This is a genomic window from Clostridium frigoris (assembly GCF_018861865.1).
GTDB lineage: Bacteria > Bacillota > Clostridia > Clostridiales > Clostridiaceae > Clostridium_AD > Clostridium_AD frigoris.
Map to the genome: position 1 here is coordinate 1 of NZ_JAHLDV010000006.1, position 57,671 is coordinate 57,671.

The following is a 57,671-nucleotide window of genomic DNA, read 5'->3' on the forward strand; positions in this document are numbered from 1 at the left end:
TTTGTTTAGCAAACTTACCCACAAGCATATGCCTTATATGTAGTTTCTGTTCGTCAGACCAGAGTTTTGCTGCCGACTTCCTTCAGATTCCACCTCACGGTGGACACCCTTGTCTTAAGCTAACGGTTAGCACTATCGGCCCCCGTATCGGACTTTCACCGACGAGTAAACGCCCATGCCGGGCACACTAAAAAAGCCTTCACCAAAAGGTAAAGGCATACTATACTTGCATAATAGTATTACTATCTTTATCCTTATGATCTCTCTGGAACATTTAAAGGGATAGATATTATATTAAAAAAACAATACACATAATATGCGATATTGTACTCACAATATAATATCACATGTTATCTACTATTTCAAATATTTCTTAACTTAGTTATTAAATTTTCAAAATAAGTTGGAATTGGTGAATCAAATTCTATGTATTTATTAGTAGTTGGGTGTATAAATCCAAGTCTTTTTGCATGTAAAACCTGTCCTTTTAAATTAAAATGCTGCTTTTTAAATCCATATATCAAGTCACCAACTAAAGGATGTCCTATTTTTGCCATATGTACTCTTATTTGATGAGTTCGACCGGTTTCTAAATTACATTCTACTAATGTATACCCAGCAAATCTTTCAATTACTTTGTAATGAGTTACTGCTCTTTTACCACTCTCAACTATTGCCATTTTTATTCTATCTTTTGGATGCCTGCCGATAGGCGCATCAATTGTACCTTCATCATCTTTGATAACACCTTCTACAAGTGCTAAATAACTTCTAGTCATTGAATGATCTTTAAGCTGCGCTGCTAGAGAATTATGTGCGTTATCATTTTTAGCTACTACCAAGGCTCCAGATGTGTCCTTATCGATTCTATGCACTATGCCTGGCCTAAGTATACCATTTATACCTGATAGGTCTGTGCAATGATTTAAGAGTGCATTAACCAAGGTACCAGTATAGTTTCCTGGTGCAGGGTGAACCACCATGTCTTGGGGTTTATTAATAACAATTACATCACTATCTTCATATATAACGTCCAAGGGTATATCTTCCGCTTTTACGTTTAACTCAACAGGGTCTGGAATAGTTAAATCAATCATGTCGCTTAATTTCAATTTAAAATTACTTTTTCGACATTTCCCATTCACAGTAGCATTTTCCTTCTCAATTATTCCTTGAATGTATGACCTTGATTTATCTTCAAGTTCACTTGAAATAAATACGTCAAGCCTCATACCAACCGAGTTTTCTTCAACCTTAAAATTATAATTTTCCATCTATACCTCTTCCTTTACTATTGAAATTGCCAAAACCAGTGTTCCCACAACAACTAACATATCTGCTACATTAAATGTTGGAAAATAGTATGCATCTTTATAATGAATTAAAATAAAATCTACTACATACTTATAAAACATTCTATCATATAAATTTCCAAGTGCTCCACTTATAATGAGTGCAAAACTTATTCTTAGAAATTTTGATTTTGGCTTATACTTAATAATATAATATATCATGCCGGATATAACAAGTAGTGTAACTAAAGCAAGTAATATTAATTTGTTCTGAAGTATTCCAAAGGCAGCTCCTCTATTCTCTAAATATTCCAATTCGAAATAATCTTTAATTAATATAACTCCATTACTATCTTTCAAAGAAGTGAGTGCCCAAACCTTAGTTATTCTGTCCAATACGAGCCCTAAGAAAATAATTAAAACTTCCATACCATTTCCCCCAATTATACAAAAGAAAGTATATATTGCTCCAAATTTATTATTATAAAATTATAGGCAATATATACTCTTTTATTCTTTCTATTTAGATATATTGTTAATCCGGTAACTGATTTTTATATTGCTGATTACTTATTTTCTCTATAGGCTCAACATAACCATCGTCATCATCAAATTCAATTATATCATCTAATTTATTATTAAAACGTTCTACTCCCTGATAAGTATCTTCTGCATCAATTCCTGCATCATCTTTATTACTGTACTTGAAAAACGATCCCAGTATATCTTCCTCAACACATCTATTGTTTTGCTCTGCTGGTTTTTTATTATCTATGGATTTTTCACATGATACACAATTAGTGGCATATGGTGTAAATTCTAATCTTTCTGGATCAATATCTGATCCGCAACTTTTGCATTTTCCATAAGTATGGTCCTCAATGCTCTTTAACGCATCTTCAATTTTATTTAATACTGATATCTCATTTCCTTTTAAAGCAATGCCTTTTTCCTTATCAAATAATTCAGTGGCAACATCTGACGGATGATTATCATAAAAAGATAATTCAGTTGCCATTTCACTATTAGAATCTATAACCCCATTTTGTCTCATTAACTTAATAAGATCAAGTACCCGTGACTGTTCATTTATCAATTTCTTTTTAAAATATTGTATTTTATTCTTTTCCATGAAAACAACTCCTCTAGTTTTAATATAGTAGTAATATTAAAAGAATAAAACTTCTATATGATTATGTTTTCTCATGGGAAGAATTTTATTACACTTATTTAATAATATTTATATTTTTAACGACATTTCAGAAGGAAAATCTCCAACTTTTATAAGTTGGATTATAAATCTCCTTCTGAAGTCGTTAATACTTCAGCGACCCAGGAGATGATTTTATATCTATAAGGATTTATTTCTAAATTAGTTTTAACATATTATTTAAAATATTTGTAGAATTTTCTACTGCAATATCCTTGAATTTTTCATATTCCATTTGAGCACCATTACTTGCATTATCTGATATAGATCTAATAACAATAAATGGAGTTTGATTTAAATAACATACTTGAGCAATACTTGCCCCTTCCATTTCACATGCCAAACATTCAAATTCAGAATTTAACCACTTTATCTTATCAACGCTTGCAATAAATTGATCTCCTGAAACAATTCTTCCGGTAAAATGATTATGTCCTTTTATATCTTTACATGATTCTTCTGCAAATTTGATTAATGAATTATCACATTTAAAATCAAAGGTGTCTAGCCTTGGAATTTGTCCTATCTTATCTCCAAATATAGTTGTATCTATATCATGTTGTACTAAATTACTTGCTATTACGACGTCTCCTGGATATATCTTATCCATCGTACCACCTGCAATACCAACATTTATAATGTAATCGACATTAAAATCATCAATTAATATTTGAGCACAAATTGCTGCATTAACTTTACCTATACCACTAGTTACTACAACAACATTCTTATTATGTAAACTGCCAAGACTAAATTCCATCTTAGCCTTCACTTCTTTCCTTAAAAACTCCATATCCCTAATTAAAAATTGAACCTCTTCCTTCATTGCTCCAATAATACCTATATTCATTCTTATATTCCTCCTCGTATTTTATAAATAGCTTACAATTATCAGCTGCTTTTGTCTAATATATACATTCAATATTTGTTACATAAAAAATCTCACCCAATGAGTGAGATTTTTATGTTTTTACTTTTTAGCAAAAAAACTTTTTATTTCTTCTAGCTCACCATTTTCATGAAAATCTTTTTCGTCAATGTTTTTGAGTGTTAAATTAGAACATTCAGAATCAATAGCAGCTTCATCATCTATTCGCTTATCATAAGTAACATTTCCCACGTTATAATTCTTAAGATAATCATTTTCAAGTCCTTCAAACATCTCAAGCTGACAGTTCATAAAGCTTCTAAATTTAGTCCTAAATTTTGCAAATTCCTGTTTAACTTTTTCATACTCATCATTTATTTTTAGGACATCATCATGAGCCTTATCTATCATCCTTTGGGAAGAATCGTTTGCATCTCTAATAATCAATTCCGCTTCCTTTTGAGCAGAAATCTTAGCTTGTTCTGCTGCATTTTGAGCTAATACTAAAGTATTTTGAATTGTTGCTTCTATCTTAACATGGTGATCTAACTTCTCTTCTAGAAAACTTATTTTCTCTTTAAGATTGGAATTTTCTTTATATGCCATTTCATATTCATCAGATACCGTCTCTAAAAAATCATCAACTTCTTCTGAGTTATAACCCCTTATGACCTTTTTAAATTCTTTGTTATTAATGTCCATAGCTGTTAATCTCATTCTGTTCCCCCCCTATGCCTATATGTATTGCTTTATTACAACTTTCAAACGGCCCTTTTGGGTGTTTCCTATAATCTCTGCTATCTTAAATTTTCCATATCCCCTAATTGTTAATGTATCATTGCTTTCGATAACTTTATCCTTCTTTAAACAATGAAAATAATTAACTAGTATTTTGCCTGAAGATATTAGTTCAACTGAACTGTTTCTAGATATATTACATACAGCTGAAACTAAACCATCTAACCTAAATGACGTAGTTATAACAACTTTTTCCTCAAATTTTCTTTCTGGAAGCGCCTGTGATATGTAATCATACTCAGTAACAACGCAAGGACAGTTCTTTATTTTATTTAAATTATTAATTATGAAATCACTAATGTCACTGCAAACTGGTGCATAACATATAGAATCTTGAATTATTAAATCACCCAATTTTTCTCTTTTAATACCCAGTGACATTATTGCACCTAAATAATCTTTATGATCGACCTTCGCAAATTTAGATTTATTTTTTATTTCAAGTAAATCTATAGGATACTCTGTAGGAGCATCATAAGTAGAAAATGATAACATCCTCCTATCTGAATCTTTGAATATTCCATTTGCAAATGATTTTACATCATAATTTTCGCTTATAGCCAAAATTTGATGCCATATAGCTGGAGGTAAAAAATCATTAGTAAATATAATCCCATTTGTCTTTTCAGCTATTTGTATTTTATTAAATATGTTAGAAATTAAGTTCTTATCTTCACAATTTATACTGTTTAAAAAATGTTTTTTATCCATCTGTGTTTATCCTTATAAAAACATTGTAAATAGCACATCCACAATTTTCCTTAAAATCATTATAATAACAAGAGCTATTATCGGAGAAAAATCTACCATCATATTACCAAAATATCTCTCTTGAATCTTTCTGCCAGGTTCCAACAAAGGATTAGTGATTTTATGTAGCATTTCAGTAAATTGATTCGATCTCCCAGCATAAACCCAAGACAAAACCACTTCAATAAGAATAGCATATTCTAGCACCTTAAAAAACATAATAATTACATTATATAAATACAAATTTTATTCCCTCCTGAATTTCTAAATATAGACAACAATATTTTATTGTGCCCTAGATATTTCTTTAATATATATTTTTACTTATTCCAATTAAAAATTCCTTTTGAACTTAATTCGCTTTTCAATTCATTATTAACTTCTATATTCGATGGAGAAATTATGTATACTCCTTTTTCTACTTGCTGAAGATCTCCGCCTAAAGCGTAACATACTCCACCAACAAAATCTAATAATCTTTGACCAGTTCTAGGTTCTAGTGCAGTGGTATTTATCACAATTATCTTTCTAGCCTTTAAGTTATCACTAATCACTGTTGCTTCATCAAAATCCTCAGGTTTTATGATTACTACTTTTGTAGATGTTGATGTATGAATATTCACTACTTTACTTTGTTTCTTGTTTGCACTCATCAATGATTCAATGTCCACATTTTCATCTTCATTATCCATTTCTTTAACCTCATCATCTTCTTCTTCTTCCGCCATACCTAAAAAGCCCATAACCTTATTCATCACTTTACTTGCCATTTTATATTACCTCCTGTTTTTTATAATCTCTTTTTCCAAATATTTTCTCACCAAGTCTTATCATATTAGCTCCATTTTCTAGAGCAATTGAAAAGTCTTTGCTCATCCCTAATGATAGAAATTCCATGGAAATATTTTTGTATTTATAATTTTTTAGATTATCAAAAATAGCCTTCATCTTTGCGAAATATTTACTTGAGCTTTCATCATCACCAATTGGAATTGTAGCCATAAGCCCCCTAACCTTTACATTATTGCATTCCTCACAAGCATTTATTAGATCATCCATTTCATCCACAGCAATGCCAGTTTTGGTGGCTTCTTTGCCTATATTTATTTGGATTAAAACATTTGCTATTTCATTCTTTGATGCATAACGCTTCTCAATTTCTTTGAGTAAATGTATGCTATCTAAGGAATGTATAAGATGAACTTTCCCAACTATATATTTCACCTTATTAGTCTGTAAATGTCCTATAAAGTGCCATCTACTGTCTTTCTCTATGTTATCGTATTTTTCAAGAAATTCTTGAACTTTATTCTCTCCAAAGTCTCTAGCCCCAGATTCATAAGCCTCTTTTATTTCACTAATTTGCCTAGTCTTAGAAACGCATATTAGAGTTACGTTTTCTGGAATTTCATTCTTTATTTTATTATAAACTTCACCAATTGACAACTCTCCGTCCCTCCTTAGTTTTTTAGGGCGCATTACAATTATTAATTACCCTATCCTGTTTATGTATTAATTCTTCATTAAACGTAGAAATCCTTCAAAAATCGTATATTTTTAATGATTTATAATATTATTTGTTCTCTAAACTCATATACTTATAAACAAACTCGCCATTATACGCGTATATCTTTATATTATCTGACTTAGCAATATTAATTTTAACATCACTACTTTGGAGTAATGATGTATGTGTTTGCTCCAAAGTTAAATAATTGTACATTACATCTTTATTTCCAATGGCACTTATATAAAATGGAGTTACTATCTTTACACCATTTAAATCAATACTAGACCCATAACACAATCCCCAATTATTATAAACAACTCTTATTCCGTTTACTGATATTGCTTCTGCTCCTGCATTTTTAAGATCATTTATTACTTGAACAATATCAGAATCGTGAATTAACTGATTCATAGTAACATTCTCATCAAAGCTGTCTGCACCATCTTCTAGTGTAATTTTAACTCCTTGACCATGGACGTCACTCTTTCCTATTATTAAATTATTATTAACAACTTCTTTTTTAATTTCTTTTGAAACCTGAAGTGTTTTTTCATCACCAGTATCATACTTTTTAAGCTTTACACTCGTACTATAATATTGCTGTTTTAAACTGTTTAATTCTGAATATAATTTAGTTCTCTCATTATAGGCTTGGTCATACTGTTTTACATCCAAAAAATTACTTTTACCGTTAAATCCAATATTCATGGATATAAGAATTCCTATGATTATTGAAGCAATAAAAACAAATATGGTAGCTTCGTTATTTTTCATTTAGTCACCTCATGAGTGGGATTTAGCTTTGTCAATTAAAAGTCGTCTAATAATTGCAAAGTTATCAAATATCCGTCCCCCGAATACAATAATAGCAGCCAAATAAATTGGGATTCCTAATTTATCGCCTAAATAAACCATGGCTACTGCTAAAGCAGCATTCCCGAAAAAACCTGACACAAAAATATCTGCACGAAAATTATGAGATATTGAACCTCTTAATGCACCAAAAACTGAATCTAAACACGCAAAAATTGCTACTGAAATATACGGAGAAAATTTAACTGGAATATTAACATTCCATACAATTCCTAATATTACACCTATAAGTAATCCTACAAAAGCAACCATTTATTCACCTCTACTTCTTTTCTATTGGTTTCGCATAATCAAATTTATATGTTTTATTTGATTTAGTAATTTCAACTTTGTTTGATTTTTCCATTGTTATATCACAAGTCTGGCTAAGGGTTTGTGGAACTGCTCCTGGAAAACTAATAGCACTTTCCAATATATCACTTTTACCGATTACTTTAATGGTTACTCTTTTACTATAAGAAATTCTTTCATCATTTATAATAATCGCATTTCCGGCATTTCTTATACCACTACGAGAAGTTAGCCTAATATCATTGATAGAAATTGCTTCTGCATCTGCAGCATTTAATTCATTTACTATATGAACCAAATCTGTATCATTTATTTTTTGTTCATCAGAGTCACTTCCAAAAATACTACTTTTAGGAGTTATATAAATTGTCATGCCTTCACCTTGAACGTCAGTATCCCCAGTGAGCATTCTCGTCTCATCCAATTCTTTACTTAATAATTCACTTGCTGCGTTTTTACCCCCTGCAGCAGTTTCATATTCTTTTGTTTTAGTATCTAAATCATCAATTTTTTTCTGCATATCTACTTTGCTCTTTTTTAATTGCTCATTTTCAGTTATAATTTCAGGTGTATTCTTATCTGTCTCTGCTGCTGAACTTTGTTTGCTTATCATTTTAAATTGGTAACTCATCATAAATCCCAATAATACACATATAATACCAATGGATATTTGTGATCTAAACTTTTTCATAAACTTCCTCCTTGCTACTCTCTGGGGGAGATAATTTTTCACTTTTTGGGTTCTACATAAATTACTGGATTTCCAGTAAAACTAACATCTACATAACCCTTTGCATTTTCATATTGAGGTTGAGTAATAATATTTATAGCTTTATTAAATTTGTTTTTTAGATCTTGCGTTGTTCCAAATTTAATATACATATTTCCATATAGTGCTTTAACATCTAAAACATTGCTTACATCTACCGTCATTATTTTACTCGATTTATTAGTTTTACTGTAATTTTCAATAATGCTCGCCATTGAGATTACAATATTTATTTTTCTATCGCTCTTTGCTCCAATTAGACTTCCTACTTGGATTTTTTCATAATTAAATCCAATTAGATTTACTAAATTCATCCCTTCAATATCAGATCTCTTTTCAAGAAAAACACCTTTATTATCTATAATATAATAAGTATTATTTACTTTCCCATAAAACATAGCTTTTTTTTCATTTATTTCTATTGTAATCTTGCTAGGAAAAACTTTTTTAATAGTTACACTTAGAATATATGGGTTTTTCATGATTTGTTTTTTACTTTCACTAAAACTATCATATAAAATATTACTACCTAAATGTATTTTAGCTATATCATTAATTTCAGTTTTAGATGCATTCACATTTCCTATTATATCAATCTTTTGAATATCAAAATAAGGCAATTTTATGCATAATGTAATCAATGTTGTCACCATAATTATGACTAATAAAATTAGCTTTTTTAATTTTTTTCGTTTTTTCCTTTTATGTAATAGCTTTTCTTTATTTTCTATAATGTAATTCCCTTTTTCAAGATTATTACTTTTTTTTCTCATTCACTTCCCCGCATTCCTTAACAAATTACAAATTTATACACCAAAATTTGTATATTGTAAAATAGACTCTGATTTAATTTATACAATATTATTTAAAACTATTCTCCTATATATAATAACACTTAACTTAACTATTTTCATCTGAAATTTAACCTATTTTCAGTATTTATAATATTAATTTTCTGTAACTATACCAGAACAAATAATAAACTAAATATACGATCCTCTAGACTTATTATTTATTTAAAAGGACTTCTATTGCATATACTTTTAAATATAGAAAAGGCAATGCAATTACGCATGCCTTTTCTAACTTTTATTTGCAGTTTGCCTGGACAAATTCAGAAGCACTCCCATTGCAACCATATTAAAAAGCAGAGCTGATCCTCCATAACTTATAAATGGTAATGGCACACCAGTTACCGGCATTGACCCTGTAACTACAGCAATATTAATTACTGCCTGTATTGCTATAACTGATGTAATTCCAATACCTAAAATGGTTCCATACATATCTTTAGAAGTAACTGCTGTTTTTATACCTCGCCATACAAAAATCACAAATAATAGCATTATAAATGCACACCCAATTAGTCCTAGCTCTTCCCCGATTATTGCAAAGATGAAATCTGTATGCGGCTCTGGTATATAAAGACATTTCTGCCTTGACTGACCAATGCCCGCACCAGTAACTCCACCTGAGCCTAGTGCAAGAAGTGACTGAACTAGTTGATACCCCTTTCCTTGACTATCAGCAAAAGGATCTCTAAAATTCATAAGTCTAGCTAATCTATACGGTTCAAGAATAGTTAAAGCACCAACTGCTGCAACAAGTGAAGAACCTATTGCAAAAAGGTGTGAAATTTTTGCACCTACTGCAAATAATATAATAACAGTAACAATCATTATAACAGCCGCAATACTAAGGTTTGATCCAAGCAAAACTAGCCCTGCATAAAACCCAGAAACTAATAAATATGGGCATATACCCTTGAAAAATTCTTTTACTTTTTCTCCCTTTCTTTCTAAGCTCTTAGCCATAAACAAAACTACAGTATATTTTGCTATTTCTGATGGCTGAATATTTGCAAATCCCAAAGGAATCCATCTTTTAGCTCCATTAACAGCTGGAAAAGCTAAAACTATAAGTAAAAGTGCCATAGTAATTAACATAATTATTCCCGTATATTTTTTTATAATGTGATAATCAATTTTAATAGCTACAACCATGAAAATGCTTCCAACAACTGCCCACATAAGTTGCTTTTTCAAAAAATACTCTGGATCATTAAATTTAAAAGCCGCATAATATGAACTTGCACTATAAACCATTACTACTCCAATAGCCACAAGAATCATTATTGTTGCAAATAATATAAAATCTATTTGTCCCATTTTAGAATCATTTTTTTTCATATTATATCCTCCTTATATTACTAATAAGAAAATGATAGAAATCCAATTAAACAGAAAACTACTGTTACAACGGAGAATACTGCAACAACTTTAGTTTCATGCCATCCACTTAATTCAAAATGATGATGAATAGGCGACATTTTAAATACTCTCTTACCCGTAGCCTTAAATACCGAAACTTGAATAATAACTGAGAGTGTCTCTATAACATATATTCCACCTACAATTACAACAAGAAACGGTGATTTTAGTATCATACCAACAGCTGCTACTGCTCCACCAAGTGCTAAAGACCCCATATCTCCCATAAAAATTTGTGCTTTATAAGAATTGTATTTTAAAAATCCTAATAGTGCACCTGCAAGTGCTGCACAAAATATCGCAAGAGACGGATGAAACAGCATATTGCTAACTAATGCAAAAAATGTCATAACTACTATTGTAACTGAAGTTGCGAGTCCATCTAGCCCATCAGTTAAATTTACTGCATTTGTAGTTGCTGAAAAATAAACAATAATAAAAGGCACATACCACAAGCCTAATTTAACACTTATACTAGTAAATGGTATCGTTATGTCTGTTCCTAACCTAATTGAAGAATAATATCCAATTACTCCTGCAACTATTACTATAAGTAACATCTTTTGTTTAGATTTAAGTCCTTCATTTTCTTTATGTGTTATCTTTAGAAAATCATCAATAAGTCCTATCATTCCAAAAGCTATAAAACAATATAATGCAATCATGGCTTCATCATTTGTATGTCTAACAATTAATAACATTGTAATTATAGTTGAAATCATAAATATTATGCCACCCATAGTAGGTGTCCCTGCTTTTTTAAGATGACTTTTAGGTCCTTCTGACCTTATATTCTGACCAAATTTAAGCTTATGTAGGAGTGGAATAATCAAGGGTCCTTGTATGATTGACAATAAAAATGCAATTATTACAGAATAAATAATTAAACTCATTTCTTTATCACCTCTTTGTCATTAATATTTTCGAGTTCCTTCACTACGCCCTCAAACTTCATATATCTTGAAGCTTTAACCAAAACAACATCATCTTTCTTTAAACTTTTTTCTAAAAATGAAACTGCTTCGTTATAGGTTTCAAAACTTCTACATTTATCTATATCATTAAATCCTTCTTTATATGCATCATTAAATTCACCAATGGTAATTAGTAAATCAATTCTTTTACTTTTTGCATATTCTCCAACTTGTTTATGTCCATCATATGCACTATCTCCTAATTCTTTCATAGTGCCAAAGACTGCAATTTTTGCTTTACCATGAGTATCACAAAGCACATCAATTGCAGCTATCATTGAATCTGGACTAGCATTATAACAATCATTAATTATAGTAAACTTTTTTCCTTTTGTTATATTTAAACGCATTGATGTGACTTCAAGTTTTTTAAACCCTAACGCAATTTCTTTGTAACTCATATCCATTACTCTCCCGCAAGCTACTGCTAGCATTGAATTGAGTATATTATGACGTCCTGGTATGTTTACCTCCATACCAGTTTCTATTAAATTGCCGTTATCCATTATGTTAAATGTTATTTTATTTTCAAGGACCTTTAAATTGCATGCTGTATAATCAGCCAATGAATCAATCCCCGTTTTTACAAGTTCATATTTTGATGTAATATCTTGTAATAAATCATTATCTGAATTTACAATTAGAACACCATCACCGCTGAAAAAGTCTGTTATTTCCATTTTAGCTTTTAAAATATTTTCTCTAGTTTTAAGATTTTCAATATGAGACATCCCAATATTAGTAATAATGGCAATGTCAGGGTTTGCAACTTCACATAAGTTATGAATTTCATTAAAGTGGCTCATGCCCATTTCAAGTACAGCAACATCATAACTTTTATCCAACTTAAATATCATCATAGGCAATCCTATTTCGTTATTAAAATTACCTAGTGTTTTAAACACTTTGAACTTAGCACTAAGCACTGCCGCGATCAAATCTTTTGTAGATGTCTTTCCTGTAGAACCTGTAATTCCTATTACCTTTATATTTAGCTTATTTATGTAAAATTTAGCGAGCATGAGAAGTGCTTTTTTAGTATCTGCTACCTTAATAACAGTTGTTTTCTTATTAAACTCAGTTTTTTCAAACTTCATCTCATCAATTATACAAATTGAAGCGCCTTTTTTACTAGCCTCAGCTGCATAATCATTAGCATTAAAATTTTCACCTTTTATTGCTATAAAAATATCTCTTTCTTTAATAATTCTTGTATCTATACATACATTATTATGCTTAGTCTCTTCACCTTGCAAGACTAATTCCCCATGAATCGCCTCTAATATCTCATTTGTAGTAATATACTCCATTTATAATTTCTCCTTAAGTATCTCTGAAATGACTTCTCTCTCGTCAAAATGTATTGTTTTATCTTTAAGTATTTGATAATCTTCATGACCTTTTCCTGCAATAACAATTATATCCCCAGTTTTTGCACTCTCTATTGCTCGTTTTATAGCTTCGCGTCTATTCTCTATTATTTCAAAGTTATTCTTTTCAATGCCGAGAACTACATCCTTTATTATTTCCAAGGGGTCTTCGGTTCTTGGATTGTCAGAAGTTATAAATGAGAAATCACTTAAGTTTGTTCCTATTCTACCCATTATAGGTCTTTTGGTTTTATCACGATCTCCACCACAACCGTAAACAGATATAAGTTTACCTTTTGTGAATTCCCTTACAGTTTCCAAAATATTTTCTAAACCATCAGGTGTATGTGCATAATCTAAAATTATTTCAAAACCCAAATTATGATTATTCTCAACTAGTTCACAGCGTCCAGGTACTTGCACCTTTTTTAGTGCCTCTCGAATTACAGAAATCTCTACTCCTTGATTTAAGCAAACTGCTATACACCCAAGAGCATTATATACATTATAATTTCCTGGTATATTTAATTCTATATCAAAAGAACTTTCTTTATACTTCAAAGTGAATTTGCTCCCCCTGGAGTGCATTTTTATGTCACTAGCCATAATATCTGCCTTATGGTTTAATGCAAAACTTAACTTACTATTTTTTATTGAATTATAGGCTTTTTCACCATACTCGTCGTCAATATTAATTACTGATATTTTACTTAACTTAAATAATTTTAATTTAGCATTGAAATAATTTTCAAAGGTTTTATGAAAATCCAAATGATCTTGAGTTAAATTTGTGAAAATACTTTCACAAAACTCTATACCATATACCCTATCTAAACTTAAAGAATGCGACGACACCTCCATTACACAATAATCCACATTAGAATCTACCATTTCTTTAAAAAGCTCATGTAGTTCTAGTGACTCTGGAGTAGTTCTCTCCGTATGGATCTTCTTTTTTCCTACAAAATTTGCTATAGTACCTATTAGTCCAACCTTATATCCTTTTTGCTCCAAAATTGCTTTAATCATAAATGCACTGGTTGTTTTTCCGTTAGTTCCTGTAACCCCTATCATTTTCATGCTACGGCTTGGATTCCCATAATAATTTGATGAACTTATGGCCAATGCCTTTCTCGAATCCTGAGCTTTAATCACAACTACGTCTACATTTTCTATTTCTTTATGACATACAACAGCTACAGCACCATTATTAATAGCACTTTGTATATATTTATGTCCATCCATCTGGTATCCTTCTATAGCGAAAAATACATCTCCCTTTTTAACCTTTCTTGAGTCATATTGAATTTCTTTTATATCTATATCAATATCACCCTTTATTAAATCGAAATTAATATTCTCCATGATTTTTCTTAACTTCATACAATCGCTCCCTTAAGTCATAACATAATGCTACTAAGCAAAATATATTATTCTTTTTATTACTAATCCCTTTTACAAATAGTATACAAATAAAGTGATTTCGTAAAAAATCACACTACCTTCTAACATGGCAAATCCGACAGTTCAGAAATGCTGAGTCCTGCCGGGTTTTATTTTTCACATGCTTAATTTATGATTATACACTATATTTAATAACATTTCACAGGGATAGTCATCTATTACTAAAAACAAAAGCTAATCAGCAATAATATCTAGATCCGCAGTAATTGTAGTTCCTCTTTTCACAACTTTGCCCTCGTAGCTTTGTTCTGTTACTATTCCACTTCCAGTAAATCTAATATTTATACCAAGACTACTTAGTAGTTTCCTAGCACTTTCTGAACTACTCCCTATAATACTTGGTACCATAACCATATTACTATCATCTTTAACAATACCCGTATGCAGAATAATTTCAGTTCCTTCTTTAACTGTATAACCAGGTTTTGGAGTCATATCAGTAACAGTGCCTGCATCTGAGCTCAATTTTATCTTTAAATTGTTATCTTTTAATACTTTTTCTGCATCTGCTGTTTTAAGACCCCTCACCTCAGGTACAATAATATCTTTTAATAAGCTTTTACCAATTTCTTCACTTGTAGCATCAGATTTTAATGATAAATAATTAAAAATATCATTAAACACTTGTTTTCCAACAACAGTCGCAATCTGACCACCATAGTAATTAGATGGATCTGGTTCATCTATATTAATTAATATAGTTATTTGAGGATCATTCGCTGGAGCCATTCCTGCAAATGAAGAAACATATTTTTGTGATGCATATCCTGGACCTGTCTCACTAATTTTTTGTGCAGTTCCTGTTTTACCAGCAATATGGTATCCTGCGATAAATGCCTTCTTACCACCACCACTTTCTACAACTTGTTCAAGGTAACCCCTAAGCTGCTTTGCAACTGCAGGATCAATTATCTTTCTCTCATTGTAATTTGAATATGCCTCTAGAACCTTTTTAGTATTTGTATCACCATAATCAACTATCTCTTTCATAATATGAGGAGTTATAAGATTCCCGCCATTTGCAATAGCATTAAAACCTGTTAAATATTGTATACAAGATATAGCATTACTTTGACCAAATGATGTTGTTGCTACATCTTGAGCAGTCATCGCTTTAGTCTTTCTAATTATCCCTGAAGCTTCGCCATTTACATCAATACCAGTTTTTTTACCAAACCCAAACAAATAAATATATTTATTCAATTTTTCCGGCCCTAGTCTACGACCTAGCTCCATAAATCCAACATTACATGAGTTCTTTAATATATCTACAAAGTTTTCAGCTCCATGTCCTGTAGTTTTCCAACACTTAATTCTTCTCCCAGCAACTACAGTGCTTCCTGAACAGAAAAATTTATCGTCTTCCTTAACTAATTTTTCCTCCATTGCAGCCGTGGCTGTAAATACTTTAAAAATAGACCCAGGTTCAAAAATATCACTTACCGCCCTATTTCTCCATACTTTTTGGTTTTCGTCGTAAGTTTTGCTAAGATCCCAAGGATCATTAGGGTTATAATCTGGTTTATTAACCATTCCTAATATTTCTCCGTTTTTGGGATTCATTGCAATTATACTAACTGCTTTTGCTTTATTATCAATCATAGCTTGTGATGCAGCTTTTTCACAAAAATACTGAATCATCTCATCAATAGTAAGCACTACATCTTTACCATTTATTGGTTTTGTATAATCAGATATTGTATAAGGCAATTCTTCACTTTTTCTATCAGTTTCCGAAATTTTTATTCCGGGTACACCTGATAAAAATTTATTGTAATAAAGCTCAACACCTGTTAATCCATTACCATCAGAATTGGTATGTCCTAAAACACTTGCTAAAAAATTATTATTGGGATAAAATCTTTTTGTGTCACCTGTAATAACAATTCCACGAAGATTATGTTTTTTCGAATAATCACTTATTTTATCAGCTGTAACCTTTTCTATTCTTCTCTTTAAAATAGCTGACCCAATAGCTTTGCCTTTTGAATTTGTCTTAGTCAAAGTTGATAAAACGTCACTAGATTCCATTCCAAGTATTTTAGCTAAATCTGGCGCAATAATTTTCATGCTTAAGCTATTTTTCTTCGTAGTTGCTCTTAATGCATTAAGATCTAAGTCTACTCTAAAAACATTTGCACTTATAGCTAATTCTTTTCCATTTCTATCTAGAATCCGTCCCCTCTTTGGTGAAATTCGAACATCACTTGTCCACTGTAGAATTGCTTTTTCTTTGTAATCAGATCCTTTAACTATCATTACGTAGCTTAACCTACTAACTAATAGAAAAAACAAAATAAAAAGTATAAAAAACACAATCAACATTCTGCGTTTAACTACTACTTTGTCTCTATACTGTCCCCTTGCCAACTCATTTCCCCCCTGATACATTGCTGGGTATTAATTATTATCTAAAACATAACATTTTTTATTTTATTTACTACGGTATTACTTATTCTAATTTTCGTATTATCATTTGTCTCTAAATTGTTTTTGCTCAAATTAAAATATTGTATGTCACTAACTTTAGGTTTAACCATATGAAGTTTTGTAGTAGCCGTTTTCTCAATATAGCTTATATTTCTAAACTTTATTAGGTCTACCGCGTATGCATCATTTTCTTTACTTATTGTGTCTATCTCAGTTTTAGCTTTAGAACTCGCTTGTTGATAAGAATAGATCATACAATACCTTGCAATAATAATCATTCCAATAACAAAACCTATAAAAATATTTTTAAGAACTCTTTTTTTATTTTTAATATCATTTTGTCTTTTACTTTGATTAACCTGCTTTCGTGACTTCTCTAAATCTTCATATCTTCTCTTTTTAATTGGTTCTTGTGGTGCTAAAACTGTATTTCCATACACTTCGAACTCTTTTTTTGCTACTATCACTTTATTCACCCCATCCACAATTTAGAACTAAATTTTTTCTGCTACTCTTAGTTTTGCACTTTTACTTCTACTGTTTACCTCCAGCTCTTCCTCTGTTGCCCTTATAGGTTTTCTACTGATAAGTTTTACAATTGGTGTTTTACCACACACACACATAGGTAACTCTTTTGGACATTTACATGGATCCTCTAAATTTTTAAATTTAACTTTAACAATTCTATCCTCAAGTGACTGGAATGTAATAATTGCCATTCTCCCACCACTATTTAGTTTCTCTATACCATCTTCTATTGCTCTATCAAGTATTTTTAGTTCTCCGTTTACTTCAATTCTTATGCCTTGAAAAGTTCTTTTAGCAGGGTGACCTCCATCTCTCTTATACTTTGCAGGGATAGCTGCATCTATAACATTAACTAGCTCAAGTGTTGTTTCAATTGGTTTGTCTTTTCTTCTATCCACTATGAAATTAGCAATTCTTTTAGAAAACTTTTCTTCACCATAATTTCTTAAAACATCTGCTATTTGCTCTTCTTCGTAATTGTTTACAACATCAAACGCTGTTATTCCGCGACTTCTATCCATTCTCATATCAAGTTTTGCATCCCTCATATAACTAAATCCACGTTCTGTATTATCTAATTGATATGACGAAACCCCTAAATCCATAAAAATACCATCTACTTTTTCAATTTCTAAACTGGCTAGTATTGCTTTTATATTGTAAAAATTATCATGTACATAAGTAACATTGTTAAATTCCTTGATCTTTTCCTTTGCAGCCTTTAGTGCATCCTCGTCTTGATCAATTCCAATAAGCCTTCCTTTAGAAGATAATCTTTTTAAAATTTCAAGTGAGTGACCTGCACCTCCGAGTGTACAATCCACATAAATTCCATCTTCCTTTATATCAAGTGCCTCAATACACTCATTTAATAAAACTGATATATGTTTAAACTCCATTTTAATCTCCTTTATAATCCTAATTCATTCATTTTTTCTGCAATCTCATCAAAATCCATGTCTGACTCATTATATTTATCCCATTTGTCTTTAGCCCATATTTCTATTCTAGTTGATACACCTATACTTACTATTTCCTTCTTAATTGAAGCATATTCACATAAATTTTGTGGTATTAAGGCCCTTCCTTGCTTATCGCTTGTTATCTCATTTGCACCCGAGAAAAAAAACCGCACAAATGCTCTGGCATCCTTACTCGTTAATGGAAGTTTTTTTAGTTTTTCCTCCATTATTTTCCATTCATCCATTGTATATATGTACAAGCACCCATCAAGGCCCTTAGTCAATATAAATTCGTTTCCTAGTCCCTCGCGAAATTTTGTGGGAATAATCATTCTGTTTTTACTATCAATGGCATGTTGATATTCACCAATAAACATAATATTACCCCACTTTATATTATTACTCCACTTTGAACCACTTTAAACCATTTTAAACCACTATTAAGTAATATTCTATAGAAAAACGAAAATTCCTTTTTATTTTACGTCATATTTAAAATTTTAAATGAAATTTTAAATATAATTAAATCATTTCATTTTTTTATTGAATATATTAACTAAATTTACATCAATGCCCTAAACTTTATTTAGCTAAGCAATTGGCTAAATTTACTTCCTTAAAATTCATTAGCTTGAAATAGAATAATATCTAGAGTATAATTTATTAGAACTTAATAATATTAAACGTAAGAAAGGAATGTACATATATATGAAGCTAGGAATTGTAGGTTTACCAAATGTAGGAAAAAGCACATTATTTAATGCAATAACAAAGGCAGGCGCGGAATCTGCTAACTATCCATTTTGTACTATAGAACCAAACGTTGGTGTAGTAAGCGTTCCAGACAAAAGATTGGATGTATTACAAGCTCTTTATAATAGTAAGAAGATAATTCGTACTTCTATAGAATTTTATGATATAGCGGGCCTCGTAAAAGGAGCAAGCAAAGGAGAAGGTTTAGGTAATAAGTTTCTATCTCATATTAGAGAAGTAGCATCTATTGTTCATGTAGTAAGATGTTTTGTAGATGAAAATGTTGTACATGTAGATGGCTCTGTTGATCCACTTCGAGATATAGATACTATCAACTTAGAACTTATTTTCTCAGATCTTGATGTACTAGAAAAAAGGTTAGAAAAGTCACAAAAACTCGTTCGCTCCGGTGATAAAATAGCAAAAACAGAATATGAGCTTATGGAAAGAATAAAAGAACACCTTGAAGCAAACCTTGCAGTAAGGTCTCTAAACTTTACAGAGGAAGAAACTATTTTTGTAAACAGTCTTTTCCTAATCACTTCAAAACCAGTATTATACGTTGCAAACATTAGTGAAGATGATCTTATGTCTGGTAATACAGAAAATGATATGGTTAAAAAAGTTCAAGAATTTGCGAAAAGTGAAAATTCAGAAGTAATTGTAGTTTGTGCAAGCCTTGAAGAAGAATTGTCTGCTCTAGACGATGATGAAAAAATGGAACTTCTACAAGAATACGGTCTTAAAGAAACAGGACTTGATAAACTTATACATTCTAGTTATAGACTGCTTGGACTTATGAGTTTCCTAACTGCGGGTGTTCCTGAAGTAAGAGCCTGGACTATACACATTGGAACTAAAGCCCCTGCGGCGGCCGGTAAAATTCATTCTGATATAGAAAGAGGTTTTATAAGGGCAGAAATAGTTTCCTATGATAAGTTAGTTGAATGTGGTAGCGAAGCTGCTGCTAAGGAAAAAGGACAATACAGACTTGAAGGAAAAGAGTACATCATGCAAGATGGTGATGTAGTTAACTTTAGATTTAACGTATAAAAAATATGCACAGATACTAAGAAATTAGTATCTGTGCTTTTTTCATTAATAATTTATTTTTTACTACTATATTTTTTTAGCTCTTTAGTAATGGTTAACATTACGGTTTCAAAGTTTTCATCTGATTCTCCCATTAGTACTTGAATTGCATCATCAATAGAATTCATTGTATATATATGGAAGTTTCCATTTTTAATTTCCTGTTCAACTTCTTCATTTAGGACTAAGTCGTCTGCATTAGATAATGGAATCAATACACCTTTACCTTTTATAGTGTCTAAGACTTTGCAGGCTGCAAAGAAGCCTTCTATTTTATGATTTACTCCTCCTATAGGTTGGACTTCACCAAATTGGTTTACCGAACCTGTAAGGGCAATGTTTTGTTTTACTGGTATTTTGCTTAATGCAGAAAGCATACTTATTATTTCTGCAACTGATGCACTATCACCATCTATTTTCCCGTATATTTGCTCAAAACTTACGTGAAAATCAACTGGAAGTCTACTAAACCCGCCATTAATATTACTCATATACCCCTTTAAAATATTAATAGATTTACTATGGATGCTACCACTAAGATTGCTTTCTTGCTGAACGTCTATTATATTACCTGCTCCCTTATAACAACAACAGGTAATCTTTATTGGCTTACCAAAACTAAAATATCCTGTATCAATTACTGATAGTCCATTCACTTGTCCGATTTTACTATTCATAACGTCAATAAGCATTTTCTTATCAGTATAATGATTTAAAATATCTTTTTCCATAATGTCTTTTGTATACCCTACATCAATTATATCATTTTCATTAATCTGATCTCTATCTTCTGCCTCAACCTTATTATTAGCTAAGATTAATAATTTTTTAATCTCATGTTTATCATAATATATTTTTTTCTTACTTTCTACCCTCTTAGACATTATCTTTGCTACTTCTCTAATAGCAGCATTTGTAAGTGATTTAAAATTGTTTTCATAACAAATTTTATTAATCTCAAATACTAAAGATTTTTTTAGATTGTTATCTATATTCTGCACTGGATTACATTCTGCTTTTATAGTAAACATCTTTTTAAAGTCCTCATCATAATTATAAAGCAAATCGTACGTCTCATAATCTCCAATAAGAATTATCTTTGTCTTAATGGAAATTGGTTCTGGTTTTAAAGTGTTTAAAGAAATAATCTCGTAATGGTTACTGTTAGCTCCGACATCTACTTTTTCTGCTAATAAAGATTTCTTTAATTGAGAATATGCCAAAGGGTTACTTAGTAAACTACTTATTCTAATTATCAAACACCCTTCATTTGCCCTCAGCAAACTACCACTTTTTATAAATCCAACATTCGTGGAATAAACTCCTTTATTATTTTCATATTCTATATTACCAATTAAGTTCGTTAAATTGGGGTCTTGTTCAAAGATTACTGGTGATACTTTATTATTGCTGTTATCTACAATTACATTAACAATATATTTGTATATAATTTCATTTATTTGTTCCTCATCATCATCATAATTGAGTGAATAATTATCTGTAAGTTTTGTTTCTATGGCACTACATACTATATCAATATACTTCACTACAACTTCATCTTCCATAAACATATCTTTAAAGTCATCTTTTAATTGACTCATTTCATTTTTGTAGTATATTCCCATTATTTGTTTTATTTTATCTAAATCTCTTGCTTCAATATCTTTTAATTCTTCTAAAGTATCCTTAGCTTTTTCTTTCAACATTTTTGCCGTAGCTAAAATTTCTTCTTTTCTCTCTTTATCCAATGTGTCATACTCATTCTCAGACATTTCCTTTCCTTTACTTAAAGGAATGAATGTAAATCCACTATTAGTAGACTTTATATCAAAACCTTCATCTTTTGCTTTATCTATTAGTTCACCAATAAGTTCATTCCTTTTTTTTTGAATTCCTTCTTGAATTTCCTCTTTTTCTTTATTTGATGAATTATTGTAAAACTGGAATGTGCACTCTAAATACTCATCCTGCAATCCCTCAATTATATCTTTTAACCTATTTCCACCCCCATTGCTTACTATAATAGGTTTAGGATATTTTTCATCTTCATATAGTACATAACAAATGTCTTTTGGTTTGCTCTTATTCTCAAAGATCTTTTCTACGCATTCGGTAATATCTTTAAGGCTTTCCTTTGAAAAATCGTCTATTAAATAAACATTAAAACCCTCTTTATCTATACTCATAGCAGTTTTAATATTTTTTATTACATCTAAATATTGTGGCATGGGATCTAATGTTTTCCTCTCGCCCATATTTTCAATATCAAATTCATATATTATATCCTTTGGAGTTAATTCCTTATTCATATTCCTCCTCCTTTCAATTCTTTATTCTATTAATATTCTTAAATTACACATTTGGAGACAAATATTCTCATTATGGATTAATAATTTTTCTAATTTTATGCTTAAACCACTTTTCATACATATTTTGTAAAGATAAATTTGTAAATAGACATTTTTAAATGCTTGAGTTAAATAACAACTTAAGATATAATAAGCTTATTGACTTTTTATATTTTTTATAATTTTTATTGTAAAGGAGTAATTATATGGGATTAAAAGAAAAATTAACTAATAGCTATACACAGTCATATTTAAAAAGATATGGTGATAGACTTACTCAAGCACAAGGTAGAGTTCTATCTGTAAAAGTAGAATCAAAAAATTATCTTAGAATGTTTTATAAATTAACAGTAATAATCCTTGTAAAGGCTGATGGAAGTAAATCAATTTCTAAGTGCATATTTAAAAAACATCGTTGGTTTAAAAAGATAAACTTTATATCAGTTCTTCAAGGACATTCTGTTATAATCCAAGGAATGAAAGGTAAAAAAGGTAAAGAACACAGAGAACATATTCAAATTGTTAACATAAGAAATATGACTACTAAAAAAGACTTAGTTCCTACTAAAGAAGGAACCCCTACTCCAAAAGTACAACGAGTACGAGCAGATAAGAGATTTAAGTAGTAAAAGCTATATGGCATTTTAAAATGTCATATAGCTTTTTAAATTCACAAACATAACCGCCATGTTATGCATCACCTATATGTGCTGAATTACCTAGAGATAATGCTTAGTGCTTGTTTGTTAAATACAAGTACAAACTATTTATAAAGGAAATAATACTTGAGAAAAATAAAATAATTAACCATTGTCCTAAATTAAGTGGTACAGTGTGAAAAACACTTTGCAAAAATGGAATATAAACTATACTAAGCAACATAATTACGGATATACTTACAGCGAAAAGTAAGTACATATTTGTAAATGGATTAATTTCAAATAAAGAATGTTTTTCAGATCTACATTCAAACACATGTATGAGTTGAGACAAAACTAAAGTTCCCAGAGCAAGGGTTCTACAAGCTTCAATACTCATACCATAATATTTACCACCAATGAATGACAATATTGTACAAACACCTATTAAGCAGCCACGTATGACAATCTTTTCTGTGAGACCTCTTGAAAATACGCTTTCATTTTTTCCTCTAGGTTTTTCTAGCATTATATCAGGATCTGCAGGATCTACTCCTAGTGCAATAGCTGGAAGTCCATCTGTAACTAAATTTACAAATAATATTTGAATAGGAAGAAGTGGATTCTCTAAATAAAATAAAGAAGCTAAAAACATGGTAAGTACTTCGCCTAAATTACAAGATAACAAATACCTTATAAATTTTCTAATATTATTGTATATTACACGACCTTCTTCAACTGCGGAAACAATAGTTGCAAAATTGTCATCGAGTAAGATCATAGATGCAGCCTCTTTAGTTACATCTGTACCAGATATACCCATAGCTATACCAATGTCTGCCTCTTTTATAGCTGGTGCATCATTAACTCCATCCCCAGTCATTGCTACAATATGATTTTTGTGTTTAAATGCCTTAACTATCCTTAGCTTGTGTTTAGGACTTACTCTTGCAAATATTTTGAAATTATCAATATTTTTATCTAATTCTTTATCACTTAATTTATCTAGTTCATCTCCAGTTATAACTTCCTGTGGATATTTACAGATATCTAAATCTTTTCCTATAGCATAAGCTGTATTTTTATGATCTCCTGTTATCATTATAGGTCTTATACCTGCAATCTTGCACTTTATAACTGCATCCTTTACTTCTTTCCTTGGAGGATCAATTATACCTGCTACCCCTATGAATATTAAGTTACTTTCCAAATTATCATTATGCACAATACCAGTCACCTTGTAGGCACATGCAATGCATCTTAAAGCCTTGTTTGACATAGACTCCACGGACCTCATTAGTTTATTTTTGTAAACAGGAAGCATTGGCTGTATAACTCCATCGATTAATATATAATTACATTTTTCTATAACCCTTTCTGGGGCACCTTTAACATAACAAACTTCTCTATCATCTTCTTTAACAATGACGGACATAATTTTTCTTGTTGAGTTAAATGATATTTCATATACACGTCTTGCTTTATTTAAAAATTCTTGTAACTCTTTAGGATTATTAAAAAAGCCTTTAATCAATGCTGTTTCCGTTGGATCGCCAAATAAACACTTTTCAATATTTCTAACATTGAAATCATAATTACAGTCATTACAGTATGTATAGGCTTTTTTCATCATTAAATTCAATGGAATTTTATCATTATCAATATTGTAAATCTGTCCGTCAAAATATAATGCTTTTACTGTCATATTATTTTCAGTTAAGGTTCCTGTTTTATCAGTACATATTACAGAAGTACACCCAAGAGTTTCAACGGCTGGTAATTTTCTAACTAAAGCATTTCTTTTAAGCATTCTGGATACACCAAGAGCCAAAGCAACTGTAACTATAGCAGTTAAGCCTTCTGGTATCGCAGCTACTGCAAGACTTACTCCAAGCAGAAACATTTCGTACTTATCTTGTCCACGCCAAATTCCCATAAAAGTTACAACCGCGCAAATTATTATACAAAGTATAACTAATATTTTTCCAAGATGTGCCAAGCGTTCCTTTAATGGCGACCTCTCATTATCTATACTATGAAGCATATCTGCTATTTTTCCCATTTCTGTACTCATTCCTGTTGCAACAACTTTTGCTTTAGCTTTTCCTGTGAGAATTATTGTTCCCATATAAATAGTGTTTTCCTTAGAACTTTCGCTTTTAGATACTCCAGCAGATTCACCAGTTAGTAAGGATTCATCAAGCATGACGTTATTACACTGCGTTAAAATACAATCTGCAGGGATTCTATCACCACTTTCTAAAATTACGAGGTCTCCTGGCACTAGATACATTGCATTTATTACTAAAATTCCTCCATTTCTAACTACTTTAGCTGTTGGTGCGGCCAGCTTACTAAGTGCCTCTAATGACTTCTCAGTTTTAAATTCTTGAATAAACCCTAATATTCCATTCATTATAACTATTATGAATATAGTTATTGCATCTGCTTTTTCACCCATAAGACCTGAAAGTACTGTTGCTACAATTAATATCCAAGTAATAAAATCATTGAATTGAGAAATAAATATTTGAAGCGCTGATATCTTTTTTTTACTTTCTAATTTATTAAATCCATATTTTTTAAGCCTACTCTCTGCGTCTGCATTTGTTAATCCCTTTGATGAGGTAATACTATCATAACCAAGTCCACTTGACTTACTTTTATCCTTAGCATTGTTATTTGACATTCGTTCATTAAACACTTATATTCCCCCTTACGCCTCTTTAAAATAGATAATATTTTCTAGTTGTCCTCTTTTCTACGCAATCATCTTATTATTTTAAGATAACTACATTTCTATATTTTTTATTCTTTATTAATATATGTGGTTACTTTCATACATATGAAAAAAATATTGGTTTTTTTCTTTACAATATGTAAGTTTGAATATAAAATAATGTTAGCAATAATTTTTAGTTAAAACGACATGCAGATAATAATTAGTATTATTATCTGCTCTACGGAAAGACAAGGAGGACATACGTGAAAAACATTATTTATATTACTGGTCACAAAAATCCAGATACTGATTCTATTTGTGCTGCTATCGCATATTCAGAGTTTAAAAATAAAACAGGTAAAATTACTGCTGTGCCTATAAGGCTCGGTGAAACAAATTCTGAAACAAAATTTATTCTTAAATATTTTGCTGTAGCAGAACCTGAACTTATAACCACAGTTAAAACACAAATTTCTGATTTAGATATCGATGTTGTAGCTCCAATTTCACCGGATATTTCTCTAAAAATGGCTTGGTCTATAATGAAGAAAAAGAATGTTAAGACCCTACCTGTAATAGATGAAAATGAACAACTAGCTGGTGTAGCCTCTGTTTCAAATCTTGCTTCAAACTATTTAGATATTTGGGACAATTCTATTCTTGAAAAAAGTAATACATCACTTGAAAACATTTTAGATACTCTATCAGCTAAATGTTTATACAAACCAGAGACTCCATTCAAAATAACAGGTAAAATTATTGTAGCTGCTATGCAACCTGATAGCACAAAAACAGTAATTGAAGCTGGTGATATTGCCATATGTGGAGATAGAGATGATTCCCAATGTTTAATAATTAATTCTAAAGCATCTCTTTTAATTATTACTGGTAATCATGCGCCAACAGCTGAAGTTATTGAACTTGCAAAAAGTGTAGGGTGTACAATTATATTAACACCATATGACACTTTTACAGCTTCTAGACTTATAACTCAAAGTATTCCTATAGATTATGTAATGACTAGAAAAAATCTTGTTACATTTAACACAGATGATTTTATTGATGAAATAAAATACACTATGCTTGAGACTAGATATAGAAGTTATCCAGTTCTTGATGAGAATAATAAAGTTGTTGGAAGTATTTCAAGATTTCATTTAATATCTGAAAACAAAAAAAAGGTTATACTTGTAGATCATAATGAAAAAACCCAATCGGTTACGGGCCTTGAGGATGCTGAAATATTAGAAATAATAGATCATCATAGAATTGCAGATGTTCAAACTGGTCAACCTATATATTTTAGAAATGAACCTGTTGGAAGTACTTCAACAATAGTCGCAACAATATTCTTTGAAAATGGAATTAGACCATCAAAAAGTGTTGCAGGAATTTTATGTGCAGCAATTATTTCTGATACATTGCTTTTAAAATCACCTACATCTACAATAGTTGACGAACTAACTTTAAAAAGATTAGCTCAGATTGCCGACTTAAACATAGAAGAGTTTGCTAAAGAAATGTTTAAAGCTGGTACCTCACTAGACGGTAAAACAGCTGAAGAAATTTTCTACCAAGATTTTAAACCTTTTACTCTTAGCGGTTTTAAAGTAGGAGTATCACAAGTTGGTACAATGTATATTGAAAGCTTCGATACAATTAAAAATGACATGATAGATTTAATGAATAAAAAAGCAAAAGAAAATGGTTTCAACTTGATTATATTAATGCTAACGGATATATTAAATGGCGGTTCTGTATTAATAGCTGCTGGGGAACACAAAGACATTGTTTCAAAAGCTTTTAATGTTACTTTAACAGATAGCGGTATATATATACCTGGTCTTGTTTCAAGAAAAAAACAGGTTATACCACCTATTACGGTTGCCCTAAGTAAAATATAATAAAATTTAATTTTAAAAAACAAAGCAGATATTAAAAAATATTTGCTTTGTTTTTTTTTATTATAATTTATAAATATCTCTATTTTAACTGTATAACAAGAAAAGCTATAAAAACTAGGAAACATATAGAATAGCTTATGCTTAAATAGTCCTTAATGCATACGTTATCAATCTTATTGTTATAGTCACCATAAGATTTTAGATAATGCATATTGTTACTATTATGATAAGAATAAAAATTAACTGATTCGATAAAGGCAGCTAAAATATCAACATTCAGAAGAGGTACTACCAAAAGATTACTAATGTAATCTCCTTTAAATTTTATCATTAAATTTTGATTTCTAAACACATAAATTATATATAAAAAAACTTCAGCTATTATTGATGGTATTATAATAGCTATAGAAATAATAAAACCTAATATATTCAAATCAACATCATTACTTAAATTATATAATATCGCAAACACAATCGCTGCAGCATTACCAAACATTATAATTATAAATAAAGGTGCTATAAATCCACATATAAGAGCTCTAGATATAGTAGATATTGTGTCATAAAAATGTTTTTTATCATTCTTTTTTAAATTTTTTCTCTCTGTATTACTAATATCTATTACTATAAACGCTGTAATAGCATTATATAATTGGTTGTCTTTTATAAAAATAAGCCCCAAATATATAATAAATATAAAACATAGATACAAAAATTGCACTACATATGTGTTTTTAATTTTATTCTTTAATTTTATATTAATAAAACTAGATACCCTTTGTCTATCAAATCCCCACAGTAATATGCTAAATAAACAACCAATTATATATCCTATCCCCATGATCACCCTCCTAAATCATATCATTATGTACTTTACTAATAATATATGAGGAATTCTCTCCAATTAAAACTATTTTTTATATTATTTATTGTAATCAAAAAAAGACATACTTTAAAAAGCATGTCAAAACACTTATAAACTAATCATCCACGTAAATTATTAGCCATTTGCCACATTTCATCAGCTGTCTTTAAAGTACTTGAGCTAAGCTGAAAAGCTCTTTGAGTCATAAGCATATCTGTCATTTCAGTAGCAATATCAACATTCGATTGTTCTAAGTACCCTTGATCAATAGAATAATCTTTACTATCCATTACCCTTGTGCCAGGTTTTGGCTGAAACAAATTATCACCTATTGAGATCATAGAATTATCACCTACAACAGTTGAAATCTTTATTTTCCCTACAACAGCATTGTCACCCTTTATAGATACATTGCCGCTTTGATCAACCTGAAAATTATTGGCAGTAAATTTATAATTTCCATTAACTGTATTAATATTTTTACCACCAGCATCAACTATACTTAATCTGTTTCCCTTCTCATCAACTATAGTTCCACTTGCATCTGAAAGGAAATTGCCAGCCCTTGTATAAGCCTTACTACCGTCTGGTTGGGTAACTTCAAAATAACCAGTTCCATCTATAGCTAAATCAGTTGATAAGCTTGTCTGAGTAAGTGAGCCTTGTGTATTATCTCTTTTCCATTCCCCTACTCTAACACCTGTACCATTTTGGAGTGTGGTTTTTGAACCAGTACTTACTGGATAACCTTTTCTATCAATTGTCTCGTAAACAAGGTCTTTAAAATTTGTATTAAGCTTTTTATATCCATTTGTATTTACATTTGCAATGTTATTTGATATAGTATCTAATTTTTCTTGTTGTGCCATCATAGCACTTTTACTATCCCATATAAGTCTTAACATATGTTACTCACTCCCCCCATTTATATTTTATCTAACAGTTCCTACATCATTAACAGCTTTACCTAAAGTCTCATCAATAGCTTGCATAACTTTTTGATTACTTTCAAAATTTCTCATGATTTCCATCATATTTACCATTTCAGTTGTGACATTAACATTTGATTTTTCAAGAGATCCTTGTCTTACAATAACATTTGAGTTTTGAATAGGATTTGCTGCAGAGTACAAATTATCTCCAACTTTTTTAATAGTGTTATAATCTTTAAAGTCGACTAAATCAAATTTGTATTGACTTTTACCATTAATATTAACGTTTCCATATTTATCAGCTTGAAGTTTGCCATCACCTACAAATATCGGTTCTATAGCATTTGTCGCATTATTTTTACCTAAAACTTTATCGCCACTATCAGTTACTAGATATCCACTTCCATCAACATGAAAATCACCAGTTCTTGTATAATAATTTTTATTAGTTATGCCATTATCACTTTGGACTGTAAAAAAACCCTTTCCTTCAATTGCAAAATCTGTAGATTTATCTGTTGTTTGTAGAACCCCTTGAGTAAAATCTGTATTCACATCGTCAACTTTACTTCCCTGACTAAGAGAACCAATAATATTTTTTGTATTTTTACCATTTACCATTTTGTCATAGTTTTGTATTAAAACATCATCAAATGATTTAACAGAAAGATTCTCAGCTTTATATCCATTTGTATTCGAATTTGCTATATTACTAGTTACTACGCTTTGCTTCGCTTCTCCAGTTATTAGTCCCGTAACTGCTGTATATAAGGCTCTAATCATTTTTTCACATCCTTAATAATTATTGGCATTTCATCTGGGAAACGCATACCATATCCTCTTGCCTTAATTTCAATATTACCTTTACTCATTTCATAATTTATTTTTGTCCCAACCAGTAAAATAGAAGCTATAATAAGACCTATTCCTATTCCTATCAAAAGTTTCCTGTCACTTAAAAAGTCTATTAATTTTTTTATCTTATATATAAATCCTTTATTAATAGTACTTCCCCCTTACCTAAATGCAATACTTCACAAACTTCGTCAATAGATGAACCTTCACTAAATAACCTTTTTATTTCCTCAACTTTTTCATTACTCTTATTAGGTTCATCTATTGCTTTATTATAATTTTCTTCTACATTATAATTGCTTGTAGTATTTTCATTATCTGTTCTAGTATCATCTATAGAAATAGTATTCTTTTTATTTTCGTACTTCGCGTCGTAGTCTTTATGTATTTTTTCATTTTTCACCATAAGCTCTTTAATTTCCATTATTTCGCTTTGAAGTTCTAAAATGCTTTCAGAAAACTCTCGCCTAAGTTCACCTATCCGAATATCATCATCTTGAATATTTCCCATAGCGTTTCCTAAAACTCCATTAAAGGACTTGTTTTGTTTTTTTATAGATAATACATTTAAAACTATAAGGATTAGCCCAATAAAAATTAATAAACCTGTCATATATTCACCCCAAATCTTAAAAATTTAATTATTAGTATATAATTTATATATTATAAAGCATATTTAAGTTTAGATAAGGCCTTTCTTAGATTTATAAGAGCTCTGCTATGGAGTTGACAAACTCGTGATTCAGATACGCTCAAAATATTTCCTATTTCCTTAAGAGTAAGACCTTCAAAATAATATAAGGTTAAAACAAGTTTATCTTTTTCTTTAATGCTATCTAGTCCTAAAGCTAAATATTCAATTTGTTCTTTTTCTTCTAATGCTCCCTCAGGGCTTGGACTCCTATTGTCCTTAATAGTACCACTAAGTGGCATGTCATCATCTTCTGAAAAAATCAAATCCTCAAGCGAAACTACGGATATATAATTTATATTGTTTTCAATGCTCGCCACTTCATTTATTGTAATACAAAGCTCCCTTGCAATTTCATGATTTGTTGGTTCCCTATATAAGCACTTCTGAAGCTTTTCAATAGCTTCGTTGTATCTATTAAGTTTATCCATAGCGCCTTTAGATATGGGGCTATTACGCCTAAGTTCATCTATCATAGCACCTTTTATTCTTATTGATGCATAACTTGAAAACTTCATACCTTTAGTGGCATCATATTTCCCTAAAGCATCCATAAGGCCTAGCATACCATAACTAATTAAGTCTTCATATTCAACATACTTAGTTTTGCCAATAATTACTCTAGATGCAATATATTTAACTAAGGGTATATGCTTTTTTACAATTTGCTCTCTTATATCATCTGCCTTAGCTATGGACATTTAAAAACCTCCTCAAATTTTTTTCATTTGATTTCTCATAAGTTGAAAGATATATCTAATAAGTTGCTCGCGAGTTGCGTTATCTAAAGATTCGAAACTAAGACCACAAATAAACCTACCGTCATCTTCTTTCGTTATCCTCTTTGTTTTCCCCACAATGAGTATCTCTTCTTCGTTTACAGTTAATGATACTAATAGAAAATCATTAGGGCTAACTTCCTCAGACACCTTAACTTTCATGCCACCACCACTTAAATCAACAACTACTGTCTTTAAATATTTACTATTATCAATAGTACTATGATTGACTTTCGGCTCATTCTTAAAATTTATATATTTAGCAGCTTTTATCAATGGTACTCTAACATATTTTCTTCTTTGTATCTTTTTTATTTCCACTGGTTTTGCTAACAGTAGAATGGGTATATTTTCAAATTTACGTCCTATAATTGAAGATGCAAATTTATAAATATTTTCTTCTTCGTAATAGATTACATCAATAATTGCTCCTTTTGACAATGGGAGATACTCTCCAGCATTGGTAGGAATACTAATTGCTATGTAATCGTCTGTTACGTCTTGCACATTGCTATTAAAATATTTTTCATCAACTAATATTTCTAGCTTCTTATTTAATTTAAAGTCAACTTTAATCAACTATCACAACCCCTTATGAAAAAATACTGAAAATTTTCTTAAATAGCCCCTCTATACCACTACCACATGCTTTATCCTTCTCGCCTGCAATTTTACTTGCAATTTTATTTATATCCTGAGCCGCACCAGAATTCGGATAACTTACAACTACAGGCTGTTGTTGCCTTACTGCATAAGACAATTTCTTATCCTCACTAATTTTACCCAAATACTCCAGTTTCATATCTAGAAATTTAGTAACAGCATTATTAAATTTATTAAAGGTTAAATTAGCTTCATTATTGTCAAGGGACCTATTTATTATAACTTTAGCAGAATTTTTAATATTAAAATGCTTAACAGCCTTGAGTAAACTATACGCATCAGTTAGCGACGTAGGTTCGGGTGTTGTTACAATTACTAAATCTTCTGAGCAAGCAATAAATCCCAAAACACTTTTGTTTACACCAGCTCCTGTATCCATTATTATATAATCAAGACCTGTTAAAGCTGTAAGCTTATTTAAAAACATATTTCTTTCTATTGCTGTTAAATCCTCAACTTTTGTAAGGGCTGAACCACCTGGGAGAAGTTTTACGCCATATGGACCAGTTAAAACAACTTCCTCTATTTCTTTACCTTTACTTATAACATCAAATACACTATATCTTGATGAGCATCCCATTATAATATCATCATTTCCCATACCAACATCTGCATCAAAAATCATAACTTTTTTGCCCATCTTTTGAAGTGCTATAGATAAATTTACTACTATATTGCTTTTACCTACTCCTCCTTTACCAGAAGTAACGGTTATAATTCTTGGTTGCAAATCCACCTTATTATCATTTTTTACAACCATTTGTCTAAGTCTTTGTGCTTGGTCTAGCATATAGAATCCTCTCCTAATATAAGACTAACAATTGAATCAGCAGATAACTCTTTAATATCATCAGGTACATTTTGACCAGTTGACACAAAACTAAGAGGTACTTTAGCTGTTTCTAGTATATTTAGTATAGATCCATAAGTGGAAGTTTCATCTAATTTAGTTACTATTATACTATTATAATTCAAAATTTGGTATCCTTCAATAATATATTTCATATCACTATTTTTTGTTGTAGAACTTAGTACTAAATGGATATTTTTTGTATCTACTTTTTCTACAAATGTTCGAAGCTCAGCTATTTGCATTTTGTTTTTACTACTTCGCCCTGTAGTATCAATCAACACTACCTCACATTCACTCATACTTTCTATTGCTTTGTCCATATCATTCATGCTATATACAACCTTAAAAGGTAAATTCATAATATCAGCATAGGTTTTTAGCTGTTCTACTGCACCTATTCTATAAGTGTCTACAGTAATGAGACCTACCTTTTTTCCTTCGGCTAGTGCAAGCTTACCTGCAAGTTTTGCTATTGTAGTAGTTTTTCCTACACCCGTTGGACCTACAAGCACTATTCTGCCTTCGAGTTTTGGCTTGACTACATGAATTATTTCTCTTAATACAATTTTTAATTTTTCAATATCACTCTCTTCAGTTTTATTATTTTTAACTTTCATCATTATATTTTCAATGTTTTCACTATCTACCTCATTCTCAAATAATATTTTTTCTATGTCACTCTTTTTATTTTCCATTGGCTTCCCCGCAAGTGAAATCTCGCCCTTTTGAGCGAGGTCACTTTTTTGAGCAAGCTCAGTAATCATAGTTTTCATTTTCATCATTTCACTCATTAAGTTCTCTGAATTATTTTCACTTTGACTCGGAGTTTTATGTATAAAATTAGTTTGTTTTTGATTATCACCTGGGAAATCATTTTTTGCATTTTCCTCATGTAGAACTTTTTTTATTGCTTCGATACTATTTCGTTCTATATTATTTAATTCATCAGTATTTCTATTATTATTATTTCTATTATCACTATTTACCACATTACTCTTTACTGTATTTTGCTTTTTCTCATTTAATACTTCATTTTCAACTGCAGCAGTAACTTCAATAATTTTGCCAGAAAAATATCCCTTTATTCCAGGTTTTCTAATTTTCCTTTGACTTATAATTACTGCATCTGTTCCTAGTTCATATCTTATTCTTGTCATGGCTTCATTCATGGTATTAACTATATAACGTTTTATGATCATTATAGAGTCACAACTCCTTCAGTTTTAATCTCAACTTCGTTTGGTATCTCATTAAGAGAAAGCACACAGACCGTAGGAAATACCATTTCAATTAGTCTTCTAAATGCTGGTCTTATCTTAGGAGATACAAGTATTACTGGTTGGTTATTATTGAAATAAATTGTATTAATATTTTCTTTAATAGAATTTAGTATTTTAGAAGTAGTATCTGGATCAACTGCTGGGAAAGAACCTTGTAGAGATTTTTGAATATTATTTGCGATAATATTATCCACTTCAGGCGAAAGCGTCATAATTGTCATAACCCCATTATCGTCAATTAGCCCATTACAAATGCTTCGTCCTAGCGCGAAACGTACATACTCTGTTAGTACTTCTGTGTCCTTTGTTATTCTAGCATTATCAGCTAAAGATTCTAGAATAGTTACCATATCTTTTATCGCAACTTTTTCTTTAAGAAGACTTTGAAGAACCTTTTGTACTTCACCAATTGTCATAAGATCTGGTATTAATTCTTCAACTACAGTATTGTATTTTTCTTTAACCGAATCAATTAATAACTTAGTTTCCTGTCTTCCTAGAAGTTCAAAAGCATGATTCTTAATAGTTTCCGTTAAATGAGTTACCATTACAGTAGTTGGGTCTACAACTGTTAACCCCTTAATTTCAGCATCTTCTCTTTGGTCATTATTTATCCATACTGCTGGTAATCCAAATGTTGGTTCAATAGTATTAATACCTTGAATAGTAATATCTTCTGAACTTGGATCAATGCAAAGTAACATGCTTGGCATTAATTCACCTTTAATTATTACAGTACCTCTTATCTTAACTACGTATTCATTTGTTTTTAGTTGCAAATTATCTTTAATTCTAATAGGTTGTACAACAATTCCCATCTCTAATGCACATTGCCTTCTTACTGATGCTATTCTTTGTAATAAATCTCCCCCTGTAGCTTCATCTGCAAGTGGTATTAATCCATAACCTATCTCTATCTCCATAGGTTCAACAGAAATTAAGTTCATTACATCTTCTGGTTCTCTATTTTCTGTTTCAAAAGATTCTTGTTCTTCAGTTTCTGATTTTATTATTTTTTGATCGTTTGCATCCTTGTTTAAGAAATACGCGCTAGCTGCTAGTGCAATAGCGAGTATTATAAAAACAAAATGAGGCATTCCTGGAATGCAAGCTAAAACTACTAATACTACTGATGCCAAAGCAATAGCCTTTGGGAATGTAGTAAGCTGCGACGTTATTTGGGTTCCTAAATTTGTATCACTACCAGATCTAGTAACCAAAATACCTGATGCGGTTGATATTAAAAGAGCTGGTATTTGACTTACAAGTCCATCTCCAACTGTAAGCCTAACATATGTAGTTGCAGCATTCCCAATTGGCATACCAAGCATTACAACACCTATAATTATTCCACCGAAGATATTAATTATAGTAATAATTATACCTGCTATTGCATCTCCTTTTACGAACTTTGATGCACCATCCATAGCTCCATAAAAACTAGCTTCATCTTGAAGTTTTGTTCTCCTATCTCTTGCTTGTTCCTCAGTTATAGCGCCTGCATTCAGATCAGCATCTATACTCATTTGTTTTCCTGGCATAGCATCTAATGTAAACCTTGCCGAAACTTCAGATACACGACCAGCACCGCTTGTAATAACAACAAACTGTATAATAATTATAATTAAGAAAATAATTATTCCAACTACATAATTACCACCAACAACAAACTCACCAAAAGCTTCTATAATATCTCCTGCATAAGCCTGAGTTAATACAAGTCTTGTAGATGAAATATTTAATCCTAATCTTAAAAGTGTTGTAATTAAGAGTAATGTTGGAAACACTGAAAATTGCAAAACTTCTGTTGTAAACATTGTTAACAATAAAATTACAACTGCGAGTGTAATATTGAATGCAATTATTACATCAAGAAGAGCTGTTGGTAAAGGAATAATTATCATTAAAACTATCCCGATTACACCAAATGGAACTATTACATCCAAATTATTTTTAATGTTAAATCTTGATTTTTCAGCCACAAATATCATCCTTTACTATTTTTTCTTCAGTTTATATACCAATGCTAATATCTCTGCTACTGCTTGATACATATCAGCTGGGATTTCTGAGCCTACATCCAATTCCTTGTATATTAACCTTGCTAAAGGTTTGTTTTCAATAATTGGGATATCATTTTCACTTGCAATTTCTTTTATCTTTATTGCTACATTATCTGCACCTATTGCCACAACTATAGGTGCTCCATCCCCTCCTTGCTCATACTTAATAGCAATAGCTAAGTGGGTTGGATTTGTAATGACAACTGTTGCATCAGGTACGTCTTGCATCATTCTACCAGATGCCATTTCTCTTTGTTTTTGCCTAATTTTTGATTTAATTTGTGGGTCTCCTTCTTGTTGCTTATATTCTTCCTTAATTTCCTGCATACTCATTTTTAGTTCTTTATTATGTTTATATTTCTGATAAGCGAAATCAATTATAGATATTATAAGCATAAATAATGCTATTTTAAAAAATATATCCACAACAAGACTTCCAAATGCCGCCAAAATAGCTTCTATTTTTAAACTCCCGTATGTCATTATTTGCATATAATTATTTTTTACAAATTTATAAGCTATTATTGATATAACAGTAACTATTGCTAAATTTTTCATCAAATCCACCACTGATCTCATTGAGAACATTTTCTTAAAACCACTTATGGGATCTAGTTTTTTAAGATCTGGTTTGAGTGGTTCACCTGTAAATATAAACCCAGATTGCATGAGACTTGCAACTATTCCCATTATCATAATAGGAACCACAATTGGTAAAATCAAAATAGCAAATTTCATGAGAGATACAAGGAGCACAGTTTTAAAAGTATACTCTGTAAGTGTAAAGTTTAAATAATTGTTTAAAAAAAGAATTAATATACCTTTTAAATTGTCTAAAGTATACGCACCAAGAGTTACCATTAAAATTGTTACTGTGAGTAGTGTTGTAGTAGAAGATAATTCCTTACTTTTAGCGACTTGACCTTTTTTCTTTGATTCACTTTTCTTCTTAGGAGTAGCCTCTTCAGTTTTTTCACCGCTATCAGCTGATACAAATACAAGTAGTGGTATAACTTTATATAAACCCTTAATTATATCTGGAATAGTGTAAAAAGAATTCACTATTAATTGTATAACAGCTGGAAGCACTAATGAAAAACAAGCAAGTCCTATTACTATTTTTATTGGCATACCTAAAATCATAACATTTAATTGTGGTACTGTTCTTGAAACAAGACCAATACTTAAATCTGTTATAATAATTATTAAAATAACTGGTATTGCTATTTTGAGTCCCAGTGTGAAAAACTCTATAAAAACTTTCACCATCATCATAGCCGTTTGCTGCGATAATATAAACTTTCCAATTTCAACATTATTGAATGAATCGATAATTGCCCTAATTAACATATGATGGCCATCCACCACGAAGAACATTACCATACTTACCCAATAAAGTAAATTTCCAAGTAAAGTAACATTATCGTTAGATATCGGATCAAACATACTCATCATAGAAAATCCGATTTGGAAATCCATAAGCTGCCCAGCCATTTGAGCAGAATAAAAACAAAACTTTGTTAAGTACCCAAGCATTAAACCAGTAACAACCTCTGAAACGCAAAATATTATAAGCGTTGCATTGTTAGTAATTAAATTTACATTTTGATAATTAATACCTGGCATAATTATATAAGTGAAAACAATACAAAATCCGACCTTTAGCATAGCCGGAGCAGATTTAGGGAAGAAAATTGGTAAACTCATAAAGAATGCTGATATTCTAAGGAGTACCATGATAAAGCCTAAATAGTAAACCATATTAGTCAAAACAATTCCACCTAACCTCCCATATTAGCTATAAGTGCAAAAATTCTCGTAGTAAAATCAAGCATTATATGGAGCATCCAACTGCCAGCCACTAAGCCAATTAGTGCAACTGCAACGAGTTTTGGCACAAAAGTTAATGTTTGCTCTTGGATTTGAGTAGTAGCTTGAAATATACTTATTATTAGCCCTACTAAAGTAGCTACAACTAAAATTGGAGCCGATACCATTATTGCAGTATAAATAGCATCTTTTATTACAGATAATACAATACTTTCTGTCATTTAATTCACCTCAACTAAAACTCATAATCAATGCTTTTACAAGCAGGTTCCATCCATCAACCATAACAAATAACAATAATTTAAATGGAAGAGAAATCATAACTGGTGGTAACATCATCATTCCCATAGCCATAAGTATACTTCCTGTTACTATGTCTATTATAATAAATGGCAAAAACAACAAAAATCCCATTTCAAACGCTCGCCTTAATTCACTTATCATAAATGATGGAACAACAGCATATAATGGTACTTTGTCATATGTAACTACAGGCTTTCCATCTTTTAATACTTCTTTACCATTAACATCAACTTGATTTTTAACTGTATCTTGTAATTTACCTACATCCAAAAATAGTTTTAAATCCTTTGCTCTTGTCTGTTTTAGCATAAAGTCCCTCATAGGTTTCGAACCTTTTTCAATTGCAACCTTTTGAGTTATTTTACTGTTTAAGTAAGGAGTTAAAGCCTCTGTATTAATTTTTGTGAATGTGGGTGCCATAGTAAAAAACGTTAAAAATAGAGCAAGTCCAATTATAACCTCTTTAGGCACAGCATTTTGAATACCTATAGCATTTTTAAATAAAGATAACACTATAATTATTCTTACAAAACTTGTAGTCATTATAATAATTGATGGCAATAAGGTAAGTACCGTTAGAAGTAGTAATAACTTAATATTATCTACATACTCCTTTGGTGTATTTGCATTATCTACTGAAATATTTATTTTAGGTATTGGTATTGTAGTCGCGTGTACAACACTTATCGTAGCTATACAGGTTATAGCAAGAGCTAGAGCAAAAACAAACAAATTTTTATTTCTTATTCTCATATTTAACTTCCTCTTTAGTTTGCTTTTTCAAAATATGTTTTTTGAATAAATCCTTCATGTCTTCGTATTGAGGTAGCTCTTTAATATTTTCTATTTTTATAATTTCTTCACTAGGTACTTCAAATAGAATTTTAATATCTTTTAAACTTGATGATACAGCATAGGCTTTATCGCCAATTTTTACAATTGCAATACTATTTTCCTTAGATAAAGATATTCTATCGAGTACCCTCATATATCGACCATCTTGCAATTTACGAAGTTTGGTCCCACCATATTTTAATGACAAATATAACATACACAATATAAAAGGTAAAAATATTACAATTTTAAAGATCAGTACCCAAAATTCTTTATCCATTATTTTATCACCTACTGAACCAATAAATCATTAAAATATATATGATCTATTTTACCTTTTGTTAAAACTGGGTTTATTACAGCTATTAGTTCTTTCTTTATACCATCAACAACCTTATCATCAAAATCAGCTGTTTTCTTAGCTCTAAGAGTTTTAATAACTAAATCCCTGATAACCGGCTTTTGTGTTTCAAGTTCTGTAGCTAAATCCGCATTTTCTCCATAACCAACGTAAATTAAAACCTTTAAGTACCTTTTTGCATCAGTATCCGTTAAATTCACTAAGAATTCATCTAAAGAATAAGTTACCTCAGTTGTAACTTCGACCTTAGCTGTTGTAGCCGTAGTTGTTGACCCCTTTTTGCCAGCTAAATACATACCGCCAAAAGCCGCACCTCCAACTACAATTAGTCCGAGTAATACTATAATAACTAACCTTAAAGAATTTCCTTTGCTTGGTTTTTCACTCATTTTGCAATCGCCTCCTTGTCATTTGTAACAATTAAAATATTAACTCTTCTATTTAAAGCTCTATTATCATCACTATTATTCTTTTCAATAGGTTGATATTCACCACAAGCTACAGATTTAAATCGGTTTGGGTGCGCCTGTCCCTTTGTTACTACAAAATACTCAAGTACCTGTAGCGCTCTATCTGAAGATAATTGCCAATTATTTTTATATTTAGAATTGCTAATTGGTTCATTATCTGTATGTCCCTCTATTACAATATCATTAGGAAACGTAGATATTAGTGCATTTATTGAATTTAAAACTGGCTTACTTTTATCTATAATTTCTGCATTACCACTCTTAAATATAATATTTTCACGAAGTTGAATGATAACACCTCTATTGTCTGTCTTTATGACAACTATTGACTCCAGTTTTTTATTTTTTATAAACCCTTGAACCTTTTTATAAATACTTTGTGCATCAGAACCTTCTGCTCCAGATTGTAATGGCAAACCAACTAATGGAACCTCTCCATCTTTCACATTAAAATTCAAACTACCCTTTGCGGTTTCGCCCGTTAATACAGATTGAAAAGATGATGCAACTTGTTTAAACTTAGTTGCATCAACTGTTGAAAAAGAATATAATACTACGAAAAAAGTTAAAAGAAGTGTCATAGTATCTGCAAAGGTAGACAGCCAAGTATCTGTTCTTATCTCTGGTCTAACCTTCTTTTTTCTAGACATTCTCACTCACCTCAACTACTTTCGACTGCTCTTCAATAAATTTAATTCTGGCCTCTGGTGATAAATAAGCGGTTAATCTTTCTTCAACACTTCTAGGATTTACTCCAGATTGTATTGAAAGTATTCCCTCAAGCATCATTTCGCGATTATTTACTTCAATACTGGATTTATAGGTTAAATTATGCGCCATAGGAATTAATACTAAATTTGCAAGTAATGCACCATAGAACGTAGTTATTAATGCTTTTCCCATACCAGAAGCTACGGCTGAAGCATCACTTAGACTTGATAACATTTGAATAAGTCCTATAAGTGTTCCAAGCATACCAAAAGCTGGCGCATAAGCTGCCCAAGCTTTTAACATATTAATTCCATCGCCGTGACGCCTTTCCATTTCTTCTATTTCCAGTTCCATAATCTCTTTTATTGTTTCAGGGTCCATACCATCGACCACCATTTGAAGTCCTTTTTTTAAAAATTTATTTGGCAATATTGCTATGTCATCCTCAAGAGATAAAAGTCCACCTTTTCGTGCTTTTTTAGATAAGCTTACAAAACAATCAATAATTTCTGTACTAGATGATGTGCTTTCTTTAAATGATTGTCTTATAACCTTTGTAACTCTCTTCATTGCTGAAATAGGATAAGCTATAAGCAGTGCAGCAAATGATCCACCCACAGTAATTGCTATAGAAGCCGGGTCAAAAAATATTGTTAAGTTAGTTCCACCAGATGCCATCCCCCATACCGTTAACCCAAATCCTGTCACTATTCCAATAGTGGTCAAAAAATCATGCTTCTTCATGCAATTGCCTCCTAAAACTTGCCAGTAAATATCCTATTCTTATACTTTAAAACTTCTTCAATTACCTCTTCTGTGCTTTCAATAACAATATATTTCTTACCATTTGTTAAGGTTATTAGTGTTTCTGGCATTATTTCAATCTTTTCTATAACCTCTGCATTTAATACAAATTCTTTATTGTTTAAACCTGTAAGTTTTATCATGGGCCCTCCTATGATACATTACTTTATTCTATCTCTTTAAACCTATTATATCCTGTAATATTTCATCACCTGTGGTGATTGTCTTACCCATTGCCTGGAAGGCTCTACTTGCAACTATCATATCAGTAAACTGCTCGGCTAAATCAACATTTGACATTTCAAGCATTCCGGAAAGCATATCACCATATCCTTTACTATTATCTGGATTTGTAGTATTAAGTCCTGATCTAACAATAGGCTGTCCTGAATTAGATGTTTGTATATATTCGTTTTTTCCAGTCTTACTTAGTCCGGCTGGATTTTTAAATGATGCCATAGCAATCTGTCCAACTGCCGCAACAGAACCATCTGCTAAGACAGCCTTTATACTTCCATCCTTATCTATAGAATAAGTTTTTACCTTCTGTGCTACACCCGCCGCATTAGGTATTGTCTCTGGTATTGATAGTGGTATAAGTTTAGTATCATCTGCTGCAGTAGTTGCAAGATTTGCATCTACAAATGTTGCAGTAGCTGGATCAGTAGTGTTATCTAAACTTGCAGGTGACATACCATACCCTAGCACTCTTTGCCCATCTGAAGTTAACAAATGTCCATTATCATCTAGTGATAAAGCTCCATCTCTTGTATATGCAATCTGGAAAGCACTAGCATCCGTAATAGTATTAGTAGTAGTATCTAATGAAACTTCCCCACCAACTGCTCCCTTAGCAACCATTAAATACCCTTCACCATCCACAGCAACGTCTAAAGTTCTAGAAGTTGGTTGCATCATTCCCTGCCCAACCATAGTATCTATTCCAGCAACTTGGACTCCGAGGCCTATCTGCTTTGAATTAACCCCACCTGTATTAGTTGATGATTTAGACGCATCAGACATACTTTGACTTACCATATCTTCAAATCTAATTCTTGAGCTCTTAAACGCTGTAGTTCCAACGTTAGCTATATTATTTGCTATAATATCTAATTTTTGCTGATTTACTTTCATTCCACTTATTCCAGCATATAACGATCTTAACATAATATTACCCCCATTTTTTTAGTAATCACTTTGCTTCTGTCATTCCACAAAGTTAAGCTCCCTATAAGGTCCAGCTTATATCATAACTACACTATCTATATTTGTTATTACATTTCCTGTGCTTTGACTTTTATCCATTGCTGTAATTACAGTTCTATTTTTAATGCTTGTAATCAAAGCCATGTCCTTGTACAATATTAATGATTGTTTAGCGCCTTTGCTATCTGCCATATTTATACCTTCATTAATTTTCTTCCTATCATCATCATTTAAGTTTATATTTCTACTATTAAGCCTTTGTATTGCATGAGACGATATTGTGAAACATTCTTCTTTTTTTATCTGTTTATCTAAGACTTTATTAAAACTATTTTGATCTTTATTAACTTGAGCACTTTTATTTTGTAAACCAACACCTGAATAATCAGGAAAGTTTGCCGTTGAAAATAATTTGCCGTTTACTACTCTATAGGACATATTGAACATCACCTTACTATCTTAATTAATTACTTTTTTATCCTACCTTTGAAATGTCATCATAACTTATATCCTTAGTTACATCAGCACCATTTTCTTGATAAGAAATAGTTAAATTAATTCCTGTTGTAGTTTTAGCCACACTTTTAACATTTCCTGTATAAGCTACTTTAGCATCCCCTATCACTCTTGTTGTAACTTGTTTACCCATTAAATTTATAGCAGCAGAAAATGCTGTATTGTTATTTAAATAATTTGATGTAGCACTTGATACATCTATAACATCTGATAAGGTGTCAGCTGGGAAATCTTTTGTAGTGCCATCTGTCAATTGAACTGCCATGTAAGTTTTACCTGCATCCTTATAAACAGCCTGAACAGTTCCACCATGTTGAACTCCTTTATCATCATAACTATCAAAAGCTACCATCTTTCCCACTAGTGAAGTTGAGTTTGAAAAAGTCACATTGCTATTTAAATTTGACATTTGTTCAAGTGACGCAAATTGTGCCATTTGAGCTACAAATTCTGTACCATCTTTAGCAGCCGTCGGATCTTGGTTAGTAAGTTCAGCCGAAAGTATTTTAAGGAAAGAATTTTGGTCCATCGCTGTGCCTTTCTTTACAATTGCAGTTCCTCTGCTAGTTGCTCTAGATAAAGCTGCTTGTTCTGCGCTTGTTAGTACTTTTGCGTTTGTTGCTGTTGTAACATCAGTTGCCATTTTATATCACCCCTTAAATATTGATTTTTATCTAGGCATAGCTAAACAAACTTATTTACTTGATTATCTTCTATAGCATAGTTACTGCTTATCGCAACATCATCATCTATATCTACATTAGTTTTTGTGTTCTTATCTTGTTTTCCATTATTATTGTTATTGTTTCCACTAGAGTTCTTGTTGAAATATGTTGAATCCTCATATACATTTATATCTAAGCTTTGAATTTTAATGTCCATATTTTTTAATCTATCTTGAATATCCTGAAAATTATTATTTAACAAATTATAAGTTTCCTTATTTTGAGCCAATATACTCGCCTTCATAATTCCACTTTCCATAGTAAGTTTTATTGTAATTTCTCCAAGCTCCCTAGGATTCATTTTCACTGTTAAATCCTTTATATTATTAACTTCCATGAATTTTACAGATTTAATTACATCTGCTTCAAGATTATTTTTATTCACTACTAAATTTGCACTTAATACTTTGGTTGTATCTAAAGTTTTTACAGTTTGAAATTGATTCATAAAATTAACTACTTTTGATATTTTAACATCGTCTTTATCTGCACTTAGCAACTTATTAAGGAATTTTTCCTCAGAAGAGCTATTGCCAGAAGATTTTTTGTCTTTTTTATTATCACTTGAACTCTGATTTTGATTTTTAGAAATACTTTCAGAGGTTGACTTTGTGTTTTGCGACTTAACCATTTTTATTAAATTATCTTTTATTGATTTTTCCTCACTATTATCGCTGTTAGTTTCAGAAGTAGGTACCTTTAATAAATTTAAATCAGATTTTATTTCCTTAACTTGCGTAGTTAGCTTTTGAATCATACTAAGTATTTCTGGTGTCGCTTTGCTATTTCCCTTTGAATTTTCTAGCAATGATACTATCTCACTAAGACTGTTTTTCAAAGTACTTTTTGTTTCAGGTGTCAATTTTTCTACTCCTATTAATTCTTCTAAATTAATAGAATTAAGCTCAGTTCCTGAAGTTTTAGTGGTTGTAGTTTTGGTTGTAGTTTTGTTTATACTTTGAATCATGGTAGCTAAAGATTGTACTAATTGTTGGATTTGTGCCATTTGGTCAGTAGATTTATCGGCACTTGTTGAGTCACTTGAGGTATTCTTAATGTCCTGTTTTAATACATTCCGGATTTTTTTTATAACATTAATTATCTTGCTATCGTCTTCTCCTGACGATTTTCCTAAAGATTGTTCTAACAATGGCATCATTTTATTTAGATTATTTTTTAAAGTGCTCTTTGCCTCAGATGTTAGTTTCCCTTTGCCCATTAATCCTTCTAAGTCAATAGAATTAAGTTGAGTAATCAAAGTCTTAGTTTCCGATGTTTTATCAGTTGTTTGAAGCATTGTAGTTAAAGATTCTAATAATTTCTGGATTTGTGCCATTTCATCTGTAGTTATATCAGTATTTAGCGATTCTTCTGACGAATTCTTAATATTTTGATTTAATAATTCAGTAATTTTTTTTATAGCATTATTTATTTCTTCAATGTCCTTGTCGCTAGTGTCTACGCTTACCAAACTCTTTTTTGTATCTTCTTCTAATGTAGTTTTGGAAGCAGCATCCTTCTGCTTTTCCTTATCGACTTTATCTGGATTTTTATTGGTAGTCTCATCCAAATTTTCTTCTTTGTTGTTTGCTTTATTAACATCATCATTTTGTGAACTCTTGGATTTCAGTGTTTGATCTTCCAATGCTTTTTTAAATTCTTCTTTTTTTACTGGTTGTTTTGGAGTATCAATTTTAGTAGGCGTAGTATAAGTTATTACATTATTATTTACATTCACTTTTCTCACCTCCCTTACTACCTTATATGGGAATAAATAACCACTTATATTTTTGTCTATTTATTCCCAAGAATCTTTCTATTATTTCTAATAAAAGCGAAAAGTGCAAATTCATCATTACTTTTTTGCTCTATTAAGTTTTGTTCTTTTAAAAATGAAATCTTCTGCTTTTCTTTCAAAATCTCAACAGTCTTTTTTTCAACTTGGCATAACTTCAATTTTTCTCTTTTTTCCTCTAATATCTTGCCTTTATCCTCAAAGGCTATAGTATTTTTATCTATTGCATAATTTAATACATTTAAATAATTTTGCTGAATTTTCTGCTGTATAATTGATTCATATACATCTATATTTCTATGTGTTGAATAATTTTCCTTTAAATTATTTAGCTCATTTTCAACAATATTTTTTTCTCTTTGTGCTTCTTTAAATTCAAGTTTACTTTTATCTTCAAAATCTTGTCTAATATCGAGAAGCTTTTGAAGTCTGAACTTGTACGCCTCGCTCAATATAAAAACCCCTCTCCTAATGACTTCCCCCAAGGGACTAACCTGAAACATTTATTCAAACATATTTTGGAGAACACTTAAACTGACATTAATGTCAGTATTCTCATTTGTATCCTGCTTTAAAAAAGCCTCTATATTATCATTGTATTTAATTGCATTATCAATTTTTTCATTACTGCCTTTTACATAAGCACCGATATTTATTAGATCCTCAGAATCTTTATAAGTTGCCATTAAGTCTCTTGCATTTGATGCGGCCTTTTTATGCTCTTTTGTTGTGATTTCAGACATCAACCTACTAACACTATTTAGGACATCAATTGCAGGATAATGATTTTTACCAGCAAGTGCTCTTGATAAAACTATATGTCCATCAAGTATTCCACGCACTGCATCTGCTATTGGCTCATTAAAATCATCACCATCTACTAGTACTGTATAAAAAGCTGTAATAGAACCTTTATCTGACATTCCACTGCGTTCCATTAGTTTAGGTAACATTGCAAAAACTGATGGAGTATAACCTTTACTTGCTGGAGGTTCACCAATAGCTAGTCCAATTTCCCTTTGCGCCATAGCAAACCTTGTTACCGAGTCCATCATTAGAATTACTTTTTTACCTTGATCTCTAAAGTATTCTGCAATAGCCGTCGCCGTAAATGCACCTTTTAGTCTTACCAGAGCTGCTTTATCAGAGGTTGCACATACTATAATTGATTTTTTCATTCCCTCCTCACCTAAATCTTTTTCTAGGAAATCACGAACTTCACGTCCTCTTTCACCAATAAGTGCAATAACATTTACATCTGCTTTTGCTCCTCTTGCAAGCATTCCAAGAGTCGTACTTTTACCTACTCCACTTCCTGCAAATATACCAACTCTTTGACCTTCTCCACAAGTTAAAAAACCATCAATTGCTCTAACCCCAGTAGGCAAGATTTCTTTTATTCTACGTCTCTTTAAAGGGTCTGGAGGAGACGCATTTAAAGAATACGCTGTGTATTTAGTAATTTCATCACCATTTAATGGATTTCCTAGCCCATCAAGAACCTTTCCAAACAATTCATCAGAACATTTAACACTAAGTGGACTTCCTGTTGGTACTACTCTACACCCAGGTGATATACCTACAAGTTCTCCAAGAGGCATTAGTATTACATCTTTATCACGAAAACCAACAACTTCGCATGGTATCTCTTCATTTGATATATTATAAATGTTACATACTTCACCTACAAATGCTGTTATTCCCTGCACTTCAATGGTAAGTCCTATAACATTTTTTACCACACCCTCGGAGTAAGTATAGTTAATATCAGGAATTTTTTTCATTAAATACTCAAAATTTAGAGATATCATAAAACTCCCCACCCTCTTTATACTTGTAATTGCTCTTCCTTAAACATTTCAACTATCTTTTCTATACCATAAGATATACTTACAATACTTTTACCTGTTTCTTTTTCTATAACCGCAGTTCCATCCTCTAAGAAATTATCCTTTATTACAAATATATCACCTTGAAATGCTAGTTTACCTTTCCAATTTTCAATTTGATCCTTTACAGTAGTAAAATGGGTGCTATTAGTTTTTATAATATATAATTTTATATTTCTTTCAGCTTTTAGAGTATTAAAGATCATTTCATTTATTGCATCTGGCTCTTTTACTTCTTTTTTTAATATATTCTGCGCTATACTAACAATTAGATCTTTTATATGTTTTTCTTGCTCTACCAAATATTCATCATACTTAGCTTTTGAAAGTTTTAATATATCATCTGCTTGTGCGCGTATTACATCAGCATCCTGCGTTGCACCACTAATTGCTTCATTATACCCATTTTCATACCCTTCTTTATTCCCTTGCTCAAGACCTTCTTTAACGGCTACACCTTTCGCCTGCGCAGCATCAATAACAGATTTTGAAATTATTTTCTCGCTTTCATGTCTTGCATTTTCCAATATGTTGCTTGCGAGTGTTTCATAACTTTCCATATTTACTTCTTTTATAACTTGATGTTCATCTATAACTTGAGGCAGAGGGTTTGAACTTAAAACGGTGCTTATTTCTTCCTCTCCCTGTTTTAAAACATTTGAATTTTTTATCACATTAAATGACAATCGAGTCTTCACCGCCTCTTGAAAGAACAATTTCGCCAGCTTCATCTAGACGCCTCAAAATACCAACAATTTTTTGTTGTGCTTTCTCTACATCCATAAGTCTTACTGGTCCAAGGAATTCCATATCTTCTTTTAAAGATGCTGCTGCTCTCTTAGATTGATTCTTAAATATACTGTTTGCAACTTCTTCTGAACATCCTTTTAATGCAAGAGATAAATCCTTAGTATCTATTTCTCTTAGTGTTCTTTGTATTGAAACATCATCCAATGTAATAATATCCTCAAATACAAACATAGATTCTTTAATCTTTTCTGCAAGTTCTGCATCTTCTCTTTCAAGACCTTCTGTGATATTTTTTTCTGTAGTTCTATCAACTTGGTTTAGAATTTCAACTAATGATTCTATTCCACCAATTACAGCACTATCTGTTCTAATTACAGAAGATAATTTACCATTTAGGACTTTTTCAATTTCTTTTATAACCATAGGTGAAATACTGCTCATAGTAGCAATTCTATAAGATACTTCACTTTGCAAATCTAGTGGTAACTCTGCCATTATTTGAGCAGCCTTATCCGCCTGCATATAACACATAATAAGTGCTATTGTTTGTGGATGTTCATTAGATATAACATTTAAAAGTTGATGTGCATCTGCTTTTCTAGCTATTGCAAATGGTCTATATTGTTGTGTTTCTTCCATAACTTTGTCTAAAATTTCCTTTGCTCTTTGCGAACCCAGTGCCTTTGATAACAAATTTCTTGCATATTCAATTCCACCTTCTAAGAGAAAATCTTTAGCTTTATTCATTTCCATGAATTCATCTAAAATTGACTTCCTAAGTTCTGGTTTAACTGAAGTAATATTTGCAATCTCATAAGTTATTTTTTGTATATCTTTTTCCGGCAATTTTTTTATTATACCCGATGATGCGTCTGGCCCTAAAGTTATAAATAATATAGCTGCTTTTTGAATTCCTGAAAGTTTTTCACCTTTAGCCACTACTTATCACCTCTCATCTTCTGTAAGCCAAGATTTAATTATATCTGCAACTTGTTCTGGTTTCTCTGCAGCATATTTTTTAACTTGATTCTCCATATTAGATTTTTTATCATTAGATTCAAATTCAATAGGTGCAAATTCTTCCTGCTTTGGAGGAATATTATCTCCAATTATCATGTCAATTCCTTCTGAAGTTGTTTCTTCCTTTTTCCTTGACCTACGAATTACAACTATTGCTATAATAAATATCAGAATAGCTAAAGCACCTATTGCTATGCGAGTATATAACACTTTATTCGCAGCTGCTTTATCTGCATTTGCTATATCAAGAAGTGCTTGCTGAGCCGCCTTTTTAGCAGCCGTATTAAAGTACAACCCTTCTATACTTATAGTGTCTCCTCTAGCTCCAGAATAACCAATAGCTTGTGCAACCAAATTGTTTACAGATGTTTTAGTAGCTACATCTAAATTGCCATCAAGTACTACCGAAGTAGTAATTTTTTTAACTGCTCCAGGTGCCTTCACTACATTATCGTCTGTTTTTGTAATATCATAGTTCTTTGTACTTTCTTTACTAACAATATTTCCATCTTTAGTAGTTGTAGGTGATGTATTTTGCGTTGCATTATCCACAGGACTAGTTGATAATCCAGTGCTTGTCCCACCGTTCCATGTCTCAATATCATGGGAACTTACAACTGCTCCCTTTGTACCGTATGTAGTGGATTTCCTTGTAAGTGCATCAAAATCAAGGTCTGCATTTACAGAAACTTTAACACTATCTTTATATACAGGCTCAAGTACCTTCATTATTTTTGCTTCTAAACTTTTCTCAACTTGAGCTTGAAGCTCTTGTTGTTCATCTGTAGAATCGGTTATTGTATCCTTTTCCTTATCATACAAGCCTTCAGTTAGAAGTTTAAAATCATCGGAAACTATACTTACATTCTCCTTTGGAAGATTCTGCACCGCTCCAGTTGTTAATGAAACTATTGCCTTTACCTGCTCGTCAGTGAGTTTAGTCCCTGATTTAAGTTTTAATACAACTGATGCTGTAGCGGGGTCAGTTTCTTTAACAAAAGCAGTGCTTTCTGGCATAACCAAATTAACCTTAGCCCCTTCTACTTCCGGGAAAGACTTTATAGCTCTTTCAATTTCACCCGATAGTGCCCTTTGATACATGATTTTAGTTTCTGTATCCGTAGGTGCCATTTTACTAGTATCAAAAAGCTCAAATCCTTTACTTCCGTCTGTAAGTGTAACCTCTGACGCAAGCGTCATTCTAAGACTATCAATCTGATCTTTAGGCACTAATATACTAGTACCACTTACCTTATAGTCAACTTTATCAGTTTTTAACTGTGTAATAATTGTCCCTGAATCTTCTGTTGACAAATTTGAATATAACACAGCATATTTAGTTTGAGTTGTTGCTACTATAAACGAGGTAAGGGCTATTAGGATTACTCCCACAAGTATGCTATAAGCTATTTTTTTATTTTTGCTTAAATTACCCCAACTTTGCGAGAACTTATTTCTCATTTCAAGCAGCTTACTCATATTCTAGCTCCCTCCCTATATCTGCATCCTATTAAATGCATCATAGGCATCTACAAGTTTATTTCTAATTTGTACAGCTGTTTCTAAAGACAATTTAGCCTCTGCTGTAGAAAGCATTACCTTTTGTATGTCTGTTTCATCACCCTTTATAAAGCTTTGAGTGATATCATCGGATTCTATTTGTTTATCGTTAACTACATCTAATTTTTCTTTTAATGTATCCAAAAAACTAATACCACTCGTACTAGAATTATCAGTATTTGCAGCACTTGTTTTGGCATCATTAAGAACTGCAGTACTTGCTGCATTTGCATTAACATTAATAGTCATAAAACACCCTCCTATTTACCTATTTCTAACGCTTTAGAAAACATACTTTTCTGGGCAGTCATAGAACTTACATTTGCCTCATATGCTCTTGTAGATGCAATCATATCTGCCATTTCATTTAAAATATTTACATTAGGCATCGTAACGTATCCATCTTTATCAGCATCTGGGTGTGATGGATCATAAACACGCCTTAAAGCAGACGGATCATCTTCTATACCAACAGCACTAACCCCTTTAAAACTAGTTTTATATGTACCCGTACTTTTATCTAATTCTTGTTGTAAATTTTCTTGAAATGCAGCTATTTTTCTTATGTATGGTTTCCCATTTTCACCTCTAGTAGTAGTTGCATTCGCAACATTCGATGATATTGTATCCATCCTTAATCTTTCTGCAACAAGGCCACTAGAACTTATTCTCATTCCCATAAAAGCATCATTCATAATACTATTTGCCTCCTCCTATAACATAACTAGCAAGTGAAATTTTACTATTAACTTGACTAACAAGGGCAGAGTACATTAACGTATTTGCTGCTTGATTTGTCATCTCAAGATCTATATCTACGTTATTACCATCCTGCCTTGCGCTAGTACTCTCATCTCTATTTACTGTAATTTGTCCATTACTATTACTCGCTCCAATATCTTTACTATTATCTGTTTTCATTGTATCTGCAGCCATGTTATCCTTTAAGGTTTCCTCAAATGTAACATAGAGACCTTTATAATTTTTTGTATTAATATTTGCAATATTATTAGCACTTACTTTACTTCTAAGTGCGGAGGCCTCCATACTTTTTTTTAATAAACTATATGTATCTCCACTTGTAGCACTTCCAATTATATTCAAAATCATCATCCCCCTTAGTTTAAACTTATATATAAAGTATATAATTTCTACTTCTAACCTAATATTTTGCATAAATTAGCGAATTTTGTTTATAAAGATAATATATTCCACTACACAATTATTATTATATACTACTTGCTTATTTTAGTGAATATTTTTTTATTAATTTGTTTTACTCGATCAATTTTAATTCTAAGATACTTCATTTTACTGCTAAAATACTTATTTATAGGTTTATGGTTAACGTTTGTAATGTTTTGTTAAATTATCTTTTAATTTCATATTATTATTATATCATACATTATTGTTGTAATTTGTATGTCAAATAATTGTTATAACTAATTATAATATTAGATAATAGTAATATTAATATCATGTTTGAACTTTACTTATTGAAAAACTAACTTCATTTATGAAATAATTTAACACTCAATATGAAATACGCATTTTTCGAGTTTAAGTTGCAAAATTATAAAATAAATTTTTTAAACCATTTTTTTCACCCCTGGGGTAAACGCAAAAAAATTACAGCCCTTAGTGGACCGTAATTTTTTCCTATGTTTTTGTTACACCCCTGGGGTGCTAAGTTCCAAACTCCACATACCTTTTATATAATTCTCTGTTCTTGTCTTTAAAGTAAGATAATATCCTATTGCTACAAACAAGTTCTTCTTTACCCCCACTCACATAGACAAAATAACTACTCCATTCATAAGCCTCAGGTTTTTTAACCATTTTAGCTCTCACTGGATTTAAATGTACATATCTACTTGTTTCAAGCATTTGAGCATCTGTTTCTATAAGTTCAGAGTAATATCTATCTTGAAATAAATGTCCAATATAGTTATACTTTTTATTATAATACTTCGCATATTTACTATGTATTCTTCCTATAAATTGTCCTAAAGGCTTTTCTTCAGTTCTAATTAATATATGCACATGATTATCCATTAAACAATAACTTATTACCTCATATTTATCATATACATAGTAGCCCAACGTTTCTTTCATCAATGTTAAATAATGCAAAAAGTCCTCTTTATCTTTAAAAATATCATTTCTATGATTGCCTCTTGCAGTAACATGATAACTTGCACCCGGATACCATTTTCTTTTTATAGTTGGCATAATAATAACCTCCACTTATTTGAGTATTATTAATTATTGCCAAATTCACAAAAATTTACACCCCAGGGGTGCTAAGTTAAAAATGAGCATCAGAAGCTAATTCAATAGCCACTGATGCTCATTATATTTTTATATTTTAAATTCCCAAATTTTACACCCCTGCGGTGCTTGCGAATGATTAATATTATCCTATAGCCTTTAGTTTTGCAATATCTGACCAATTATTTGCTGTTATAATTTCAACACTACTCAAATCTTTTCTCATGCTCTTAACTTCACCTTTAATTTCGAAAACTTCATGCTTTAAATTTTCTTGTTCTGCTGATATAACGTCAGTTTTATGTTCTAAAGCTCTAAGTATTTGAGTGTGTTCTTCTTGGGTTGTTTTAATTGATTTGATATCACCTTGCATTGACTTCATATCACTTTGCATTTCTTTTAGAATATCTAATATTTCCTTATCCATAAATTCACCGCCTAGATCTTTTACTATCATTATATCATATATAAACTAAGATTAAAATAATATTTCATTCACCAATATCAATTCATTATTCTACACTACATTGCTATATATATGTTCTAATACAATTTGCAAAATATCTGCATAAGCATCATTATCCTCCATAAAATATATGAATGAATTAGTGTCAATTAATATTCTGTCATATTTTTTGAGTACCTCTATAAACCTATAGTTCACAGAATATACCAATTCAATCCTGCTAAGTTTTTTACGCGAAGAACTAATCATTAAATTATCTCCTGCGTAGCTGCAACAGCGGAAGCTAACGCTTCTACTTCAAGTTTTAAATCAATGGTAAAATTTACACCCCTGGGGTGCTAAAAATATCTTGTTGCCAATATCCTATCACTCTCTAGCAATTTTTTCTTTGTAACAGATACATATATACTTCCAGTAGCTTCTCCAATTTGTGTTATGTTTACAAATAAATCCACTCTAACTGTATCAGTTTTTGTTGTTATTACAGTTCCTTTTCCTATTGCAGGTCCACCTTTTGATATTGAGTATATTTTTACTATATCCCCTACAGCTAAATTTTGGATTAGTACCCTGTTTGATATTCCGTTCGAATTATTTATTACTATTATATTGATTGGGTCTAGTGGTGTTGACTTCGCTTCCGAGGCGTATGTTATCTCTTTTGTTTTATTACTTTCTAGCAATTTTTCACTTGTTACTGATACATATATACTCCCACTAATTGCTCCAAGTTGTGTTATGCTTACTGTTAAATCTCCGACCAATGTTACAGTAGCTGTACCTATTACAAGTCCAGCTGTTGCTGATGAATATACTTTTACTACATCTCCTATGACTAAGTTTCTAACCACTACTGTGTCTGCTGTTCCAACTGCATTATTTGTTACTGTTATGTTGCTTAGATTTATTGGAGTTGATTTAGCCTCTGCAGCATATGTAACTGATGTTCTATTACTTTCAAGAAATGTTTTTCTTATTACTGATACATATACAGTTCCGCCCGCTGCTCCAATTTGAGTTATGCTTACTGTTAATCCTGACGCTGTTGCAGTTGCAGTTCCTATTACGGCTCCACCTAGTGCTGATGAATATACTTTTACTATATCCCCTATCTCTAAACTTTGAATAACTACTGTGTCTGCTGTTCTAGAAGCATTATTAGATATTATTATACTGCTTAGATCAAGTGGAATTGATTTTGCTTCTGCAGCATATGGTATTGGTATTGTTCTATAGCTCTCTAGAAATGTTTTTCTTATTACTGATACATATACACTTCCACTCACTACTCCAATTTGTGTTATGCTTACTGTTAAATCTCCAGCAACTGTTGCAGTTGCCGTTCCTATTACACCTCCACCTATCGCTGATGAATATACGTTTACTATATCTCCAATATCTACCTTTTTAACTACTACTGTGTCATTTGTTCCAACTGCATTATTTATTATTATTATTTTAGTTGGATCGAGTGGTGCCGATTTTGCTTCCGCATCATATCTTACTCCTGATGTTCTATCACTTTCAAGCAATGTCTTACTTGTAACTGATACATATACATTTCCACTCATAGCTTCAATTTGTGGTATGCTTACTGTTAAATCTCCTTCTACTTTTTCAGTTGCTGTTCCTATTAATTCTCCACCTATCGCTGATGAATATACGTTTATTATATCCCCTATAGCTAAGTTTTGAACCACTACTGTGTCTAATGTTCCAATTGCATTATTTGTTACTACTATCGCTGTTGGATCTAGTGGTGACGATTTTGCTTCAGCAACATATCCTACCGCTATTGTTCTAGCACTTTCAAGCAATGCTTTCCTTATAATCGAAATATACACATTTCCAGCTGCTGCTCCAAGTTGTGTAATACTTGCTGTTAAATCTCCTGCTACTGTTGCATTTGCAGTTCCTATTAAATCTCCACCTATTGCTGATGAATATACGTTTATTATGTCCCCTATGGCAACGTATTGAACTACTACCGTGTCTGATGTTCCAGCTGCATTATTTGTTACAACTATTGCTGTTGGATCGAGTGGTGTCGATTTTGCTTCTGCATCATATGCTTTTCTGATTTTATTGCTCTCGAGTAGTCCTGTACTCTTAACAGACACATAATCATTTCCTGCAGCTGTCCCCAATTGTGTTATGCTTACCGTTGCATCTCCATCCTTATTCGCTGTAGCTGTCCCTATTGATATTCCACCTGTAGCTGATGAATACACATTTACTATATCCCCTTTTATAAGGTCAGTCACATTTAAAATATCAGGTTCTCCTGCATTATTTGTTATATTTATATTTGTATCACTAGTTGAATTTGATAATTCTGCTCCAAAAGTTGTACTTGATGATGGTAAAAGCATTGATAACAATACTAGTATGCCTAGTAATTTTGATAATAATTTCTTCATCAAATTATCTTCCTCTAATATTTTCTAGTATCTTTAATGCATTTTGTGGTAATTGATTTGATTGAACCATCATTGCATTCCCAGCTTCTACAAGAATATTGTACTTAGAATATTCCATTATCTCAGTAGCCATATCTGTATCCCTTATACCACTTTCAGCTTCTTGTGTCTTATCAGATATCTCAGTTATAGAATCATAGCTACTTTGAAATCTATTCTCTAAGGCTCCAAATTTACTTCTTGCATCAACAATAACCTTAAGCGCATTGTCTATAGATTTTAATGATTCATCCGTATTAGACACATTGATGTTTGTAAGACCTAGTCCATCTTTCGTTAAATCATATTTAGGTATTTTAATTTTTTCCCCTACATTGACACCTGTAACCATTTCCAAAGTAGAAGTACCCTCGTTATTACCCTCTGATAAAAGCTTAACTCCATTAAACTCAGTATTATTCGCCATGTCATTTGCTCCATCCACCATTTGGTTAATTTCACTTTGAATATTCGCTTTGTCTGAATCAGTTGTAGTTCCTCCCGCTTGTACTAATAATTCTCTAACTCTTTGTAAACTACTAGTAATCCCTTCAAGCCCACCTTCTGCAGTTTGAAGCATACTAACACCATCTTGAGTATTATTGGCCGCCATTTGAAGTCCTCTTATCTGCATTCTAAATCGCTCACTTTTAGCAATACCATTTGGATCTTCTTTTGCACTATTTATTTTTATACCAGACGATATTCTTCCTAAAGATGAATTCTGTTTGATAAGATTTTTACTATATTCTCTATATATATTTAAAGATGCTATATTTTTATTTATTTTCATAAAATCAACTCCATTAAAGTTTTTCAATTGCTCTATATATAATATATCGTAGAAAATACATTTTACTTTAGGGATTTTATTAGCTTACAATTTTACTATAATTTATATAAG

60 protein-coding genes are annotated in these 57,671 nt (G+C 31.1%); 3 read left to right on the forward strand and 57 right to left on the reverse strand.

Annotation, left to right across the window (positions count from 1 at the left end):
* Positions 1-362: 362 nt before the first annotated feature.
* From KPL37_RS04370 to mraZ, 21 genes are all read right to left on the reverse strand, one after another.
* Complete coding sequence (locus KPL37_RS04370) at positions 363-1,274, reverse strand: RluA family pseudouridine synthase (RefSeq protein ID WP_216146197.1); 912 nt, start codon at positions 1,272-1,274, stop codon at positions 363-365.
* The gene (gene lspA / locus KPL37_RS04375; protein WP_216146198.1) at positions 1,275-1,721 is read right to left on the reverse strand and encodes a signal peptidase II; all 447 of its coding nucleotides are present in this window, start codon (positions 1,719-1,721) and stop codon (positions 1,275-1,277) included.
* A 106-nt stretch (positions 1,722-1,827) separates the two neighbouring features.
* Entirely contained in the window at positions 1,828-2,424 is a 597-nt protein-coding gene (locus tag KPL37_RS04380) for a TraR/DksA C4-type zinc finger protein (protein ID WP_216146199.1), read from the reverse strand.
* Between the two features lie 235 nt (positions 2,425-2,659).
* Positions 2,660-3,352 carry a 5'-methylthioadenosine/adenosylhomocysteine nucleosidase gene (locus KPL37_RS04385; protein WP_216146200.1) on the reverse strand — a complete coding sequence of 231 codons (693 nt, stop codon included), beginning with the start codon at positions 3,350-3,352 and terminating at the stop codon, positions 2,660-2,662.
* Positions 3,353-3,472: 120 nt separating this feature from the next.
* Complete coding sequence (locus KPL37_RS04390) at positions 3,473-4,087, reverse strand: DivIVA domain-containing protein (RefSeq protein WP_216146201.1); 615 nt, start codon at positions 4,085-4,087, stop codon at positions 3,473-3,475.
* 18 nt (positions 4,088-4,105) lie between these two features.
* Positions 4,106-4,879: a YlmH family RNA-binding protein gene (locus KPL37_RS04395; protein ID WP_216146202.1), complete on the reverse strand. Its 774-nt coding sequence runs from the start codon at positions 4,877-4,879 to the stop codon at positions 4,106-4,108.
* A gap of 12 nt (positions 4,880-4,891) precedes the next feature.
* A complete protein-coding gene (locus tag KPL37_RS04400; protein ID WP_246578117.1) occupies positions 4,892-5,161 on the reverse strand; it encodes a YggT family protein in 270 nt (89 codons plus the stop codon).
* A 77-nt stretch (positions 5,162-5,238) separates the two neighbouring features.
* On the reverse strand, positions 5,239-5,688 hold the full coding sequence (locus KPL37_RS04405) for a cell division protein SepF (protein ID WP_216146203.1): 450 nt from the start codon (positions 5,686-5,688) through the stop codon (positions 5,239-5,241).
* A gap of 1 nt (position 5,689) precedes the next feature.
* Positions 5,690-6,364, reverse strand: coding sequence for a YggS family pyridoxal phosphate-dependent enzyme (locus KPL37_RS04410; protein ID WP_216146204.1), 675 nt, complete (start codon positions 6,362-6,364; stop codon positions 5,690-5,692).
* 127 nt (positions 6,365-6,491) lie between these two features.
* Entirely contained in the window at positions 6,492-7,202 is a 711-nt protein-coding gene (locus KPL37_RS04415; RefSeq protein ID WP_216146205.1) for a DUF881 domain-containing protein, read from the reverse strand.
* A 9-nt stretch (positions 7,203-7,211) separates the two neighbouring features.
* Positions 7,212-7,553, reverse strand: coding sequence for a small basic family protein (locus tag KPL37_RS04420; protein WP_216146206.1), 342 nt, complete (start codon positions 7,551-7,553; stop codon positions 7,212-7,214).
* Positions 7,554-7,563: 10 nt separating this feature from the next.
* The gene (locus KPL37_RS04425) at positions 7,564-8,283 is read right to left on the reverse strand and encodes a DUF881 domain-containing protein (protein ID WP_216146207.1); all 720 of its coding nucleotides are present in this window, start codon (positions 8,281-8,283) and stop codon (positions 7,564-7,566) included.
* Between the two features lie 38 nt (positions 8,284-8,321).
* The gene (locus KPL37_RS04430; RefSeq protein ID WP_216146208.1) at positions 8,322-9,134 is read right to left on the reverse strand and encodes a cell division protein FtsQ/DivIB; all 813 of its coding nucleotides are present in this window, start codon (positions 9,132-9,134) and stop codon (positions 8,322-8,324) included.
* Positions 9,135-9,443: 309 nt separating this feature from the next.
* Positions 9,444-10,550: a stage V sporulation protein E gene (spoVE, locus tag KPL37_RS04435; protein ID WP_216146209.1), complete on the reverse strand. Its 1,107-nt coding sequence runs from the start codon at positions 10,548-10,550 to the stop codon at positions 9,444-9,446.
* 20 nt (positions 10,551-10,570) lie between these two features.
* Positions 10,571-11,524 (reverse strand): phospho-N-acetylmuramoyl-pentapeptide-transferase, encoded by a 954-nt coding sequence (gene mraY, locus KPL37_RS04440; RefSeq protein WP_216146210.1) that lies wholly within the window; start codon positions 11,522-11,524, stop codon positions 10,571-10,573.
* Positions 11,521-12,915 carry a UDP-N-acetylmuramoyl-tripeptide--D-alanyl-D-alanine ligase gene (locus KPL37_RS04445; RefSeq protein WP_216146211.1) on the reverse strand — a complete coding sequence of 465 codons (1,395 nt, stop codon included), beginning with the start codon at positions 12,913-12,915 and terminating at the stop codon, positions 11,521-11,523. The genes mraY and KPL37_RS04445 overlap by 4 nt, the downstream gene beginning before the upstream one ends.
* Entirely contained in the window at positions 12,916-14,358 is a 1,443-nt protein-coding gene (locus KPL37_RS04450) for a UDP-N-acetylmuramoyl-L-alanyl-D-glutamate--2,6-diaminopimelate ligase (RefSeq protein WP_216146212.1), read from the reverse strand.
* A 255-nt stretch (positions 14,359-14,613) separates the two neighbouring features.
* Positions 14,614-16,809: a stage V sporulation protein D gene (locus KPL37_RS04455; RefSeq protein WP_216146213.1), complete on the reverse strand. Its 2,196-nt coding sequence runs from the start codon at positions 16,807-16,809 to the stop codon at positions 14,614-14,616.
* 41 nt (positions 16,810-16,850) lie between these two features.
* A complete protein-coding gene (locus KPL37_RS04460) occupies positions 16,851-17,336 on the reverse strand; it encodes a cell division protein FtsL (RefSeq protein ID WP_216146214.1) in 486 nt (161 codons plus the stop codon).
* A 27-nt stretch (positions 17,337-17,363) separates the two neighbouring features.
* Positions 17,364-18,296 carry a 16S rRNA (cytosine(1402)-N(4))-methyltransferase RsmH gene (rsmH, locus tag KPL37_RS04465; RefSeq protein ID WP_216146215.1) on the reverse strand — a complete coding sequence of 311 codons (933 nt, stop codon included), beginning with the start codon at positions 18,294-18,296 and terminating at the stop codon, positions 17,364-17,366.
* Positions 18,297-18,307: 11 nt separating this feature from the next.
* Entirely contained in the window at positions 18,308-18,736 is a 429-nt protein-coding gene (gene mraZ, locus KPL37_RS04470; RefSeq protein ID WP_216146216.1) for a division/cell wall cluster transcriptional repressor MraZ, read from the reverse strand.
* Positions 18,737-19,067: 331 nt separating this feature from the next.
* On the opposite strand from mraZ, the gene ychF reads away from it, so the two are divergent.
* Positions 19,068-20,165 carry a redox-regulated ATPase YchF gene (ychF, locus tag KPL37_RS04475; RefSeq protein WP_216146217.1) on the forward strand — a complete coding sequence of 366 codons (1,098 nt, stop codon included), beginning with the start codon at positions 19,068-19,070 and terminating at the stop codon, positions 20,163-20,165.
* Between the two features lie 53 nt (positions 20,166-20,218).
* Here ychF and KPL37_RS04480 read toward each other — a convergent pair whose 3' ends face one another.
* Positions 20,219-22,513, reverse strand: a complete 2,295-nt coding sequence (locus tag KPL37_RS04480) for an AAA family ATPase (protein WP_216146218.1) — start codon at positions 22,511-22,513, stop codon at positions 20,219-20,221.
* A gap of 245 nt (positions 22,514-22,758) precedes the next feature.
* Here KPL37_RS04480 and KPL37_RS04485 point away from each other — a divergent pair, with 245 nt between their 5' ends.
* Complete coding sequence (locus KPL37_RS04485; protein ID WP_216146219.1) at positions 22,759-23,178, forward strand: hypothetical protein; 420 nt, start codon at positions 22,759-22,761, stop codon at positions 23,176-23,178.
* A 106-nt stretch (positions 23,179-23,284) separates the two neighbouring features.
* Here the strand turns inward: KPL37_RS04485 and KPL37_RS04490 are convergent, their stop codons facing one another.
* The gene (locus KPL37_RS04490) at positions 23,285-25,879 is read right to left on the reverse strand and encodes a calcium-translocating P-type ATPase, PMCA-type (RefSeq protein ID WP_216146335.1); all 2,595 of its coding nucleotides are present in this window, start codon (positions 25,877-25,879) and stop codon (positions 23,285-23,287) included.
* A 296-nt stretch (positions 25,880-26,175) separates the two neighbouring features.
* On the opposite strand from KPL37_RS04490, the gene KPL37_RS04495 reads away from it, so the two are divergent.
* Positions 26,176-27,816: a putative manganese-dependent inorganic diphosphatase gene (locus KPL37_RS04495; RefSeq protein WP_216146220.1), complete on the forward strand. Its 1,641-nt coding sequence runs from the start codon at positions 26,176-26,178 to the stop codon at positions 27,814-27,816.
* A 79-nt stretch (positions 27,817-27,895) separates the two neighbouring features.
* Here KPL37_RS04495 and KPL37_RS04500 read toward each other — a convergent pair whose 3' ends face one another.
* The 34 genes from KPL37_RS04500 to KPL37_RS04665 form a co-directional block, all read right to left on the reverse strand.
* Positions 27,896-28,657 carry a hypothetical protein gene (locus tag KPL37_RS04500; RefSeq protein ID WP_216146221.1) on the reverse strand — a complete coding sequence of 254 codons (762 nt, stop codon included), beginning with the start codon at positions 28,655-28,657 and terminating at the stop codon, positions 27,896-27,898.
* Positions 28,658-28,800: 143 nt separating this feature from the next.
* Entirely contained in the window at positions 28,801-29,586 is a 786-nt protein-coding gene (locus KPL37_RS04505) for a flagellar hook-basal body complex protein (protein ID WP_216146222.1), read from the reverse strand.
* A gap of 27 nt (positions 29,587-29,613) precedes the next feature.
* Entirely contained in the window at positions 29,614-30,396 is a 783-nt protein-coding gene (locus KPL37_RS04510) for a flagellar hook-basal body complex protein (protein ID WP_216146223.1), read from the reverse strand.
* Between the two features lie 193 nt (positions 30,397-30,589).
* Positions 30,590-31,081: a DUF6115 domain-containing protein gene (locus tag KPL37_RS04515; RefSeq protein ID WP_216146224.1), complete on the reverse strand. Its 492-nt coding sequence runs from the start codon at positions 31,079-31,081 to the stop codon at positions 30,590-30,592.
* A gap of 50 nt (positions 31,082-31,131) precedes the next feature.
* Entirely contained in the window at positions 31,132-31,860 is a 729-nt protein-coding gene (locus KPL37_RS04520; protein WP_216146225.1) for a FliA/WhiG family RNA polymerase sigma factor, read from the reverse strand.
* 12 nt (positions 31,861-31,872) lie between these two features.
* The gene (locus tag KPL37_RS04525; RefSeq protein WP_216146226.1) at positions 31,873-32,517 is read right to left on the reverse strand and encodes a flagellar brake protein; all 645 of its coding nucleotides are present in this window, start codon (positions 32,515-32,517) and stop codon (positions 31,873-31,875) included.
* Between the two features lie 13 nt (positions 32,518-32,530).
* A complete protein-coding gene (locus KPL37_RS04530; RefSeq protein WP_216146227.1) occupies positions 32,531-33,391 on the reverse strand; it encodes a MinD/ParA family protein in 861 nt (286 codons plus the stop codon).
* Positions 33,385-34,653, reverse strand: coding sequence for a flagellar biosynthesis GTPase FlhF (flhF, locus tag KPL37_RS04535; protein WP_216146228.1), 1,269 nt, complete (start codon positions 34,651-34,653; stop codon positions 33,385-33,387). Before flhF ends, KPL37_RS04530 begins: the two co-directional genes overlap by 7 nt.
* Entirely contained in the window at positions 34,653-36,725 is a 2,073-nt protein-coding gene (flhA, locus tag KPL37_RS04540) for a flagellar biosynthesis protein FlhA (protein WP_216146229.1), read from the reverse strand. The genes flhF and flhA overlap by 1 nt, the downstream gene beginning before the upstream one ends.
* 6 nt (positions 36,726-36,731) lie before the next feature.
* Entirely contained in the window at positions 36,732-38,567 is a 1,836-nt protein-coding gene (locus KPL37_RS04545; RefSeq protein ID WP_425514023.1) for a fused FliR family export protein/FlhB family type III secretion system protein, read from the reverse strand.
* An 11-nt stretch (positions 38,568-38,578) separates the two neighbouring features.
* Positions 38,579-38,848 carry a flagellar biosynthesis protein FliQ gene (fliQ, locus tag KPL37_RS04550; protein ID WP_216146230.1) on the reverse strand — a complete coding sequence of 90 codons (270 nt, stop codon included), beginning with the start codon at positions 38,846-38,848 and terminating at the stop codon, positions 38,579-38,581.
* Between the two features lie 10 nt (positions 38,849-38,858).
* Positions 38,859-39,683 carry a flagellar type III secretion system pore protein FliP gene (fliP, locus tag KPL37_RS04555; protein WP_216146231.1) on the reverse strand — a complete coding sequence of 275 codons (825 nt, stop codon included), beginning with the start codon at positions 39,681-39,683 and terminating at the stop codon, positions 38,859-38,861.
* Positions 39,667-40,044, reverse strand: coding sequence for a flagellar biosynthetic protein FliO (locus tag KPL37_RS04560; RefSeq protein WP_216146232.1), 378 nt, complete (start codon positions 40,042-40,044; stop codon positions 39,667-39,669). The genes fliP and KPL37_RS04560 overlap by 17 nt, the downstream gene beginning before the upstream one ends.
* A gap of 11 nt (positions 40,045-40,055) precedes the next feature.
* A complete protein-coding gene (locus tag KPL37_RS04565) occupies positions 40,056-40,514 on the reverse strand; it encodes a flagellar basal body-associated FliL family protein (protein ID WP_216146233.1) in 459 nt (152 codons plus the stop codon).
* Positions 40,511-41,245, reverse strand: coding sequence for a flagellar motor protein MotB (locus tag KPL37_RS04570; RefSeq protein WP_216146234.1), 735 nt, complete (start codon positions 41,243-41,245; stop codon positions 40,511-40,513). The genes KPL37_RS04565 and KPL37_RS04570 overlap by 4 nt, the downstream gene beginning before the upstream one ends.
* Positions 41,238-42,050, reverse strand: coding sequence for a motility protein A (locus tag KPL37_RS04575; protein ID WP_216146235.1), 813 nt, complete (start codon positions 42,048-42,050; stop codon positions 41,238-41,240). Before KPL37_RS04575 ends, KPL37_RS04570 begins: the two co-directional genes overlap by 8 nt.
* 11 nt (positions 42,051-42,061) lie before the next feature.
* Complete coding sequence (locus KPL37_RS04580; protein ID WP_216146236.1) at positions 42,062-42,253, reverse strand: flagellar FlbD family protein; 192 nt, start codon at positions 42,251-42,253, stop codon at positions 42,062-42,064.
* Between the two features lie 28 nt (positions 42,254-42,281).
* A complete protein-coding gene (locus KPL37_RS04585; RefSeq protein WP_216146237.1) occupies positions 42,282-43,277 on the reverse strand; it encodes a flagellar hook-basal body complex protein in 996 nt (331 codons plus the stop codon).
* 75 nt (positions 43,278-43,352) lie between these two features.
* Positions 43,353-43,754 (reverse strand): TIGR02530 family flagellar biosynthesis protein, encoded by a 402-nt coding sequence (locus KPL37_RS04590; protein ID WP_216146238.1) that lies wholly within the window; start codon positions 43,752-43,754, stop codon positions 43,353-43,355.
* Between the two features lie 37 nt (positions 43,755-43,791).
* Complete coding sequence (locus KPL37_RS04595) at positions 43,792-44,475, reverse strand: flagellar hook capping FlgD N-terminal domain-containing protein (protein WP_216146239.1); 684 nt, start codon at positions 44,473-44,475, stop codon at positions 43,792-43,794.
* A gap of 41 nt (positions 44,476-44,516) precedes the next feature.
* On the reverse strand, positions 44,517-46,295 hold the full coding sequence (locus KPL37_RS20240) for a flagellar hook-length control protein FliK (RefSeq protein ID WP_216146240.1): 1,779 nt from the start codon (positions 46,293-46,295) through the stop codon (positions 44,517-44,519).
* Between the two features lie 56 nt (positions 46,296-46,351).
* Entirely contained in the window at positions 46,352-46,804 is a 453-nt protein-coding gene (gene fliJ / locus KPL37_RS04605; RefSeq protein ID WP_246578118.1) for a flagellar export protein FliJ, read from the reverse strand.
* Positions 46,805-46,855: 51 nt separating this feature from the next.
* The gene (gene fliI / locus KPL37_RS04610; RefSeq protein ID WP_216146242.1) at positions 46,856-48,163 is read right to left on the reverse strand and encodes a flagellar protein export ATPase FliI; all 1,308 of its coding nucleotides are present in this window, start codon (positions 48,161-48,163) and stop codon (positions 46,856-46,858) included.
* A 17-nt stretch (positions 48,164-48,180) separates the two neighbouring features.
* On the reverse strand, positions 48,181-48,915 hold the full coding sequence (locus tag KPL37_RS04615; RefSeq protein ID WP_216146243.1) for a FliH/SctL family protein: 735 nt from the start codon (positions 48,913-48,915) through the stop codon (positions 48,181-48,183).
* Position 48,916: 1 nt separating this feature from the next.
* Complete coding sequence (fliG, locus tag KPL37_RS04620; protein WP_216146244.1) at positions 48,917-49,930, reverse strand: flagellar motor switch protein FliG; 1,014 nt, start codon at positions 49,928-49,930, stop codon at positions 48,917-48,919.
* Positions 49,931-49,936: 6 nt separating this feature from the next.
* Positions 49,937-51,490, reverse strand: coding sequence for a flagellar basal-body MS-ring/collar protein FliF (fliF, locus tag KPL37_RS04625; RefSeq protein ID WP_216146245.1), 1,554 nt, complete (start codon positions 51,488-51,490; stop codon positions 49,937-49,939).
* A 15-nt stretch (positions 51,491-51,505) separates the two neighbouring features.
* Positions 51,506-51,820, reverse strand: coding sequence for a flagellar hook-basal body complex protein FliE (gene fliE, locus KPL37_RS04630; RefSeq protein WP_216146246.1), 315 nt, complete (start codon positions 51,818-51,820; stop codon positions 51,506-51,508).
* Positions 51,821-51,831: 11 nt separating this feature from the next.
* Positions 51,832-52,266 carry a flagellar basal body rod protein FlgC gene (gene flgC / locus KPL37_RS04635; protein ID WP_216146247.1) on the reverse strand — a complete coding sequence of 145 codons (435 nt, stop codon included), beginning with the start codon at positions 52,264-52,266 and terminating at the stop codon, positions 51,832-51,834.
* Between the two features lie 4 nt (positions 52,267-52,270).
* Positions 52,271-52,675: a flagellar basal body rod protein FlgB gene (gene flgB / locus KPL37_RS04640; RefSeq protein WP_281418621.1), complete on the reverse strand. Its 405-nt coding sequence runs from the start codon at positions 52,673-52,675 to the stop codon at positions 52,271-52,273.
* Between the two features lie 582 nt (positions 52,676-53,257).
* The gene (locus KPL37_RS04645; protein ID WP_216146248.1) at positions 53,258-53,803 is read right to left on the reverse strand and encodes a transposase; all 546 of its coding nucleotides are present in this window, start codon (positions 53,801-53,803) and stop codon (positions 53,258-53,260) included.
* Between the two features lie 184 nt (positions 53,804-53,987).
* On the reverse strand, positions 53,988-54,269 hold the full coding sequence (locus KPL37_RS04650; protein ID WP_216146249.1) for a hypothetical protein: 282 nt from the start codon (positions 54,267-54,269) through the stop codon (positions 53,988-53,990).
* A gap of 90 nt (positions 54,270-54,359) precedes the next feature.
* Entirely contained in the window at positions 54,360-54,557 is a 198-nt protein-coding gene (locus KPL37_RS04655) for a hypothetical protein (protein ID WP_216146250.1), read from the reverse strand.
* Between the two features lie 89 nt (positions 54,558-54,646).
* Positions 54,647-56,728: a hypothetical protein gene (locus KPL37_RS04660; protein WP_216146251.1), complete on the reverse strand. Its 2,082-nt coding sequence runs from the start codon at positions 56,726-56,728 to the stop codon at positions 54,647-54,649.
* Positions 56,729-56,732: 4 nt separating this feature from the next.
* The gene (locus tag KPL37_RS04665) at positions 56,733-57,560 is read right to left on the reverse strand and encodes a flagellin N-terminal helical domain-containing protein (protein WP_216146252.1); all 828 of its coding nucleotides are present in this window, start codon (positions 57,558-57,560) and stop codon (positions 56,733-56,735) included.
* Positions 57,561-57,671: the final 111 nt, after the last annotated feature.

Excerpts from the sequence above, each read along its gene's own strand:
- fliF (WP_216146245.1), bottom strand. The coding sequence starts at position 51,490 with ATGAGTAAGCTGCTTGAAATGAGAAATAAGTTCTCGCAAAGTTGGGGT.
- KPL37_RS04505 (WP_216146222.1), bottom strand. The coding sequence starts at position 29,586 with ATGTTAAGACTTATATGGGATAGTAAAAGTGCTATGATGGCACAACAA.
- KPL37_RS04420 (WP_216146206.1), bottom strand. The coding sequence starts at position 7,553 with ATGGTTGCTTTTGTAGGATTACTTATAGGTGTAATATTAGGAATTGTA.
- mraZ (WP_216146216.1), bottom strand. The coding sequence starts at position 18,736 with ATGTTTATTGGTGAATATCAACATGCCATTGATAGTAAAAACAGAATG.
- KPL37_RS04585 (WP_216146237.1), bottom strand. The coding sequence starts at position 43,277 with ATGTTAAGATCGTTATATGCTGGAATAAGTGGAATGAAAGTAAATCAG.
- KPL37_RS04445 (WP_216146211.1), bottom strand. The coding sequence starts at position 12,915 with ATGGAGTATATTACTACAAATGAGATATTAGAGGCGATTCATGGGGAA.
- flhA (WP_216146229.1), bottom strand. The coding sequence starts at position 36,725 with ATGATATTTGTGGCTGAAAAATCAAGATTTAACATTAAAAATAATTTG.
- KPL37_RS04560 (WP_216146232.1), bottom strand. The coding sequence starts at position 40,044 with ATGGATAAAGAATTTTGGGTACTGATCTTTAAAATTGTAATATTTTTA.
- rsmH (WP_216146215.1), bottom strand. The coding sequence starts at position 18,296 with ATGGAGTTTAAACATATATCAGTTTTATTAAATGAGTGTATTGAGGCA.
- fliI (WP_216146242.1), bottom strand. The coding sequence starts at position 48,163 with ATGATATCTCTAAATTTTGAGTATTTAATGAAAAAAATTCCTGATATT.
- KPL37_RS04415 (WP_216146205.1), bottom strand. The coding sequence starts at position 7,202 with ATGAAAAATAACGAAGCTACCATATTTGTTTTTATTGCTTCAATAATC.
- KPL37_RS04395 (WP_216146202.1), bottom strand. The coding sequence starts at position 4,879 with ATGGATAAAAAACATTTTTTAAACAGTATAAATTGTGAAGATAAGAAC.
- ychF (WP_216146217.1), top strand. The coding sequence starts at position 19,068 with ATGAAGCTAGGAATTGTAGGTTTACCAAATGTAGGAAAAAGCACATTA.
- KPL37_RS04655 (WP_216146250.1), bottom strand. The coding sequence starts at position 54,557 with ATGATTAGTTCTTCGCGTAAAAAACTTAGCAGGATTGAATTGGTATAT.
- KPL37_RS04390 (WP_216146201.1), bottom strand. The coding sequence starts at position 4,087 with ATGAGATTAACAGCTATGGACATTAATAACAAAGAATTTAAAAAGGTC.
- KPL37_RS04575 (WP_216146235.1), bottom strand. The coding sequence starts at position 42,050 with ATGAAGAAGCATGATTTTTTGACCACTATTGGAATAGTGACAGGATTT.
- KPL37_RS04510 (WP_216146223.1), bottom strand. The coding sequence starts at position 30,396 with ATGATTAGAGCCTTATATACAGCAGTTACGGGACTAATAACTGGAGAA.
- KPL37_RS04485 (WP_216146219.1), top strand. The coding sequence starts at position 22,759 with ATGGGATTAAAAGAAAAATTAACTAATAGCTATACACAGTCATATTTA.
- fliE (WP_216146246.1), bottom strand. The coding sequence starts at position 51,820 with ATGACTATTAATGTTAATGCAAATGCAGCAAGTACTGCAGTTCTTAAT.
- KPL37_RS04595 (WP_216146239.1), bottom strand. The coding sequence starts at position 44,475 with ATGGCAACTGATGTTACAACAGCAACAAACGCAAAAGTACTAACAAGC.
- KPL37_RS04405 (WP_216146203.1), bottom strand. The coding sequence starts at position 5,688 with ATGGCAAGTAAAGTGATGAATAAGGTTATGGGCTTTTTAGGTATGGCG.
- lspA (WP_216146198.1), bottom strand. The coding sequence starts at position 1,721 with ATGGAAGTTTTAATTATTTTCTTAGGGCTCGTATTGGACAGAATAACT.
- KPL37_RS04665 (WP_216146252.1), bottom strand. The coding sequence starts at position 57,560 with ATGAAAATAAATAAAAATATAGCATCTTTAAATATATATAGAGAATAT.
- KPL37_RS04480 (WP_216146218.1), bottom strand. The coding sequence starts at position 22,513 with ATGAATAAGGAATTAACTCCAAAGGATATAATATATGAATTTGATATT.
- KPL37_RS04425 (WP_216146207.1), bottom strand. The coding sequence starts at position 8,283 with ATGAAAAAGTTTAGATCACAAATATCCATTGGTATTATATGTGTATTA.
- KPL37_RS04520 (WP_216146225.1), bottom strand. The coding sequence starts at position 31,860 with ATGTCCATAGCTAAGGCAGATGATATAAGAGAGCAAATTGTAAAAAAG.
- KPL37_RS04565 (WP_216146233.1), bottom strand. The coding sequence starts at position 40,514 with ATGAGTGAAAAACCAAGCAAAGGAAATTCTTTAAGGTTAGTTATTATA.
- KPL37_RS04530 (WP_216146227.1), bottom strand. The coding sequence starts at position 33,391 with ATGCTAGACCAAGCACAAAGACTTAGACAAATGGTTGTAAAAAATGAT.
- KPL37_RS04380 (WP_216146199.1), bottom strand. The coding sequence starts at position 2,424 with ATGGAAAAGAATAAAATACAATATTTTAAAAAGAAATTGATAAATGAA.
- KPL37_RS04430 (WP_216146208.1), bottom strand. The coding sequence starts at position 9,134 with ATGAGAAAAAAAAGTAATAATCTTGAAAAAGGGAATTACATTATAGAA.
- flhF (WP_216146228.1), bottom strand. The coding sequence starts at position 34,653 with ATGATCATAAAACGTTATATAGTTAATACCATGAATGAAGCCATGACA.
- KPL37_RS04450 (WP_216146212.1), bottom strand. The coding sequence starts at position 14,358 with ATGAAGTTAAGAAAAATCATGGAGAATATTAATTTCGATTTAATAAAG.
- KPL37_RS04490 (WP_216146335.1), bottom strand. The coding sequence starts at position 25,879 with ATGTCAAATAACAATGCTAAGGATAAAAGTAAGTCAAGTGGACTTGGT.
- KPL37_RS04660 (WP_216146251.1), bottom strand. The coding sequence starts at position 56,728 with ATGAAGAAATTATTATCAAAATTACTAGGCATACTAGTATTGTTATCA.
- KPL37_RS04590 (WP_216146238.1), bottom strand. The coding sequence starts at position 43,754 with ATGTCCTATAGAGTAGTAAACGGCAAATTATTTTCAACGGCAAACTTT.
- KPL37_RS04500 (WP_216146221.1), bottom strand. The coding sequence starts at position 28,657 with ATGGGGATAGGATATATAATTGGTTGTTTATTTAGCATATTACTGTGG.
- flgC (WP_216146247.1), bottom strand. The coding sequence starts at position 52,266 with ATGAATGATGCTTTTATGGGAATGAGAATAAGTTCTAGTGGCCTTGTT.
- fliQ (WP_216146230.1), bottom strand. The coding sequence starts at position 38,848 with ATGACAGAAAGTATTGTATTATCTGTAATAAAAGATGCTATTTATACT.
- KPL37_RS04515 (WP_216146224.1), bottom strand. The coding sequence starts at position 31,081 with ATGACAGGTTTATTAATTTTTATTGGGCTAATCCTTATAGTTTTAAAT.
- mraY (WP_216146210.1), bottom strand. The coding sequence starts at position 11,524 with ATGAGTTTAATTATTTATTCTGTAATAATTGCATTTTTATTGTCAATC.
- KPL37_RS04385 (WP_216146200.1), bottom strand. The coding sequence starts at position 3,352 with ATGAATATAGGTATTATTGGAGCAATGAAGGAAGAGGTTCAATTTTTA.
- KPL37_RS04570 (WP_216146234.1), bottom strand. The coding sequence starts at position 41,245 with ATGTCTAGAAAAAAGAAGGTTAGACCAGAGATAAGAACAGATACTTGG.
- KPL37_RS04650 (WP_216146249.1), bottom strand. The coding sequence starts at position 54,269 with ATGGATAAGGAAATATTAGATATTCTAAAAGAAATGCAAAGTGATATG.
- KPL37_RS04645 (WP_216146248.1), bottom strand. The coding sequence starts at position 53,803 with ATGCCAACTATAAAAAGAAAATGGTATCCGGGTGCAAGTTATCATGTT.
- fliP (WP_216146231.1), bottom strand. The coding sequence starts at position 39,683 with ATGAGAATAAGAAATAAAAATTTGTTTGTTTTTGCTCTAGCTCTTGCT.
- KPL37_RS04370 (WP_216146197.1), bottom strand. The coding sequence starts at position 1,274 with ATGGAAAATTATAATTTTAAGGTTGAAGAAAACTCGGTTGGTATGAGG.
- spoVE (WP_216146209.1), bottom strand. The coding sequence starts at position 10,550 with ATGAAAAAAAATGATTCTAAAATGGGACAAATAGATTTTATATTATTT.
- KPL37_RS04580 (WP_216146236.1), bottom strand. The coding sequence starts at position 42,253 with ATGATAAAACTTACAGGTTTAAACAATAAAGAATTTGTATTAAATGCA.